Raw genomic sequence first — 57,671 nt, forward strand, 5'->3', positions numbered from 1 at the left:
ACTCAATTCTACAACGTATGCGTGAGCTTGCTACACAAGCAGCGAACGATACTAACGTTGATGTAGACCGTGGGGAAATTCAGAAGGAAATCGATGCATTAACTTCTGAAATCAACCGTATTTCGAACACTACTGAATTCAACACTCAAAAGCTATTAAGTGGTGGTTCTAATGGCGGTGGATCATTTACTGCTAACTTCCAAATCGGTGCAAACCATGGTCAAAGCATGGAAATTGAAATCTTCAACATGAGTGCTGCGGCTCTTGGTTTAGAAGGTGACAATGGAGATGCTGCTGGGGTTGGTGCTTCTGTAGATGAGTTAACTGAAAATGGTACAGTAAACAATGCTCAATTTAGTGGGAATGGTGTTAATAACGGAACAAACAATACACCAACTGGTTCGGCTCTTGATGTAACAAGTCATGAAGCGGCAGCAGCTGCGATCGAGCAAATCAACCACGCAATCGAAACAGTTTCAGCACAACGTTCTTCACTTGGTGCGTTCCAAAACCGTTTAGAGCACACAATCTCTAACTTGGACAACTCTTCTGAGAACTTACAAGCTGCTGAATCACGTATTCGTGACGTTGATATGGCGAAAGAAATTATGGAGTACACTCGTGCGAACATTCTTTCTCAAGCTTCTCAATCAATGCTTGCACAAGCAAACCAACAACCACAATCAGTTCTTCAACTTCTTGGATAATCGATTATTGGTTGAAAAAGACTCTGTATTTTTTACAGGGTCTTTTTTTGTGTGTGAATAGCAGCCCATTAATTTACAGAAAGTCCTTTTCTTTAAGGCTAAACTTCTAAGTCTAAATGACGATATAATAGGTAGAAGAGTGTAGAAAGTTGAGGGTTATTCTATGAAATTGAAGATTTATGACGAAACATACCAATATCATAATGAAATATCGGTATTAGAGGATGTTTTCAAGAAAATTAATGACATGATTGAGCAATCAGATGAATTTTTTAGTCATTTAGAAGTAGATCAAGCTGAGGTTTATGAGAATCATGATGCTTATTTAGTGGAACATATTGCTTCAGTGAAAGAAATTACAGTCGTTATGAAAACAAAGAAAGAAATTTTAATCGAAACGATTCAAACGACAGAAGTCTATCTCACGGGCGCATTACCAGAGGTTGAAGCGTTATCAGAAGCATTCTATCAAAATCCAACAGAGCAAACATGGGATACATTCGGACAATTAGTTGAAGGAATGAATTGGCTCATTCAATTAGTTCAATCTATTAAACAAATTGACTTGGAAGTACCGTATATGGAGCAATATGTCGAATCATTAACGACAATGGAATCAGAGCTCCCTACTTTATTAGAGGCTGTAGAAAACAAAGATGCGATTTTGATTGCGGATATTATAAATTATGAGGTGCTCCCTGCTTGGAAACAATTGAAATCAACAGCAACGAAGACGATTGATGAGATTGGTACTCGTCCTGAAGCTAACTAGAAAGAAGTGTTCTATATGTATAAAGGAAAGAAACTATTAATTATTGGTGGAACGGGAACGATTGGTCAGCATTTATTACAAGAGCTACTAACGTATCACCCGGAAGTGATTAGAATATTTAGTCGGGATGAGTATAAGCAATTTGAAATGCAACAGCAATTCCAAGAGTATCGGAACATTCGCTATCTGATCGGTGATATTCGTGATGAGAAAAGGGTTTCAAGAGCAATGGAGGATATTGATTATGTGTTCCACCTTGCAGCGATGAAGCATGTTCCGGCGTGTGAATACAACCCTTTCGAAGCAGTGAAAACAAATGTATTAGGCACGCAAAATGTCATACAAGCAGCATTAGAAAATGGTGTAAAGCGTGTTCTATTTACAAGTACGGATAAAGCGATCGCTCCGTCCAATACATATGGTGCGACAAAGCTTACTGCTGAACGGTTGATTTCGGCCGCTCAATATCAAAAAGGACCGAAAGAAACGATTTTCTCATCTGTTCGTTTTGGAAATGTGATGGGGTCAAGAGGGTCAGTGATTCCGTTATTTAAAAAGCAAATTGTTGAAAAGGGACGAATTACGATTACAGATGGTTCGATGATTCGCTATATGATGACTCCTTCGCAAGCGATCCAGTTAATTTTAAAAGCGAATGAAATTGCTCAAGGTGGAGAAGTATTCGTATTAAAAATGCCTATTATTAAGTTACATCATCTAGCTGAAGTGATGATTGAAGAGATAACAAAGACATGCAGAATCAATAACAATGTGGAAATAAAAGAGATAGGCTTACGACCTGGTGAGAAGCGGTATGAAGAGCTGATGACAGAGGATGAATCGAGAATTGCAACGGAAATTGAAGAAATGTACATTCTCCCACCACCATACGGAGCAAAAAATAATTCATACCAAGGCGAGCGGAGTACCAATCATTACCAGCTTCCAAGCGATTCGGACGCTATCCCGAAAGAAACGGTTAGAAAGTGGCTTATAGAGGAGCAATTGATATAAAACAGCAATACTGATGAAGTGTACGGGAGGTTTAACATGTTAGTAGATAATATTCAATACTTACGAAAGCATTATCGTTACATCCGAGAATTAATACAAAAGTATGAACCTCAACTCAAAAAAGAACCAATGGAATCGATCCAATCTCGTAAAGGCTATCCTACCCTACAAATAACAACAAATGAACGTCAAACGTTCCTCCATAGTAAATATGATCCATTAAATGAAGCGAATAAGTGGATCGAGCAATATGCTGACCAAGTTGATCAATACGAGCATGTTTTATTTTATGGAATTGGGTTTGGTTATCATATAGAAGAATTTATGAAAAGATGGCCAAATAAAACCTTCTCTTTATATGAACCAAGCCCAGCTGTTTTCTACCACTTTATGAATCAGCGGAAGCTAACAGAGTTACCTATTCAACAAATGAGGCATTTATTTATTGAATGGACACAAGAAAGTGGTAGTCAATTTGTTCAGCAGTTTGCAAGAGAAATCAGTAAAAAGGTCCTTTTAATCCCTATTCCGAGTTATGAACGGATATTTCCGTCCCAATACGAGCAATTCTTAACAAATTATAGAGACTATGTACAGCTGAAAAGCTATTCACGAAATGCGGATTATTTCTTTGGGAAAAGATGGACGGTAAACAGCCTTATGAACGTACCTACTACGTTAAACACGCCTAATATCTTTGAAAAAAAGGATGTGTTTAAAGGGAAGCCGGTTCTCATTGTTTCCGCCGGACCTTCATTACAGGATGAGTATGAAAATTTACGCTATATTAAAGAAAAGAAACTAGCGTATATAATCGCGGTAGGTTCTGCCAATAAAGCATTAATCGCTCAAGACATTATGCCAGATGCTGTTTGTACGTATGATCCACAGCCACATAACTTTAATGTTTTTAAACCGATGTATGAAAAGAACATTTCATCTGTACCGATGATCTATGGTACGACAGTTGGGTTTGAAACGTTAGATTATTATCAAGGACCTAAGCTTCACTTTGTGACAACGCAAGATGCGGTAACTCCTGCCATTACTAGAGATGAATCGATCCCGAAAATAGATGATGCTTTTTCTATTGCGATCGTAACATTACAGCTAATGGCTACATTAGAGGCGGGCTCAATTATTTTAGTAGGGCAAAACTTTGCTTTTAGAGAGAACCTTTATTATTCCAATGATATTAATCGAGGGAATGAATCAGCTGAGCTTCAGGAAAAGGATATAAAAGAAAGTCTGTACGTTGAAGATGTGCATGGTGGTCAAGTGAAAACGAACTCAGCCTTTAACCAAATGAGACTTTCAATCGAGTCATATATAAAACGATATGCAAATGTGAATGTTACAAATACGACGAAAGATGGTGCAAAGATTGAAGGTGCACCTTTCATTCCTCTTGAACAAGTCATAAAAGAAGAGTTAACAGCGGCAGTAGTGAAGGAAGATTGGTATGTAGATGAGAGTAATGACCGATATCTAACAATGAAAGACTCCATTCAAAGCATGTATCAATCAATTATCCAATTTATGAAGGATTGTTCCAACGTATTTGCTGCTTTCGAGAACATAGAGCATAGCTTAAATCAAAAGAACCGTGCAAAGATTGAGCTAGGGTTTGTGGAATACGATAAAGCCTTTAAGCAATTTGTGTCTAATCAGTACGGGAAAGTGATTATCCAACCTGCTACACGAGATGTTTATAAAACTTTTGTAGACCGGCTACAGGAAATAAAGCATATCCCAGATGTCTTTAGCAAAGCTAGCTCCTTACTAAAGGAATCAAGTTTGTACATGAATGCGTGTCGACTGATGTTTAATGAATTGACTCCATTTGTTAAGAAACAGTTAAGTGAAGGTCAAAATGAAACGATAAATTATCCAAGTAATTGTGGAGTATTCCGTTATTCCAGTCGTTGGGAAAGAGATTATTTAACGATCATTGATGTCAAAAATGGCAAAAAGGCAACTCAGCTCCCAATCGAGCAAACAGCGAAAACAGGAGAAACGATAAAATTCAACTTTAAAGGAACAGCTCTTAAAGTAAAGGCTTGTACAAGAGAGGATTATACATCAAATGTACTTATAAAAATTGATGGTGAAGAGCAAAGTTTTTCTACTAGAAATCAAGATATCAAACAAAGCTATGTGTGTGAATATGATGAGGCTGTATTTACTTGTGAGGGTTTAGAGGATCAAATGCATCAAGTAGAGATTGAGCTACTTGAGGATAAGCCTTTTGTTTTTACAGGAGTGGAAGTTGGAGAGGGCAGAGTCTTCCATATCGATGAAGTAACGGATGTTGAGTCACTAGAAGTAGGAAAACGAATTAGGTGCCATTATAAAGCTACTTATAATAAGGTTGGGGAGTTTTCTAACCTAGGAAAAGCGGTAGGGGCATTTATTCCACCGGAATCGGCAGCTTATCCAGATGGTGATTTTTATTTTATTATGGTCGATGTTGAAGAGGGGAAGAAGAAGCTGATTGCGGATCGGAATGTGCAGCATAGTATTTCGTGGGATTCATTAGAATATTTTGGAGTCCCTAAAGGGAAAAAGTTGAATTTAGATCGTGAAGAAGCATTTATAAGGTTACTTTTAGGGGGAAGTGCTTTTAAAGATCATAACAGCAACAAAAGCTTTGAAAATCAGCAATTAGGAGCATGGCCGCATACGAATGAATGGGATCAATTTGTAAACACAGAAGATTTTATTATAGAAGGTGTTGCAAGTTGGTGTAAAGATATGGCCGAAATAGGAATGAAAAACACATGGTATATTGGTAATGAATTTACTACAACGATCATTACAGAAGAAAAAAGACAAAATGGAAGAATCCTTAGAGGGAACTTTGATCACAAGTATTTATTATCATTGAATCGAAAGTTAATAAGAGAAAGTGAAGGTTTCAGACCTTTGATTCTAATATAAGGGGAATAAATAAAAGGGAGTTGAGTCCAACTGAAAGGTGTAATACTTGCTGGGGGAAAGGGAACTAGACTGTATCCTTTAACGAAAGTGACAAACAAACATTTATTACCAGTCGGTCAAGAACCAATGATATACAATCCAATTAAGCAGCTTATTTCAGCAGGAATAAATGATATTTTAGTGGTTACAAGTACAGAACATATGGGACATGTAGTTAACCTGCTAGGAAGTGGTAATCAATTTAAATGTGAATTTACTTATAAAGTTCAAGAAGAAGCGGCTGGAATTGCAGATGCCCTACTATTAGCAGAAGGTTTTGCAAACGGAGAGAAGATTGTAGTGATTTTAGGAGACAACATTTGTGACACTTCAATCAAAAGAAATGTACAAGCTTTTGAAAAGCAAGATAGGGGAGCGAGGGTATTACTAAAAAAAGTAGGTGATCCTGAGCGATATGGGGTAGCTGCTATTGATGAAAGGAAAGTTATTCAAATTGAAGAAAAGCCAATGGCTCCTAAGTCTGATTATGCAGTAATTGGTTACTATATGTATGATGATAGCGTGTTTGATTATATAAAAAAAATCGAACCATCGGGTAGAAATGAATTAGAAATTACTTCTGTTAACAATATATATATCCAGGACAATCAGTTGGAATACGATATTCTAGAGGGGAACTGGACAGATGCAGGGACTATTGAATCATTGCAATATGCTAATGAGATCATGTATCGAACAAGTAATAAAATACTAGATTTTTAAGGTGAAGGATAATGGATTTAAAGGAGAAGTAGGATGCTTTATTTTATAACAGGCGGTGCTGGTTTCATTGGAGCAAATTTCATTCACTATATGTTTAATAAATATAAAGATAAAATAACTATAGTGAATATTGATAATCTAACTTATGCAGGTGATGAAGAAAATTTAAAAAATATAGACTCTGTTTCTAAAGAAGGTCAGTACTTTTTTGAAAAAGTTGACATTTGTAATAATGAAGAAATAGAGCGCTTATTTCATAAATATAGACCTGATTACGTTCTTAACTTTGCGGCTGAGTCTCATGTCGATCGAAGTATTAAAACACCGCAAAAATTTTTGAAAACAAATATTTTAGGTACACAAGTTTTATTAGATGCTTCATTAAAGTACGGTGTTAAAAGGTATCATCAAGTTTCTACCGATGAGGTCTATGGATCCTTAACGGATGTAAGTGACTTCTTTACTGAAACCACCTTATTGGATCCTAGCTCCCCCTATTCAGCTTCAAAAGCATCAGCTGATTTAATATGTCAGGCGTACTATAGAACGTATCAGCTGCCTATTACAATTAGTAGATGCTCCAATAATTATGGACCATACCAACATCAAGAAAAGCTGATACCTATGATCATTCATAAAATTATAGAAAGAAAAAGAATACCTATATATGGTGATGGTTTAAATGTTAGAGATTGGTTATATGTAGAAGATCATTGCTCTGCATTAGATATCATTTTACATCATGGGGAAGATAACCAAGTTTATAATATTGGTGCTAATAATGAAAAAACAAATATTGAGGTTACCTTGAGCCTAATCAATCAAGTAAGAGACATTCTATCTATTAATCGTAGTGATTTTATTGATGTTAATGGGGATTTAATAGAATTTGTCGAAGATCGGAAAGGTCATGATAGAAGGTATGCGATAGATAGTACTAAATTAAAAAATTCATTCAATTGGAGCGCTACTATTGACTTTAATGAAGGAATCAAGCGTACTGTTGAATGGTATTTAAAAAGGCTTCATTTAATATAGCGATAAGGAGATAACAAATGGCTGAAAGGTTGATAGAAAACAAACCTATCCCTGTAACAGAACCATCTTTTCCACCTTTAGAGGAGTACGTCGAGTACTTGAAGGAAATTTGGGAAAGCAAACAACTAACTAATAATGGTTCAATGGTGCAGAGACTCGAAGCAGAACTGAGAAAGTACTTAGGTGTAAAGCATTGTTATTTTGTGACTAATGGTACTATGGCATTGCAGTTAAGTATGAAAGCACTAAATCTAACTGGTGAGATTATTACTACACCATTTTCATTTGTTGCTACTACATCGGCTATAGTCTGGGAACAGTGTACTCCAGTATTTGTAGATATAGATCCAAAAACTTTAAATATAAATCCCGATTTAATAGAAGAAATGATCACAGAAAAAACAGAGGCTATTTTAATTACTCATGTTTTTGGAAATCCTTGTGATGTTGATCGAATTGAAGAAATTTCCAATCGTCACAAATTAAAGGTGATTTATGATGGTGCTCATGCTTTTGGAGTAGAGTATAAAGGACAATCCTTGCTATCGTTTGGTGATATTTCTACTGTGAGTTTTCATGCTACTAAGCTATTTGGTACAGTTGAGGGCGGCGCAGTCATTACAAACAACGATGAAATAGCACACAAAATCGAATACATGAGAAACTTTGGAATGAGTAATGGAGAATTATGGGGATTAGGGATTAATGCAAAGAACTCTGAATTGCATGCTGCGTTTGGGTTGTGTATGTTACCGAAAGTGAATGAACTTATTTCTAGCAGAAAAGTAGTTAGCCAAACGTATGATAAACTATTTTTCACTAGTAGTCTAGGTATTACAAAGCCTTCATTAGTGATGAAGACTAGATATAATTATGCATATTATCCAATCCTCTTATCAAATGAGAAAATATTGTTAAAAGTTATGAACAACCTTCAAACAGAGGGTTTTTTTCCTAAAAGATATTTTTATCCGTCATTAAATACATTGTCATATGTAACTTATCGATCAAAGGCCATTTCTGAAGAAATTTCAAAGAAGACACTGTGCCTTCCTTTATATAGTAACTTAACAATTGAAAATGCAGAGGAAATTGTGAATAACATTATTGAAAGTATATAATTTATGCTTCTAATTTGTGGAGGGTTAGGTGTGGATAAGAAAATAAAAATTTTAGTAACGAGTATTGGCAGTTTAGTTGGTCAAAATATTCAGGAATCTCTTGAATTTAATGCTTCAAATAGAAGAGATAAGGTAAATTTAATTGGAACAAATAGTATTGCGGAAAGCCCTAATAATTATAAATGTGATTATTGTTATTTAGTCCCTAATACAAGTACTAATGAGTATGAATTGATAATAAAAAAAATAATCCGTGAAGTTGAGCCTGACCTAATTTTAAGTGGTAGGGATGAGGATACGGAAGCTATATACAGAATAATGGAATCAAATCCAGACCTAAAAGGGAAAGTACCTTATGGTAATTTAGATACACTATTATTTGCACTTGATAAAATGAAAACATGGGAATTTTCTAAAAAGTACAAGCTTCCCTTTGCGGAATCAATTGAAGTAAAGAAAAATAGTGACAAAAAAAGCTATTTGGATTTTATTAAGAAAGTTGGTTTTCCTTTGATAGCAAAACCGGTAAGAGGTTATGCTTCAAAGGGTGTATTCTTTATTAGGAACAATGAGGATATCAACTTTGTTTTAGAATTGGATGGATACATGTTACAAGAGTATCTGGGAGATCCAGAATTACTTGAAACTTATTTTAGGTTAATGGAAGGTCCAATTCCTTTGTTCTCTCATGCACCCAATGTTATTCACTATTCATGTCATACAATACTAGCACCAAATGGTGAAATTGCTCCCGTATTCATTTCAAAAAATGAGCATGATGCAGGAAGGACTCTAGGATTTACAAAAGTTGAAAATAAAGATTTGGAAAAATTGACATTAGATTATGCTAATGCATTATTTAAAGAAGGTGGAGCAGGCCCTGTAACTGTGCAATTTAGAAAAGATAGAAATGGAAAGTGGAAGGCTCAGGAAATGAATATGAGAACTAACGGTAATACATTTCCACGATTAATGTTAGGTCAAGATGATATTGGATTAATTATTAAATATTTTGTCAGCGACTTTGATTTCCCGATTCTAAAAAATAAAGATGAAAATAATTATCTAGTCAGTAAAAGTCTGCTGAGTAACTTTATAAATAGTAATGAAATAGAAACATTAAGAACAACAAAAAAATGGACAAAAGCAAGTGAGGAGATCGAATGAATTCATCTGATAAAATAGCTCAACTTGTCTGTAATACTCAATATGATGATTTGCCAGAGGAAATTATCTTGAAAGTCAAAAGAGCAATCATTGATACTATAGGAGTTACATTAGTAGGAGCGCAAGATCCAATTGGACACAAAATGAGGACATTTGTAAAGGGTGAATCTCTAACCCCAGACTCTAGTGTTATTGGGGGAGGATTTAAGACTAGCTTATCAGCGGCAACTCTTGCAAATGGGACAATGGCACATATTTTAGATTATGATGATTCAGGGGCAAACACTCAAGGACATCCAAGTGCACCGATTTTACCAGTATTATTAAGCTTAGCTGAACGCTATCATATTGGTGGAAAAAAAATAATAGAGTCATACGTTGTTGGTGTTGAACTTTTTTCGTGTTTATCTAAAGCAATGCCGATGTTACATATGAGAGGTTGGCATCCGACAAAGGTGTTAGGTACTTTAGCTGCCACGGTTTCAGCGGCAAAAATCTTAGATTTAGATTATTCACAAGTTAAAATGGCAGTAGGTATTGCTGGATCTCAAGCATCAGGGTTAACTATGAATTTTGGAACAATGACCAAAGCATTACACGTAGGAAACGCTGCTCAAAGTGCAATTACTTCGGTGTTGCTAGCTAAAGATGGTTTTACTTCATCAGACAATATATTTAAGAATGATGGGGGGTTCTTAGAAGTATATTCGAATCGAGAAGAGGATGATTTAATAAGAAGTTTAGAGTTATGGGGTAAGCCATATTCAATCATTCAACCTGGAATTAGTGTGAAAAGATATCCATCTTGTGCATTAACGCATAGAGCAATAGATGGTGTAATTGATATGAAAAATAGTCATGAATTCACTTACCAAGATATTGAAGAATTAGAATGTCGAACCTCTCCTAGAGCATTACATGTATTGAAATATAAGAAGCCTCAAACTATTTTGGAAGCAAAGTTTAGTATGCAGTATGTATTATCTGCAGCTGTAATATTTGGTAAAGTAGGCTTGAGCGAATTCACTGAGGAGAAGCTTAACAACTCTGAAGTTATCAGATTAATGGAGAAGGTGAAAGTTAGAGTTCATAATGATTGGGAAGAAGGAGACAACCTTAGGGAAGATGAGGTTGTTATTACTTTATATTCTGGTCAAACAATTAAGAGAAAAATTAAATTTGCTAAAGGGTCGGCACTTTCACCTATGAGTCTAGAAGATCTAATTGATAAATATGTTGACTGCGCTAGTTGTTATCTAAATACAGACGAAATAAATAGTTCATTAGAGCTATTACTTGATTTTGAAAAATTAGATAGTATCAATAGGTTGATGTCGATTATTTCAAAAACAGCGTAAGAGCTCAGTTAAAGGAGTGACAATATGAAAAAATTGAATTCAACAGGCCCAACTATACATGAAACTGCTAAAGTTAGATTTAGTCAAATTGGAAAATGGACTGAAATCGATGAACGGGTTCGAGTTACGGAAAGCAATATAGGAGATTACTCATACGTGTTACATGATTCAGAAATGATATACACTACCGTTGGGAAGTTTTGTGCGATTGCCCCTTTCACGAGAATAAATGCTGGAAATCATCCAATTTCAAGGCCTGCTCTTGCCAATTTTACTTACAGGTCTTCTCAGTATGACCTTGGTGAAAATGATCAAAATTTTTTTCAGTCGAGAAGAGAGCAAAAAGTTACAATTGGTCATGATGTTTGGATAGGACAAGCAGCTTTAATTATGCCTGGTGTGTCTATTGGTACGGGTGCAGTAGTTGGAGGGGGGGCTGTAGTAACAAAAGACGTTGCGCCCTACACTATTGTTGCTGGAGTCGAGGCAAAACCGATACGAAGAAGGTTTAGCCGTGAAATTGAAAATGCATTATTAAGGATTGCCTGGTGGGATTGGGATCATAGTAAGATTAAAGACTCTATGGCTGACTTTCGAAATCTGTCAATAGAAGAGTTTTGCGGAAAATATGATCCAAAAGAATATTGAAGGAGGTTTAATGTTGTTGTGGGGAGTTCTCATTGTAACAAGCCTATCATCAGTGTTTGTTGTATGACTTATAATCATGAGAGCTTTATCTCTGATGCGATTGAAAGTTTTTTGATGCAAAAAACTGATTTTGATTTTGAGATAATAATACATGATGATGCATCAACAGATAAAACAAAAGAAATAGTTGAATATTATGAAAAAAAATACCCAAATATCATTAAGCCCATTTATCAAAATGAAAACCAATACTCTAAAGGTATTAGAAGAGTGACTGCACAATTTTTAATCCCCAAAGCAAAAGGAAAATATATAGCTTTATGTGAAGGGGATGACTATTGGACCGATCCATATAAGTTGCAGAAGCAGTTTGATTATATGGAAGCGAATCCTACATGCTCTCTATGTACTCATGCAACAAAGGTTATAACGTTTAATAAAATGATGAATGAAGAAGAAGACATTCGAAAACCATCAGATAATAATATAGTTAGGTCTAATGATGAAATAATTATGCAGGGGGCTGAAATAAACCATACATCATCATTTTTTTTCCAAAAAAGAATATTTAATGACCTCCCAAATTGGTACTTTTATTCTACAGGTGATGATGCTTTAAGGCTATTATGTATATCTCATGGATATGTTAGTTATTTAGATGGAATCATGTCCGTTTATCGGAAAGGCATAGTAGGTTCTTGGTCTAACCGTGTAAGGAATCATAAATGGAATCGTATTAAGCTATATGAAAATAAATTAAAATTGCTTGAGGAATTTAACAAAAGCACATTGAAACTACACGATGGAATTATAACTAAAAAAAAGCAAAAAGTATTATATACGCTGGAGTTCTATAAAAAGATAGCAAATGATGGGGAAATATGGGCAAGGGCGATTATTAATTACATGCATAAACAAAAAGATAAAGCAATTAAAGTTGCTATTTTTGGAGTGGCGGATACTGCTAAAGAAATAAAGAAACATCTTAATGATCATAATGTTGGCGTATCGCTGTTTTTAGATAATTATCATTATGGACAGACTGTGGAAAACGTACATATCGTTCATCCAGAAAGCTTAGTCGAAAATAAAAACGGTATTAATTTAGTAATTATTACTGTTTGGGGAAAACAATATGTAGAAATAAAAAAACAATTACTAGATTATAATCCAGCTTTAAATGTACTAACTATGAATGATATTAGCGAATATTAGATTAAGGTAACTTAGTTTATCAATACTTCAAAAAAGGTGAGTAGATGAATAATAGTAAAGCCATTGACTTTTTTGCTTGGAAACATCATTACTTCGAACATTTATTTCCTATATGGGAGTCACTTCCTCCAAAATATAAAGGAAATTTTTATGTGAGTACTCACATACATGAATTGAACCGATTTTCTATACCTACAATTGATGATCATTTTAAGATATCTAGTAATCTACAGCACATAATTCATGAGTTATCTAAACAGAAAAATCGACTTCTTGTTATTCCTAGTATGTATGGTGATTTTATTGATACAATTAATAGACCTATTGCTTTAGTTAGTCATGGCGCTGGTCAAACCTATAAAGAAAAAGAGTATACGCTAGTTCCATTTCGAAAAAATGTTATTCTTGACATCCTTCCAAACGATCATATTGGACAAGTTTTTAAGGAAAGGTATCCTAATACTACAATAGAAGTTGTTGGTTGTCCTAAGTTAGATGAATGGTATAGAAATTTTGAACCTCCTCAAAATCCAAGGCCGGTAATATCTCTATCGTTTCACTATGATCGTAATTTTGTACCCGAAACGAGAACGTCGTTCCCGCATTTTAAAGAGTCTTTAAAATGCTTAGCAGAAGAAGCTGAAAAGAAAAATTGGTGTGTATTAGGCCATGGGCACCCTCTAATGATTGAAACATTAATTCCGTACTATGAAGAATACGGATTTGAAGTTGTTAAAGATTTTAATGAAGTCATGAATAGAGCTGATTTATATATATGTGATCATATGTCTACATTATATGAATTTGCAAGTACGGGAAGGCCTGTAGTGGTGTTAAATGCTCCATGGTATAGACGAAGAGTAGAGCACGGCTTACGATTCTGGGAGTTTGCTAATGTTGGTATAAACTGTGATGAACCTAATCAATTCATTTCCTCTATTGAAAAGGCTTTGGAAGATCCATTAGAGCAGAAAGAATTACGAAAAAAGGCTGTTCAAGGAGTATATAAGTATACTGATGGCAGGGCATCAGTAAGGGCAAGCAAGGCATTGGTGAAATTTGTCGAAGCAAATAAAGTTCACTTACCATCAAGAAGACAGACTCAGGTAAAAGGTTATTCCGGAATTAATACCCTTTTGAAAAAGCAAATAGATACAAGCAATAGCAAAATTATCATATATGGTGCTGGGGATCATACAACAAGGTTATTAAATAAATTGGAAAGCATTAATGTTATTGCCGTTGTTGACAAGGATCCTAGCAAGGTCGGAACGTACATTGATGAAATTCCTGTGCATTCTAAAAATATGATCAATCAATTAGGAGCAGATGTTATTTTAATTTCATCCCAAGCTTACGAAGAAGTGATCTATGAGGATTTAATCAAAGAATTTAAAGATTTGAAAATTTACCCTTTATATAAAAGTAATCAATCCTTTGAAAAAGAGATTTTCCTAGAAATATACTCATGATAGAAAAGGGGATAAGAGATGAATATATCTGCAATTGTTCCTGCTTACAATACAGAAAAATATTTAAGGTTTGCATTAAATAGCTTAATAAATCAAAGCTATCCACTCGCAGAAATTATTATTATAGATGATTGTAGTCAAGACGATACTCTTAAGATAGCTAAAGAGTTTCAATCAAGGTTCAATGGATTGAAGATTATTCATCAAATAGAGAATAAAGGGGTTTCTTCAGCGCGAAACATTGGCATAAAAAGGGCTACAGGAGATTGGATATTATTTTTAGACGCAGATGATATAGTCGACAAAAACTTGTTAAAGAAGCAAGTAGACATTCTTTTAAGTCAATCCAAAAGTAATGTGGATAAATGGGTAGCGGTTTATCCTTCTTATGAGCAAATTGATAAAGAGGGTCAATCATTAGGGGACCTTATAAAAGGGAAACAAGTCCCTGCGAAGGAGTCATTTGGGTACTTTCTATTAAGAAACCAGATAATAACTCCTTCTGGACTATTAGTAAAAAAAGATGTGGTACTCGATTTAGGAGGGTTTGATGAATCTTTAGCTTTAAATGAAGATTGGGATTTATGGTTACGAATGTCCAAGCATTATGGCTTTTTATATGTAGAGGATGCAATAGCTAAAGTAAGAAGACATGAAAATAATACAACAAATGAAATAAGAAATGCTGTACACGGAGAAAATTCAATTTTAAACAGATTTAAGTTAGAAGAGATTAGGAATGCAATATTTAAACGGAACCTACCTTATAATCTTAATAAACTTGAATATACTTCTATGCTTTATCGTTTAGGCCATTGGGTTGACGGATATAACGAGATACAAAATATAAACGATAACGATTATGTTGCTGACCTGCTCTTCTTGAAAGCACTTTACAAAATAAAGAAAAAAGAATATGTTCGTGCTAAACACGATTTAGAATTAGTAGTAGCTAAGAACAGCAGTAATGGTGCGGCATTAAATAATTTAGGAGTTTTACAAGCTATTTTAGGTGATGTAAAAAGTGCAAAAAGGAATTTTGAAAAGGCGCTTGAATTATTTCCTGGATACTTAGATGCATCATATAATTTTGAGTTGATTAATAAAAATCAAAATAAGCATAATCTTGAATTTAAGATTACCTGGAGAACGTTAAGGAATTCATTATTAAGGTATAGCAAATAATACTATTAGGTTATTCCCCAATGCTTTCATTTGGGGAATTTTGTATGTTTGTTAATTATATCATATGCTAAAATAAATCAATAATAAAGCCGATATTACTAATAGTGATTAAAAGAGGGGTTATATAACATGAACACACAAAAACTACGCACTATCTTCGCAGAAAGTCTAAATATAGATGAATCACTTGTTACAGATGATTTAACTTATAATAGCATACCTGAATGGGATTCGATTGCTCATATGGCACTTGTGGCAGAAATCGATGATCAATTTGACATCATGCTTGATACGGATGATGTCATTGATATGAGTTCATTTGCTGAGGCGAAAAGAATATTAACGAAGTATGAGGTTGAATTTTAATGTTGTTGAAAGAGAAAGTAGCATTTATTACTGGTGCATCTAAAGGCATAGGTCGAGCCATTGCTTTAATATTTGCTGAACATGGTGCTAACGTCATTATAAATGGACGTGATGAAGAAGCATTACGTTATTTAGATCGGGAAATTCAAGATAAGTATGGATGCTCCTGCTTAGTCCTTCCCTATGATGTAACTGATCCTGATGAGGTGAAGTCTGCTTTTCGAATGATTAAAAAGGAATATGGTCGTCTTGATGTGCTTGTTAACAATGCAGGGATTCTTTCTGATGGATTAATCGGAATGGTTCAACCGAGTCAAATGAACCAGGTGATGGATGTGAATGTGCATGCTGCTCTTTATCATATGCAATATGCATCTCGTCTGATGATGAGACAAAAGAGCGGATCGATTGTTAATATTAGCTCCATTATGGGAGTAGTAGGGGAAGCTGGACAGGTCGTTTACGCTGCAAGTAAAGCCGCCGTTGTGGGAGCAACTAAGTCTGCTGCTAAGGAGCTAGCCTCAGCTAACATAAGAGTTAATGCTGTTGCGCCAGGTTTTATTGATACGGATATGACTCGTTCATTGGATGAGGAGAATTATAAGAAACGTTTATCAGCTATTAAAATGAAGCGAGCCGGTCATCCAGAAGAAGTGGCGACTGGAGTATTGTATTTAGCTTCAGATATGTCTAGTTATGTGACTGGTCAAGTATTGGGCATTGATGGGGGAATGATTGTTTAATGAAAGGGATGAACGTATGAAATTCTGGGAATTACAGCCAACCGAACATATTGCCATCATTGAACAGAATGGAAACACTCATACGTACGGTGATTTACAAAATAAAATTGGCCATTTTATAAATGAGATCGCATCGAATGATAAGAGACTTGGATTGATCCTGTGCCAAAATAGGTTACAGGATATCGTTGCTTATCTTGGTGCATTGCAAAGTGGAGATGCGGTCATGTTGCTAGATGAGAAGGCTCATAAGCCCTTAATAGACACAATCGTTACAACGTATAAACCAGACTGGATACATGCCGATCTTCAAAGTATTCATGCTGACTATGAACAAATAAAACACAATTTGTTCATTCGAAAAGAAAGTGAGAGCCTATCGATTTATCCAGAGCTTGCGGTTTTACTAAGTACGTCAGGTACTACAGGAAGTGTGAAATTTGTTCGTTTATCCTATTCTAATTTAGAAGCGAATGCAGCATCTATTGCCACATATTTGCAATTGGATCAAACAGAGCGCCCGCTATTAAGCTTACCTATGCAATATTCTTATGGGCTTTCAGTTATTAATAGTCATTTGAAGGCTGGAGCTACGTTACTTATCAATAATGAAAGTGTGATCTCTAAAGAGTTTTGGCAGAGATTCAATGAATGTGGAGCTACTTCATTTGCAGGTGTTCCATATACATATCAAATGTTACATCGACTTCGTTTTAATCAAATAGAGCTCCCTACATTACGCTCCTTTACTCAAGCTGGTGGGCGACTCTCGGCTAAACTAATTAATTATTTTCAGGAAAGCGCAAAACAAAAAGATGCTCGTTTCTATGTGATGTATGGACAAACCGAAGCGACTGCGAGAATGAGCTATATGCCACCAGAGTACCTTCAGAACCATATAGGTTCTATAGGAATAGCAATACCAGATGGTGAATTTTCAATTGATAAGGGCTCGAAGGAACTCATTTATAAAGGGCCGAATGTGATGTTAGGTTATGCCTTTTCTCGAATGGATTTAGAAAAGGGAGATGAATGTAATGGAGTGCTTTTTACAGGTGATTTAGCTGAAGTTAACAATGAAGGGCTCTATTCGATTATTGGAAGGAAGAACCGGTTTGTAAAGCTTTTTGGTTTGCGAATTAGTTTAGATGATGTAGAAAAGATGATAGAAAAGCAATTTCAACTTGTAGTTGCCTGCACAGGGACAGATGAACGGATGATCATAGCCATTGAAGAAGACCAATACCTGGATAAGGTGAAACGATTTGTTGGGGACGTCTACAGTATTCATCATTCTTCTTATAGCATCATCGTCGTTGAAGCAATTCCTCGCCTCACAAATGGAAAGATTGACTATACACAATTAATGGGGTGATCATATGGGTACTCATAAAGAGCCTTTTATGTTGAGGGCTAATGTAAAGCAAGGAGTATTATTAAAAGAATTAAATAAACGAACTCAGGATCATTTGCAACAATGTCTGCCCTATCGCAATATGATTCACCATATGTCAGTGTTTCCATGTGATCATCTGAATGAGCTCCCTTTTTTACCTGTTCAAGTATTTAAAATGCTTGACTTATATTCTGTTCCGAAAGAAAGCATTGTGAAGACTTTAACTTCAAGTGGGACAACAGGCCAACAGGTATCAAAGATTTTTTTAGATAAAGATACATCTGTTAAGCAGACAAGAGCGTTAGCTTCGATTATGACATCATTATTAGGAAAGAAACGCGTACCGATGATTATTATAGATAGTAAGAGTGTAATTAAGAACCGTCAAGCCTTTAGTGCGAGAGGAGCAGGAATTGTAGGTTTCTCAAACTTTGGAAGAAAGCACTTCTATTTATTAGATGAAGAAATGAATATTGATTGGGACGGTTTAGAAGCATTTTTAAGAGAGCATAAAGGTGAGCAAATCTTTCTATTTGGATTTACTTTTATCGTTTGGCAATATTTTTTACAAGCTTGTCAGAAGTATAATCGGTCTATTGATTTATCAAAAGGTGTTCTTGTTCATGGTGGTGGCTGGAAAAAGCTTAAGGAAGAGGCTGTTTCTAATGAACAGTTTAAAGAAGCATTGTTTAACCAATTTGGGTTAAAGCGAGTTCATAATTACTATGGAATGGTTGAACAAGTGGGTTCCATTTTTATTGAATGTGAGTATGGTCATTTTCACACTCCAGATTTTGCTGATATTATTGTTCGTGATTCACTTACGTATGAAGCTCTACCAGTTGGTAAACAAGGGCTTTTACAAGTAGTGAGTACATTGCCAAAAAGCTATCCAGGACATAGTCTTTTAACAGAGGATGTTGGAGTTCTGCTCGGAGAAGATACATGCTCGTGTGGTAGGTTAGGAAAATTTTTTCAAATAGAAGGGCGTTTACCGAAAGCGGAGGTTAGAGGTTGTAGTGATACGGTTGCATACGACCAGAAGGGAGCGAGAGGATGAACGTTTTATTTCCAAAAGAATTAAAAATAGATTGGAAAGAACATATCCAAGAAATGTCCTCTATCCCTGTATTAAAGCCTTTTTCTCCAGTTGTGTTAGATTTCTTACAGGATTTATCTCGCGTTTTAATGAAAGATGCTGTGATGAGACAATATCCTGAAATGGTTGCTTTAGGGTATTGGTTGAGGAAAGCACGAATTTATGAGATGAAGAAAGATTTCCACAAACAAAATGAAAACAAAGTGATAAAAGCACGAGGTACTGTCTTGCATTTTGCTCCGTCTAATGTGGACACTATTTTTATTTACTCTTGGGTGATATCTTTATTAGCGGGGAACACAAATATAATAAGAGTTTCAAGAAGAGAAAATGTACAGCTTGAACGATTGGTCGACCTATTAGTTCATTTGCTAGATCAAGAAGAGTATGAAGCCATTAAGAATCGAACATGTATATGTCGATATGAGCATGATATGGATGTAACTGCATTCTTATCTCAGTATTGCCATTGTCGAGTCATTTGGGGAGGGGATGATACAGTTCGTACGATTCGCTCGATTCCTCTAGCCCCTCTTGCAACAGAGCTTGTCTTTGCAAATAGGTTTTCAAGTGCGGTTCTTTCGGCAGAATCTGTTTTACACCATTCAGAAGAGCAGCTAGGGAAGTTGGCACATAAATTTTATAACGATGCATTTTGGTTTGATCAGTTAGCTTGTTCATCACCTAGGTTAGTTGCCTGGGTAGGTAAGGAGCAAGATATTCAAGAGGCAAAAGATCGTTTTTGGAAAGCTTTGCTACATGAAATCGATATGCAAGAGTATGCTATTTCTCCAGCTGCTAAAATGCTGCGTACTTCAACAGCGTATGTCTATGCTGCAACGAATGCGATAGAGAAACTTGAAACTCCTCTATCAAGTGAAATTATGCGTCTACATACTAGTGATTTATCCGCTACGATTAGAAGTCAGCACTGTGGTATGGGGATGTTTATAGAAACAGACCTTGCTCATTTGGATGAATTGCTATCGTACATCAGAGATGAAGATCAAACGATTACTCATCACGGGTTTGAAAAGATAGAACTTATACAGATGGTTGAGAAAGCAAGTGGTAGAGGGATTGATCGTCTTGTCCCTGTTGGACAAGCCCTACAATTTAATCATGTTTGGGATGGTTATAATATGTTTATGTACTTCACAAGAGAAATTGATATTTCAATTTAGATAGGAGCGATTTTGTGGAGTTTCTAACGATAAAAGAAGAAGACTTAGAAATGATTCTACGCTGGCGAAAAAGTGAATTTGTTACACGTTTTATGTTTACTGATATCGAAGGAACTATGAAGCAACAAGAAGAGTGGTACCAAAACCTGCAAAAGGATAGAAATAGTATGTATTGGATTGTTGCTTCGAAAGGCAAGAAGCTAGGTCTTGTATCGCTTAATGATATACATTGGTCGCATAAACATGCGAGCTGGGCATTTTATATAGGTGAACCTAAGTATAGTATGATAGCAGGGATGATCGGCCCTCACTTATACAATTACGCTTTTTATGAATTAGGGCTTTTAAAGCTAACAGGTGAGGTTATGGAAGGAAATGATGCTGTTCGAAAGATGCACAAATCTCATGGTTGTAGAGAGGTCGGTTGCTTGAAGAAGCATATATATAAATATGGTACGTTTCATGATGTATATATTTATGAAATGCTAGCAGCTGATTGGGAGAAGAAGCAAGAAAAGTTAAAAAAACTATTTCCTAAAGTAGAGCAAACTACACCTAACTAATTGGAGAGGGATCCGAAATGAAAACCATCATCATCATCCAAGCTCGCATGGGCTCAAGCCGATTGCCTGGGAAAATATTAAAACCTTTAGGAGAGCATGCTGTATTAGAGTATGTTGTTAACCGCTGCAAACAGGTCAATGCCGATAAAGTCATTGTCGCAACCTCTACTCTTCCACAGGATGATCAGATTGAGCTGTGGTGTAAGCACCAGCAAATTGATTGCTTTCGTGGTTCAGAGCAAGATGTTCTTTCTCGATATATGGAATGTGGCAAATTGTATGAACCGGATTATGTGATGCGAGTCACTTCTGATTGCCCGTTCGTTGATTATGAAATGGCAAATGAAGTGATTGAACAGATGAAGCTAGAGCCAGCTGATTATGTGAAATTAAATGGTGAGTTGCCACGAGGGTTAGCAGTGGAGCTGTTTGCTTGGTCGGCTCTACAATATATTGATCAACACGGCACTGCTGAACGACATAGAGAGCATGTTACTTATTATGGGTATGAATATGCTGAACAATTTAATGTGACGACTTATGAAGCGCCTTTAGATAGATGTAAACCTAAGCTGCGTATAACATTGGACACGGAAGAAGATTATCAGCTTTGTCAGAGGGTAGCAGAGCATTTCAGTGGGGATATGCTTGTTTCAGCAAAAGAAGTCGTACGTTATTTAGATGAGCATCCCGATGTGGCTAAGTTAAATGCTCATATTGAACAGAAACCAGTTGTTTAGAAGGAAGTGGAAGGCAAATGAACGTCTGTATACGAGTGGATAGTTCTGAACAAATAGGAACAGGTCATGTATTTCGTTGCCTTACTTTAGCGAAGCAACTGTGTGAACAAGGCTCTCATGTGACATTTGCGCAAAGGATACAGAATGGAGATATGCTTTCTTTTTTACGGAAGCAGCAATATGAGGTAATTGAGCTTACTGATGTACAGGATTGGGATGAAGAGAAGGATGCCAATCATTTTTTACAACAGATTGATAAAGATTTCGATTGGGTCATAGTCGATCACTATCAGCTGTCTCACGCTTGGGAGACGAAAGTAAGAAATGGTTTACAGGCTCGAATAGCTGTCATTGATGATTTAGCCAATCGAAAGCATGACTGTGAACTTTTATTAGATCAAAATTATTTTCGTCATTATGAAAGGCGCTATATGAAGCTCGTTCCAGATCATTGTAAGCTGTTTTTAGGACCTGCTTACCTTCTATTACGTGATGAATTTAAGAGTGCGAAGCATAGCTCTTTCGACGAGAAGCGGATATTAGTCTTCTTCGGTGGAAGTGATCCAACAAATGAGACAGAAAAGGTCCTTCTTGCGTTAGAACAGAGTGAGGTAGAAGGCTGGGAAGTTGATGTTGTCGTTGGAACGGCTAACCCAAACCGTGACAAGATTCAAAGAGAAGCAGATCGTCTAGGGTATCATTATCATTGTCAAATTGACTATTTAGCTGATTTAATGAGTCGGGCGACGTTTTCGTTTGGTGCTGGTGGAGTTACGATGTGGGAGCGTTGCTATGTTGGTCTCCCATCCTATGTGACAATCGTAGCAGAAAATCAAAGGCAATCAACAATGGATGCAGATGCCTTTGGAGCTGTTAAGCTAATTGGTTGGCATGATGACGTAGGAGTCGAGGAGTATGTTCATGTACTACGTGAGGCTTTTAACCATGAAGAAGGTTTAAAGGACATACGGCAGAAAGGCTGGGACTTACTAAAAAGCTCGAGAGAAAGTGATATCCATCCTGTTGTCCTCGAAATGTTGAAGTGGAAATCGAATGAGAGGTGTTAAGAATGAAACAGTTTCATATTAATGGCCGAGAAATTGGTTCACATACAGCGCCATTTATTATAGCTGAAATGTCTGGTAACCATAATCAGTCGCTTGAAAGAGCTTTATCGATCGTGGAAGCGGCAGCCAACGCTGGTGTTGATGCAGTGAAGCTTCAAACGTATACAGCAGATACGATGACTCTTGATGTAAAGGAAGGAGCCTTTTGGATTGAAGATGATTCAAGCCTTTGGAAAGGCAATTCGTTGTATCAGTTGTACCAAGAGGCTTATACGCCATGGGAATGGCATGAAGCGATCTTCAAACGTTGTGAAGAATTGGGGATCATTGCCTTTAGTTCTCCTTTTGACGAGAGTGCGGTTGATTTTCTTGAATCGATTGGTGCCCCAGCTTATAAAATTGCCTCGTTTGAAAATGTTGATTTACCGCTTATAAGAAAAGTCGCAGCAACAGGGAAACCTGTCATCATATCAACAGGAATGGCAACTGCAGCGGAAATTGATGAAGCTGTACGTACAGCAAGGGAAGAGGGATGTGAGCATTTGGCTTTATTAACGTGTACGAGTACATACCCAGCGACTCCGGAAAATACGAACTTAAGAACGATGCCACATATGAAGGATTTATTTCAATGTGAAGTAGGACTCTCAGATCATACGATGGGCGTAGGGGTTGCAGTTGCGAGTGTTGCGTTAGGAGCAACGGTTATTGAAAAGCACTTTACATTGTCACGAGCGGATGGTGGAGTGGATTCTGCCTTTTCTATGGAGCCGGATGAAATGGCGTTGTTAGTATCTGAAACGAGGAAAGCGTGGCAAAGCTTAGGGGTCATTCATTACGGGCCAACAACAGCAGAAAAGCCTTCCTTAAAGCATAGGAGATCATTATACTTTGCTGAAGATCTGAAGGTTGGAGAAACATTAACGACCAAAAATGTTCGAGCGATCCGTCCTGGGTTAGGTTTGCCAACAAAATACCTTGACTTCGTTATGGGCAAATGTGTAAGACAAGCTGTAAAAAAAGGTCAACCCGTTTCATTTGATGTGTTGATGGAAGAAGGAGAATCAAAATCATGAATGTACTAGTAACAGGTGGAGCTGGCTTCATCGGTCGTTGGGTTGTGAAAAGACTGTTAGATGAAGGCCATCAAGTAACAGTTTTAGATGACCTTTCCAATGGTCAGGAGCGTAATATTGAGGAGTTTCGTTCACATCCGTGCTTTGTTGAATTTGTAAAAGGTGATTTAAAGGATGAAACGTTATTAACAAAGCTGTTTGCAGGCGGTGAGTTTGAGCTTTGTTATCATTTAGGGGCATCTATTAATGTACAGGATTCGATCGACGACCCACGTACTACGTTTAATAACGACACGGTTGGGACTTTTTATATGATGGAGCAGTGTCGAACGTATAACGTGAAAGTGGTCTTTATGAGTACATGTATGGTATATGATCGCTGTTTGGATGAAGAAGGAATTACAGAGGAACATCCAACGAAGCCAGCCTCCCCTTATGCAGGCGCAAAAATCGCTGCGGAGAACATGGTGCTATCTTATTATTATGCGTATGATCTCCCCGTGGTTGTTGTCCGTCCCTTTAACACATATGGCCCCTATCAGAAAACAGGTGGTGAAGGTGGCGTGATTGCGATCTTTATTAAGAAAAAACTAGATGGTGAAAACGTGCATATTTATGGAGATGGTACGCAAACACGTGATTTGCTTTACGTGGAAGATTGCGCAAGATTTGTAGTAAATGCAGGTTTTCACGATGAGGTGAACGGGGAAATTGTAAATGCTGGTTTAGGTAAAGACATTACAATAAATGATTTAGCCTATCAAATTGTTGGTGATAAGCAGCGAATTAAACATGTAGAGCACATCCACCCTCAAAGTGAAATTCAGAAGCTGTTGTGCAATTATAAGAAAGCTTCCAGCCTAATGAATTGGCAGCCAGAGATTTCATTAGAGGAGGGCATTAAGCGCACAGAGTCATGGATTAAAGAGGGACACCTTGATGGTTAAATTGGCGATTGATGGTGGTGCACCGGTTCGTGATTCATTTCTTCCTTATGGGAAGCAATCAATTGATGAGAAGGATATTGAGTCCGTTCTATCGGTCATTCGAAGTGCAATGATTACGCAAGGACCGATGATTGAAAGGTTTGAGCGGAAAGTGGCTAAATCTGTAGGGGCAAAATACGCTGTTGCGTTTTCCAATGGAACAGCTGCTCTTCATGCGGCTTATTATGCAGCTGGATTAACAAAAGGAGACGAGGTGATCACGACCCCGATCACGTTTGTCGCAACCTCAAACGCAGCCTTATATGTTGGAGCAAAGCCGGTGTTTGCTGATATAGATGAACAGACGTATAATTTATCCGTTGACCAAGTAGAGAAGAAAATCAGTATCAATACGAGAGCGATTGTTTCAGTAGATTTTGCAGGGCAACCGGTTGAATATGACCGTTTTCGTGCATTAGCAAAAAAGCACAATCTAGTTTATATCAGTGACGGAGCTCATTCGCTAGGAGCCGATTACAAAGGGAAGCCAGTAGGAACTCAAGCAGATATGACCATGTTTAGCTTTCACCCTGTTAAGCCTGTGACGACAGGAGAAGGCGGAATAATTGTGACAGATAGTCCTGAATATGCAGAACGTTTAACGTTATTTCGTTCTCATGGAATAAAAAAAGAGGGACTATTTGATTATCATGGCCCATGGTACTATGAAATGCATGATCTCGGTATGAATTACAGAATGACAGATATACAAGCTGCACTAGGATTTACCCAAATGGATAAATTGGATTCATTTATGAAGAGAAGAAGAGAGATAGCTACACTCTATTCGGAGTCCTTTATTGAGGAAAAAGGAATTGAGATACCGAATACGCATCCTGATGTGTTATCTGGTTGGCATTTATATATTGTAAGGTTTAATACAAAATGCTTTTCTGTTGACCGGAGAGTGATTTTCGAGGCGCTTAGATCAGAGAATATCGGTGTTCATGTCCATTACATACCCGTTTATTTACAGCCCTACTACCAACAGCTTGGCTATGATGCGGACTGCCCAAATGCCAATGATTGGTATGAAGAAGTCATAACGTTACCGATCTTTCCGTCAATGACGAATAGAGATGTGACTGATGTCATAGAAGCCGTGAAAAAGGTGGTTCATTATTATAGATTAGATGCTTAACGAATTTCGTTAGGCTTTTTCTTTTCAATTTACTTAATAAAAGTAAGCAGCAAGCCGATATAATAGAAAAATGAGCGAGTTTAGGAGGAAAAGTGGATGAGTATCCAAACATCAAACTCGTCAATTACAACATCAAGTGTATTTTCACATAAACCATTGACGAATGAAGCCGTAGAAGTAGTACATCATGATTTAAAGCAAAAAGAATCAGTATTACCGAAAGTAAAGGAAGAACGCTATAGTAGACATTATTTAGAAGAGCAAGTTGAAGTCATGAATGATTTCTTAGATGTAAGTCAGAAATCGTATAAATTTCATATACATGATGATTTAAATCGTCTGTATGTTCAAGTAGTAGATAGACAAACAGAAGAGGTTATTCGTGAAGTGCCTCCGGAAGATTTTCTCGATATGTTTGCTTCTATGCTGAAGCAGGTAGGGTTGCTAGTTGATAAACGGATTTAATCTAGGAGGGAATTAAATTATGGTAATGAGAATGACTGGTTTTTCCAGTGGGATGGATATTGAACAAATCGTTAGTGATTTAATGAGAGCTCGTCGTATTCCAGTTGACAAGCTAATCCAAGACCGTCAAACGATTGAATGGAAGACAGAGGATTATCGTGAGATCAACCGTAAATTAAATACGTTTCATACAAGTATATTTGATACGATCTTACGACCATCAAATATGCTCGCTAAAACCGTTTCAAGTACCAATTCCGGACTAGTGTCAGCTACTGCTAATTCAGAGGCTGGTAATATGTCACTACGAATTAGTCAGGTGACACAGCTTGCTACAGCAGCATCTAACAATAGTACAGGACGGATAACACAAGAAGGCGAACAGCTTTCTACAACTCAATTTCTAATGGATCAGCCATTTAATGCTGATAATGAAACTGTATGGAAAAAAGGGATTGTAAGGGATGAGACGATTAGAATGTCTTCTACTTCAAATGTTGTTTCCTTAGATCCTGGTGATGAAACGATTGTGAATCCTGAGGATGCTGTTGTGAAAGTGAACGGACGTCTATATCATATTACGGAAGATGCGAGTGACCTAGATGGGCCTGATGGAGAACAGTTAGTCTATTTTAATGCTAACGAAGGTACATTGCAGTTTAAGAATGATATTGCGAGAGAAGCGTCTGTATCTGTTACTTATATAACAGAAGCACCAGAGGATGCCACTCATGCCGCTTATCATTACACAACTGGAAATGTGACAACGTATGATCGGAATGGCGAAATAAATGATAAATTTGTTGTTAGAGGAAATCAGTCATTAACATCAGTATTTAATCAATTGAATCGTTCATCGGCAGGGGTTAATGGGTTCTATGATCAGGAAACGGGAAAAGTGTCCGTATCAAGGACTCAAACTGGTCAATTTAATCCAAATGCAGAGGGAACAGAAGGTTTTACGGGCGAGATGAGATTCGATGGTGCTTTGTTTAATGACTTATTCAAACTTGACTCAGAGCAAGAGACAGCGGCAAAAAATGCAACATTTACAATGAATGGACTGGAAACTTCTAGACAGTCTAATACGTTTACAGTTGCAGGCATGACCGTTACGCTTAAGGAAGAATTTACTCAGGAAGTAACTCTTAATGCCTCTACTGATACGGACCGAGTAATGGATACGATTAAAGGGTTTGTTGATGAATATAATGAGCTTTTGGATCATATTAGTGGCAAGCTAAGTGAAAGCCGTAATCGTGATTTCAGACCTTTAACAGATGAGCAGCGAGCAGCGATGTCTGAAGATGAAATAGAAAAATGGGAAGAACAAGCTCGAAGTGGATTGTTGAGTAGAGATCCTGCACTCAGATCCATCCTTGATAAAATGAGAATGGATATGTATAGTCCGGTTAATGGCGAACTTGAAACGGTATTTAATCAATTAGCGACTATCGGTATTACGACTACTCAAAATTACCTAGACGGTGGTAAGTTAGAAATTAATGAAGAAAAGTTGCGTCAAGCCATTGAAGCCGATGCAGAAGGTGTCTTCCAATTATTTGCGGGTGGAGAATCAGATGGTCCAGCTAATGAGCAAGGGATTGCACGACGAATCAGAAACTCTGTCGATAATGGAATTACAACGTTAGCTGAACGTGCAGGTGGCTTTAAAGGGAAGATGCAGCCACATCAGTATACGTTAGGACGTAATTTAAATGATTTAAATGATCGTATTTCCGACTTTGAACGTAGATTGACAATGGTAGAAGACCGCTATTGGAGACAATTTAATGCGATGGAAGCAGCAATGGCAAGAGCCAATCAACAGGCAGAAACGCTATTTTCTGCTTTAATGCCTATGCAATAAGGATTTTAATTTAGGAGAAGGGTGAATTCGTATATGACAACTCAGTTACAGTCAGTTTATAAACAAAATTCAATGCAAACCGCTTCACCTGGGGAATTAACACTAATGCTATACAATGGTTGTTTGAAATTTATAAAACAAGCAAATAAAGCAATTGAGGAAAATAATGTTGAAGGTAGAAGTCATTCTATTCAACGAGCCCAAGATATTATTCGTGAATTAATGGTCACATTAAAAACGGACTCAGAAGCTGCTGAAAATATGATGAGGCTTTATGATTTTATTTTAAATCGTTTAATAGAAGCTAATGTTAAGAATGATGCAAAGGCTTTGCAGGATGCAGAGGAGCTTGTCATTCAATTTCGCGATATGTGGAAAGAAGTCATTCAGTTAGATCGTAAGGAGAGACATGGTGAAGGTGGAAAAGCCTAATGTCGTTAGTTAAAAAAATTCATGAAGAATCTCAAGTATTATTGATGTTTTTGAAGACTGCTTTACCAGAGGACCCCGATAAACGTGATCAGTTTATAAGTGAATTAGAGACGAAGCTAGATGTTAGAGAAGCTCTCATTAAGCAGATTGAATGTCCGCCAATAACGGATGAAGAAAAGGAATTAGCGAAAGAAATAATCATAATGAACGACGAGATATCAGAATTACTCGTATCTAAAAATCGAGAAATTCAGCGAGATATTGAACAGACGAAAAGAAAGAAACAAACTGGACGCAAATACGAAAATCCATATGATGGCCCAACATCAGAAGGGATCTTTTTCGATAAGCGTGGGGTTTGAATGAGAGAAGCTCGATTTCAGCATAGAGATATGTTGAGGTCGAGCTTTTTTGCATAATCAGAATGAGTGATTTTAGATTTTTATTTTTCGGGTATAAAGGGTATGGATACAAACATTTTAGGACGTGTTTAAACAAGGAGAGATTCTTCACCCACTCTTAAAGAAAGAGGTGGAAACATTTCGTGGTCGTGGGAATCCGCAAAAACGGGTTTCAAAGCTACCATGCTTGTGTGATAGCACGGTCTCAATATGACGTCAGTCTCGTTTCAATTTAAAGAGCTCGAGTTCATTCTCTGCGATTTTATATGTTTGGAATGCTAATCTTCCTTCAATGTCTGTGAGTCTGGATGTAACCTCTGAATGAAACTCGGATAGTTTACCTGTTTGTTCATAGATGAGATTTTGTTTGTTCTCGATGCGTGAGGTCGTCTCATTTAATTGCTTTAAATTGCTTTCCATCTTGGTTAAACGTTCATTCGTTTGGGTTAGACGTTCATTCGATTTTTGTTGCTCCACTTTCATTTCGGTCATTTCAGCTAATATTTGCTTCAATAGTTCCTCGCTCATTGGTTATCCTCCTTTTGATATTAAAGTTTAGTCAGTTTTATTGTATAATGTTTTGCACTTTTTTCTGTCATGTCCTGATTGTTGATAGTATTTCTCCGACTATCTCTCTAACATAATAATCAAAATTGTGAGAGTTTTCTATCTTAGTGCTGTATTCTCCTGCAAGTTATTCAATTATTGCGACATTTACTGATTTGCTAGATATCATTGAGATCTTTTACAATAGGAATATCGGAGTTCTATCTATTTTCTATATCCAAACGTACTAATTTTATATCAGTAAGCAACTTATACTTTCTTACTACTATAGCACATTATGATTTGATGTAGAATTGAAAGATTATATAGATCACGTTGACGACTCAAACGTTTTATCGACCTGCAATAGGAACAGCTCGGATTGTGGAATATGATGGTTAAATTGTTGTGTTTCAGTAGGTCACGTGTTGTATGGGAATCCCCATTCCCTTATTTCTCCTTTATTTCATTTATTCATGTTTTGACGGTTCCTCATTCCTCTATTTCGGTTATTAAGGTTTTATTTGGTCCCATATAGCTCAAATAGAGGAATGACGATTACACTTTCTTCTCTGGAAGCGGGTTTTCCTTGATTTAGAGGAATGAGAATTACCTTATTGGAGTAAAAGTCGTCACGCGTTATATACGTATTTTATAAATGAAATCAATCTACAAAATATTAACCCCATTGTAATGGCATCGTGCGGTGGCATAGGAAAAGGCTGCTACGTAGATGTATAAAATGGCTAAACAGCTTTCGTCTCCGTTTTTTCTTTTCAAAGCTCAATGATTTTATTGAATTTTAACAGAAATGAAACCGATTTCGGAAGAGTGATTTTGTGCTATACTATAGCTAAAAGCTAAGAAGGCCACTGAAAAGGACATATCAACTTTTCAGTAACTTTGATTTGTTAGTAATGGCTACATTCGTTGCTCGCTCTGTACGAGAAAACCAACCGAATCAAGCTTTTCAAAAAGACAACAATTTAGCATATTACTAAAAGGGAACCGGAATTTTAATGCCCTTAAGCTAGTAAGGAGAGGTTTGTATGAAAAAGGGTGTGACGATTTACGACATTGCAAAAGAGGCTCAAGTGTCACCAGCTACCGTTTCAAGAGTTTTGACAGGCAATGCGAAAGTAAAGCCGGCGACGATGAAGAAGATTACAGCTGTGATCGAGAAATACAACTTTAAGCCGAATGGATTAGCGAGAAGTTTATTGCACAAGAAAACCAAAATGATCGGATTTATTCTGCCAGACATTAACCATCCCTTTTTCTCGACATTTGTGTTAAAAGGGGAAGCGCATGCACTTGATGCAGGTTATACATCTTTTGTTTGCAACACGATGAATGATAGTGAAATGGAATCGAAGTATTTACATGCATTGTTAGAAAAACAAGTCGATGGGATTGTGTTCTTAGGTGGGCGGATTAATGCCGTTGATGTGAATCCTGCATATGTCGATGAGATGAATACAATCATGGAGCGCGTTCCTGTTCTGTTTGTGAATGGACAAATGCCAGGGGTGGATGCACATATTGTGCGAACAGATGAAGCCTTAGGTGTTCGGCAGCTAGTTGAATTGTGTAAAAATTATGGGCATCAAAAAATAGGTTTTCTTGGTGGTGTTTTCGGGATTACATCGACAGAAATGAAGATTGAAACGTTTAAAGAAGAGCTGAGGAAGCATGGAATGGATGTTGTCGATGATTGGGTGATTGCTTCTAACTTTACGATTGAATCAGGGGAGGAAGCGGCTGCGAAGCTGATGAGTTTAGATGAAAAGCCAACAGCCGTCATCTGTGTCAATGATTTTGTTGCGATGGGTGCCATTAATCTGTTTCAGAAGCATGGTTTATCCGTCCCGGATGATATGTCTGTCGCTGGTTTCGATGATATTTATTTAGCGCAGCATTTTCCGCCTGGAATAACGACGGTTTCGCAAAATTATGATCAATTAGGGAAAATGGCAATCAATCAATTAGTTGATTTAATCGAAGAAAAAGAAGTGTCAAAGGAGACGATCGTGCCTACTTCATTAATCATTCGCAATTCTTATAAATCCATACCAAAAATGAATTGACAACATAGGATTCATCTATGTTACGATAAATGAAACGGGTTTCATAATTGTGAAAGTGAAATCGGTTTCAAATGATAGTAATATTGGTGAAAAGCCACAGCATATTTTTATAGGAGAGCTGAGGGGACGACATGAAATATGAAGAGATGATGAGCAAGCTTCATTCATATGCACCGATCGAAAATTGGTTCTCTTCGCATGAAGGGAAGGAACGGTTTTTTCAACAAATTCAAATAGAGAAAACGTATCAAACGATTCTGGAAGAAGTGAAAATGGAGACGGTTCGACTAAGGTCGTCAGAAATACCGGACCTCCCCTACTCCCTTTTTAAACTCTTTTCACAAACAGGCTCACGGAAAGAATACGAAGCTGCTTATTTTGAAAGAAGACGACGATTAAATACGTTTGCGCTGATGGTATTGATTGAGCCTAAGAATGAGGAGAATCTAGCAAACTTGCATGAGATCATTTGGTATATTTGTAATGAGTATTCGTGGTGCTTGCCAGCGCATATGTCTAATGATGATGAAAGCTCACGTCGTATCCAAGAGGATAAGCCAGAAATGAGAGAGATTGATCTATTTGCCTCTGAAACAGCTTTTGCGCTCACCGAAATCGCAGTTTTACTCGAACCATCACTCGATCCTCTTATTCGAAAACGAATAAAGGAGGAAGTGAGAAGACGCGTTCTGCAGCCTTTCTATTATTATTCCTACCACTGGGAACAGGCGGATCATAATTGGGCTGCGGTTTGTGCTGGTTCGATTGGAGCGGTAGCGATTTATAGTCATGGAGATGATCATGAATTTGCGACAATTTTAACAAAGGTTATGAAGGCGATGGAATCGTATTTGTCAGGCTTTTATGATGATGGTGCTTGTTTAGAGGGATACGGCTATTGGCAGTATGGATTTGGGTTTTATGTCTATTTTGCCGACTTATTAAAAAAGAAAACAGCCGGACAGATTGATTTGTTGCAGTCTGAGAAGGTGCATCAGATCGCCTTGTTTCAGCAAAAGGCCTTTTTGACTGGGAATCGAACTGTTCGTTTTTCTGATTCAGTTGCAACAGGAAACGTTTGGTTAGGACTGACACATTACTTGAATCAACGGTTTTCGGATGTCGATATACCGAAGAAGGAGTGGGGGGCGAAGTATACGGATGATCATTGCAGTCGCTGGGCTCCTGCTATTCGAGAAATTCTTTGGCTTCAAGCTGATGTGAAAGGAAAGCCGTGGTTGCCTCAAAGCTACTATTTAGAGAAAACGCAATGGTTTGTATCAAGGTATGAAGTGAATGAAGAATTGTATGCGTTTGCAACAAAGGGTGGTCATAATGATGAACCTCATAATCATAATGATGTTGGGCAATTCATCCTAGCATGTGATGAGGACATCTTTCTCACAGATTTAGGAAGTGGGGAATATACAAAGCGTTATTTTAGCAAAGAACGTTATTCGTATTTGTGTAATGGTTCTCACGGGCATTCGGTGCCGATAGTAAATGGTCATCACCAAAAGGCTGGTTCTCCTTATCGAACTAGCTCATTTCACGTTGTTGAGAATGAGCAGTGTGATGAGGTTGGAATGGAATATGCTGATGCTTACGGTTTGGATTATGTCCGTCAGCTTGAAAGATCATTTAAGTGGGAGAAGACGTACTCACCGGCTTTAATCATTGAGGACATGTATTCAGCAGACCGACCTGTTTCATTTGTTAGTCGGTTTATGACACAGATTCAAAAGATAAAGAAAGTAGTCGGAGCTGTTCTATTAGTAGGGAATGAACAGTGCTTACGAATCACATATGACGAACAGCTTATTCAAGTTCAGGAGAACGTCTTAACATTTTCCAATCATTTTGGTGAAGAAGAGCAAGTTGTTGCATTGGATTTTACAGTAAGAAGACCGATGGATGAGGCACACATTCATTTCGAATGTCGATTTGAGAAGAAAGGGTGAAGGGAAATGAAAGAGCAACAGTGGGTAGAGGAAGCATGGTCACAGATTACGGCGAAATTAGACAGAACCTCGAAGAAAATTGGAGCGCGGTTTCCTCATGTGAGTGTAGATGGTACATATGAGTGCGCTGATCCGCATTGGTGGACGGCGGGTTTTTGGCCTGGACAGCTTTGGCTTGTGTATCGTGAAACGAAAGACGAGTCGTTTAAGGCAATTGCGGAGAAATGTGAGCGGCAATTAGATGATGTGATTACGGGTTTTGATCGACTTGATCATGATATGGGATTTATGTGGACGTTAACAAGTGTCGCTCGCTATAAGCTGTTAGGGGAAAAAGATTCACGGCGTCGGGCGTTATTAGTCGCGAATTTGTTAATGGGGCGGTTTAATGCGAATGGGAATTATATTCGTGCGTGGAATCCGTGGTTTGAAGGGGATGAAAATACAGGCTTTGCGATTATTGATTGTATGATGAATTTACCGTTATTGTTTTGGGCTTCAAAAGAGACAGGCGATCCACGCTACAAAGCGATTGCTACTCGTCATGCGCATACGGTATTGGAGCATTTTATCGAAGAGGATGGATCTGTCCATCATATTGTCAACTTCGACCCAGTGACAGGTGAGCGTGTCGAGTTTGTTGGCGGACAAGGCTATGCCCCGCATTCAGCTTGGTCAAGAGGGACTGGGTGGGCGGTCTATGGCTTTGCCCTCGCATATGCTCATACGAATGATCACAAATACTTGCAAGCAGCGAAGAAGGTCGCTCATTTCTTTATCGCCCATTTACCTGATGATCATGTTCCATATTGGGACTTCCGCTTACCTGATGAGGTTCCTCATTACCGTGATTCCTCAGCAGGAGCGATTGCCGCTTGTGGCTTATTGTTATTAGCTGATCAAGTCGCAGCTCAGGATGCAACACCATATAAGCGTGCTGGTGAGCGGATTTTACGGTCATTATATGAGAATTATAGTGCTTGGGAAAATGAAAATGAAGATGGCCTGATTCTCCATGGAACAGGTCATTACCCTGAACAAAGTAATGTCGATAAGCCACTCATTTACGGTGACTATTATTTTGTTGAAGGGATTGCAAGGCTACGAGGGAATAAGGAGTTATTTTGGTTATCTTAAAATGTCGAAGAGAAGAGGGATCTTGATGCTAAAACGTGCAAATAAATTTCAGTATACCCCACCGGAGAATGGCTATCCTGAGTGGAACAACAATCCAGAGATTTTTCAGTTAAATCGTTTACCTGCTCATGCGACAGCGATTTCATATCTTTCGGTTGAAGAAGCTTTAAAAGGAAAGAGAGAGTCTTCACCTTTTTATGAATCATTAAATGGTACGTGGAAATTTCACCATGTTGAGAAGCCATCAGATCGTAGCCTAACATTTTATCAAGCGGATTATGACCATAAGCAATGGGATGGTATACAAGTACCTGGACATTGGCAGTTGCAGGGCTATGATTATCCGCATTATACGAATTTACGGTATCCGTGGGAGGAGCGTGAGGATATTAAGCCTCCTTTTGCCCCAACAGAATACAATCCAGTCGGGCAATATGTTCGAACGTTTATCGTTCCTGACCAATGGAAGGATCAGCCTGTTTATATTAGCTTTCAAGGAGTCGAATCGGCGTTTTATGTGTGGGTGAATGGGGAGCTTGTCGGTTATAGCGAGGATACGTTTACACCTGCTGACTTTGACCTGACGCCTTATATACAAGAAGGAGAGAATAAACTAGCGGTTGAGGTTTACAGATGGTGTGATGCAAGTTGGCTTGAGGATCAGGATTTTTGGCGGATGAGTGGTATTTTCCGTGACGTTTATTTGTATTCAACGCCTGTTTCTCATGTCGAGGATTTTTTTGTGCGTACTGATCTAGACCAGCAATATCGCAATGCTCACTTATACATTGATGCAGACGTCTCTCATTACAATGAAGAGTCATTATTAGGATTAACGTTAAAAGCAACGCTGTTTGATTGTGACGAGCGAGAGGTTGTGAGTGCTGAGTCTGCTGTTGATGGTGGGAAAGTGTCGATTCAAGCCTTTGTTGAAAATCCAGAAAAGTGGAGTGCGGAATATCCGAATTTGTATACGCTCGTATTAGCATTGGAGGATCAGTCTGGAAATCTCATTGAAGCACAAAGCTGTCGAGCAGGCTTCCGTGCTGTTGAGATCAAGGATGGATTGGTGAAGGTGAACGGTCAGCGTGTTGTCTTTAAAGGAGTTAACCGTCATGAGTTTGCTGCAGACAAAGGACGCGCTGTTACGTATGAGGATATGGTTCATGATATTCAGTTGATGAAGGCGTACAATATTAATTCTGTTCGTACATCACATTATCCGAATCATCCGCTTTGGTATGAATTGTGTGATGAGTATGGGTTGTATGTCATTGATGAGACGAATTTGGAGACGCATGGAACGTGGAAATATGGGCAGAAGGAGCTTGGAGAAACCGTTCCAGGCAGTCGACCTGAGTGGACAGATAATGTCATCGATCGTTGTAACTCAATGCTTCAGCGCGATAAAAACCATCCGTCCATTGTGATGTGGTCTTTAGGGAATGAATCGTTTGGTGGGGATAATTTCTTGAAGATGAGTCAGCATCTAAAAGAACAAGACCCAACACGCGTCATCCATTATGAAGGGACGTTCCATTATCGGAAATCTGATGCAGCCTCAGATGTAGAAAGTACGATGTATATTCGTCCTCGTGCTGTTGAGGAGTATGCGAAGCAAGCGGAACGAGGCGAAAATGAAGGGAAGCCGTATATTTTATGCGAATACAGCCATGCGATGGGCAATTCGTGTGGGAATTTGTTTAAATATACAGAGCTATTTGATCAATATCCAATCTTACAAGGTGGATTCATTTGGGACTGGAAGGATCAAGCGCTGAAGACAAGGACTTCCGAGGGGATCGAGTATTTAGCATATGGCGGTGATTTTGGTGAATCTCCCACCGATGGTAACTTTTCAGGGAATGGTTTAATTTTTGCTGATGGCCAAGTAAGTCCGAAATTAGCTGAAGTGAAAAAATGCTATCAAAATGTTCGGTTGCATGATGTCGATATCGAAAATGGGCGAATTCAAGTGAGTAATCTCTTTTTGTTCTCCAATTTAGCCGATTATGTACTAACATGGCAGCTGCTAAAGGATGGAGAAGAGGTGGCTAGCGGTGAGCAGGTAGTGGACATTGCTGCGGGTGAGTCGCAGGAAGTAAAGCTCGAGGGCTTCGAGGCGATTCAATCAGAGCAGTCTGAATATATTGTAACCGCATTATTCGTCTTAAGGGAGAATAAGAGCTGGGCGAAAGCTGGCCATGAGGTGGCGTTTGAGCAATTTGTGTTAACGACTGTTGAAGATAAGGCAAATATTAAGCAGGAAGAGACTGTTCAAGTAAGGGAGGCTGCCGAGTTTGTAACATGCGAAGCAGGGGAAGCGCTGATTCGTTTTCAACAGGAAACAGGTGAGATGATTTCGTATTCGTTTGCGGGCGAAGATCTAGTGAAGTCAGCGCCTATTCCTTACTTCTGGCGAGCTATGACAGATAATGATCGTGGAAATAAGCTTCATGAGCGTAGTCAAACGTGGCGACAGGCTAGTGAGGGACGAGAACTGACCTCTTTTACTTTTTCAGAAGAAGCTGGTAAGGTCGTCGTTGAATCGACATTCGCCCTGCTTACGACGAGTAAATCAATGTGCAAGGTCGTTTATACGATTTTCGGTGATGGTACGGTTCGGGTGAGACAGCAGCTTGTTCCAGGTAAAGACTTACCTGAAATTCCAGCTGTCGGTATGTTGTTCACAATCGATCGGGACTATCAGAATCTAACGTGGTACGGTCGAGGACCACATGAAAGCTATTGTGATAAAAAGACAGGAGCAAAGCTAGGTGTCTATGAAGGAAGTGTGGAAGAGCAGTTTGTTCCGTATTTAAAGCCACAAGAAAGTGGTAATAAAACAGATGTCAGGTGGGCAACTCTTGTGAATGATCGTGGAGTCGGATTGATGATAAAAGGGTCTCCGACGATTGAATTTAGTGCATTACCTTACACGCCAAATGAGCTTGAGAAGAACGATCATTCTTACAAGCTTCCAATAAGTGAACAGATTTGCGTCCGTGTCAATGATCAGCAAATGGGTGTAGGTGGAGATGATAGCTGGGGAGCGATTACGCATCCAGAGTTTACACTGTATGCCGATAAGACGTACACATTTACGTATGAGTTAAAAGGGTTTAGGAAATAATAATAAGCCAGGAGCTCGTGGGAGTTTCCTGGCTTATGTTACTTCAACATATACGGAGAGAAAACGACAAATTTTGCAATTGTGATCAAAAATAAAAGCCTAGCGTGTAAATGTATTCATAAGTCGATCCATTAGGGGAAGTTTCTTTTGGTCGTTATAATCGATTGAAGAATCATAAATGTGGAACGAATTCTTGCCTCTTCGTTTCGCATAATACATCGCCTGATCAGCAGCATTTACTAATGATTCGTCATTATCACTATCATTCGGATACTGGCTTATGCCTATACTAGGTGAAACGGAAACATCTTGATCCTTCAAGGTGAAAGGCTTACTGACTGCAGAGAGAATTCGTTCAGAGATATGCTTAATAACATCCACTTCTGTATCTTCAAATACAATGATAAATTCATCACCACCGAGTCGAGCGAGTAAATCCTCTTCACGTATGACGTTCGATAATCGTTTGGCGACTTCCTGTAATAGAAGATCACCTGAGTCGTGACCGAGTTTATCATTTACTTTTTTAAATCCATCTAAATCAATGAAGGCTAGTGTGACACGATATTGACGCCGCTTCGCTTTAGCTAATACTTTCTTTAAATTTCTTTGGAGGTATAGACGATTTGGCAATTCTGTCAGTTCATCAAAATAAGCAAGTTTTCTTAGTTTAGCCTCTAATTGTTTTTCTTCGGTAATGTCAAGGATTGTACCGTTTACTTTCTCGACGAGCTTATTAGAATTAAAAATGGGTGTGGCTTTAATATGAATCCATTTTAAATCGTGGTCGGTTTTTAGAATACGATATTTTTCATTTATGCTCTTGCCTAGTTTTAATTGCGTCAGTGTTTTGATAAATCTACTTTTATCATCTGGGTGAACAAATTCTGATAATTTCTCAGGTGGAATTTGTAACGTTTGTTTTGAAATGTCGAAAAGCTCTTCGACCCCTTTGGACACATATAATTGATTAGAAGTAAGATCATACGTAAAAATCATAATATCGATGCTTGTATATAGCTGTTGGAGGGAATGCTTACTTTTTTTAAAATGCTTCTCATTCCAATAGAGTTGCTGACGTTCGTGTCTTAATGAATCTACCCATTTTCCTAGTAACCAATTGATGAATATGAATACGATTGCAAATAATAGAAATAACGGAATACTGGATATGTGACTGAAGAGGATCATTAAGACAATTAATATTAAACTATAGCTGACTGCAACCATTTGCCCAATAAAGATCATCTTTCTCACTCTTTTCTATTAATATATAGGAATACGGTATAATAGTATCATAGTAATAGAAGGTTGTAACGTAGAAAAGTGGAGAATGCTTATCTCCTATTTTATAAGTCATTCAGCGGAATTGGAGAAATGCTGTAAAAAAAGAGGGTGTCGAAACATAGAAAAACCGCTTCTTAAATTATAAGGAGCGGTTTGTTTTATGTGTATAAGAAATATGTACGGGGTGAGGTTGAACCGAGGATCTTATACACATAACACTCAAGATGCAGGGGGTGAAACCTGCAGTGACAAGAGTGGGGTAAGTATATTTATTTATTCAATCCTTTTTAGTTGACTGTATGAATACTGAATATCTAAGTATATTATACTGGTTAATTTGTAATGATTCAATACATTTTATAATATTTTGTAAAAAGTTTCAAAATATTGGTTTTTGCTGAAGTTGATACAAGAAAGCGAGAAAGGAAGAGTAATAAGAAAGCGCTATCATAAAAAATACGAAACTTTGCCGAAAAAGGCAGAATATCGCGATTTTTTAGGTCTTGAAACCGTTTGACAATGAATTAAAGCGCTGTTATAGTAAAACTGTGGAAACACCACAGTATTTTAGTTACGAAGGGAATGTGAAAGCATGCAAGGAAAAGTAAAATGGTTTAATGCAGAAAAAGGTTTTGGATTTATCGAGCGCGAAGACGGAGATGATGTATTCGTACACTTCTCAGCTATCAACTCAGAAGGATTCAAATCTTTAGACGAAGGTCAAGACGTTGAATTTGAAATTGTTGAAGGTGCTCGCGGACCTCAAGCTGCGAACGTAGTTAAGCTTTAATTCACATTCCTGTTTGGAAATGAATGATAGCTAAACAAACAACAGGCCTACCCTAGACTCTAGGGTAGGCTTTTTCAGTGCCCTTGGCTTTTTCGTATGAAGCGGCATTAATTGGATAGAGGGATCTTCATTGCTGGTACTCCTGTTCTTCATTCATACGTTACGCGCCTGAATATCAGTGTCAAAATGTTAATGAGTGATATAGAAGCAAGAGGAGACTCATTCCGTTAAAAATGAATATATACTGAAATGAAACTTCATTCCACTAATGAGGCGAGATCAATGGAAACAGAGCGGAATGAGGTTCCATCGAATGAATGAAACGTACTAGACGTTTGGTTTCGGAGTTAGGCGGGTACATATACGATAAAGTTTGGATAAAGGAAGCCACTGAAAAAGTACAAAACGGCTTTCTCAGTGCCTTTAACTTGTTTAGCAATGGCTTCACCCGTCACTCGCTTGATACACTCTTATCAAGCTTTTCAAAACAAGTAACGGATGCGCTCATTGCTTAAAGGTCACCAAAAAAGTTAAAAACCAAACTTTATCAGTTCTCTTTGATTAAGGTTCTTACTAGATGAAATAAGAGGAGGTTGAGAGTCATGGCTGTTGTACCCGTATTGAAAAAAACAGTGAATAACAAAAATGATTTTCTAAGTATGATGACGAGAACGTTGGCGTTCTATTTGCGTAATCATCAACAAGGGACTGTTCAAGACACATTATCCATGTTGGAAAAGTTAAATGAAGACGTGTTAGAGGATATGTTTGATGAGTTTATGGATGTTTACCATGAACAGACAACGATTTTTATCCGTTCGTCGCTAAAGGCTTGTTATCCTCTTCAAGGAGGGAATGATTACGATAAGAAGAAATTTATTAAAGAGTTGAATGAATACATTCAACGGCATCCCGTAAAAAATAAGTTCACTGAAGTTTAAAACTAAAGGACACTACGAGAAACCCACTCGTATCAAGCTTTCCCAAACAGGCAATGGTTTCGCTCATTGTTTAAGTTAAAAAACCACCTTTTGGTGCAGACCGTAGAAACGCCTTTGAGAAATGATTCTCAAAGGCGTTTCTACGTTATTTCGTCTGTTTTTTGTTGGTGACACTGGAGGATGTGTGTTTCTCCAGTGTCAGTTGGCTAATTTTTTTAGTTTGTGACGTAGAACCAGCTTTTGATGATTTTTACTCGTGGTGCATAGGTGTAAGAAAGCGCATGTCTGGCAAATAGATGAATCAGATAGGTACTCTCGATACCCTTCTCGGTGTCCGTCCTTTGTCAGAAGAGTAAAGATCTTTTGCTAAATCGTAGATAAAGTCAACCTTCATCGATTGATTTAACTTACGAACAAGTTGGTCTTCTGGTACTAGCTTTTCAATCCAGACCAACTCCATTTGTATCCGCTATTTTTCCAACTTTTTTGGTGTCCTTTTAATAATATATATTCCTATTTTATGCTCCTGTGAAATAAATAGGATTTATGGAATGACAAAATAAGCATGATTTTCGGGGAATGTCATGAATTGTTCAACGAATCAAAATATTCTAAAAAATATTAATGTTTAAGAAGGAGTTTATTTGGGGTATATAGAATATATAGTTAGAAAAGGAGGAGTTCAAGATGAAATACAATATTCGTGGTGAAAACTTAGAAGTAACTCCAGCTCTTCGCGATTATGTGGAGAAAAAGGTAGGGAAGCTTGAACGTTATTTTGATACGACGCCTGTAGCTGATGTAAATGTGAGAATGCAAGTTCTCAATAATCAACATATGATCGAAATTACAATCCCTATGCCGCAGCTATTATTACGTGGAGAAGAGAAGCATACGGATATGTATGCAGCCATAGATATCGTTGTGGAGAAGCTTGAACGTCAAATCCGCAAGCATAAGACGAAAGTAAATCGTAAGTTTCGTCAAGAGGGTAGTTTGAAATACATGTTTAGAAATGATCTTGAGCCCATTGAAGGTAACGGCGAGGCTCTTGTTGATGATGACGAATTGGAAATCGTCCGTAAGAAACGTTTTAATTTGAAGCCGATGGATGCTGAGGAAGCGATTTTACAAATGGACATGCTAGGACATAATTTCTTTGTCTTCTCAGATGCTGTCAATGGCTCAACGAGCGTTGTATATAAACGTAAAGATGGGAAATATGGTTTAATTGAGCCAGAAGCGTAGAACACATAGATGATCAACCTCCACCGTTCATGGTGGAGGTTTTCTTGTAAAATCAGAACTTATAAATTCATGGAAGGAAGAGTGGGAGTAACCGAGAAGCTAGCGGGATAAGAAAAGCACGCTAACGCGGTTTTTCTTATTAAGTAGTGTGTGTTCGTACGAGTTAAGTCAATGTTTGATAAAGTCGTGATTCCATTAAAACGGTGTCGATTGGACAGGCATCGGCATCACGACCATATTGCCATGCCCACACATTCGCCGAACAGTTTGGACGATTAGGTTGAAAGCGCCTCGGTGCACCGCGCTTGCTTGTCGGCCCTGGCTCTGGTTCAGCGCTCCATATGACCGATTGCTCTAATACAAGTTCGCTTCTTTCCGTTGCTTGACAATAGGCTTCATTAAAAGGACCTTCATCAGGATCAGCATACATACCAGGACGATAAGGGCTCGTATAAAAGGCTTCCACCCAAGAGATAATCCAGTCAGCGTCAACTTGAAAGAAATTTTCAATGTTCGCAAAAATAAATGTGCCGTCTCCTATTCCTAATTGCCTAGCTCGAAAAATCGCATTTCGTGCTGCGACGGAACCTGCTCGTGCCCCAACGGCTTCTGAGAATTTGTTATAGATCGGCATGATCTTCATTCCGTTATTTTGAATAAGACGAATTTCCTCCGTTGTGAGGCCGTCACTAACATTTTCAATTGTGTGTAAATAGCGACCCCAAAAGTCAGGTTGACCAAATTGTGTACGTACACAATCTAATAATTCATTTGTTACTGCACTAGCGGAATCCACTCCCCAATTTAACAGCATGTTATCGATTCCTCCTTTTTGTCTATATTTATGCAAGAGTGAGTTGATTTCATACCAATTCAAATATCAACATGGCATTATCTTGTAAGAGAAAACGTTTATTGATAAAATGGTGAATAAGTATAGCTTCAAGTTTACGTAGGAGTAAACTGAAAGAGAGAGGACGAATTCAATGCTAGGACTATTAAAGAAAGTAATTGGTGACCCAAGCCAGCGTCAGCTTAAAAAAAATGAAAAGTTGGTTGAGGAAATAGAAGCTCTCGCATCAGAAATGAAGTTGAAATCTGATCATGAGCTCCAGCAAAAAACAGAAGACTTTAAAAGTCGTTATGAGCGTGGTGAAAGCTTAGATAGTATGTTAGTTGAGGCCTACGCGGTGATTCGAGAGGCTTCCACTCGAGTATTGAAAATGACCCCTTATCCTGTTCAGCTATTAGGGGCGATCGCCTTACACCAAGGAAATATAGCTGAAATGAAAACAGGGGAAGGGAAAACACTAGTTGGAACACTGCCAGTTTATTTAAATGCAATTACGGGAAAAGGTGTACACGTTGTAACAGTCAATGAATATTTAGCTCGTCGTGACTGTGAAATGATGGGTGAGTTGTTTCAATTTTTAGGGTTAACAGTCGGTCTAAATCAGTCGGGATTGTCTAAGGAAGAGAAGCAGCAGGCATATGCTGCAGATGTTACATATAGTACGAACAATGAGCTTGGCTTTGACTACTTACGTGACAATATGGTGCTTTACAAGGAGCAAATGGTACAGCGCCCGCTTCATTTTGCGTTAGTAGATGAGGTTGATTCGATCTTAGTCGATGAAGCGCGAACGCCACTTATTATTTCGGGATCGGTTGAGCGTTCGACGCAACTGTATCAACAAGCGAATCAATTCATACGTGTCATGAAAAAGGAAGAGGATTTCACGTATGATGAAAAGACAAAAAATGTCCAGCTAACAGAAGAAGGAGTTAATAAAGCGGAGCGTGCATTCGGAATTGAAAATTTATTCGATCAAAAGCATGTGCAGCTGAATCATCACTTGAATCAATCGTTGAAGGCACATGTTGTCATGCTACGTGATACGGATTACGTTGTGGAAGAAGGCGAAGTCGTCATCGTTGACCAATTTACGGGTCGTCTTATGAAGGGACGTCGTTATAGTGATGGGCTACACCAAGCGATTGAGGCGAAGGAAGGCTTGCAAATTCAAAAGGAAAGTATGACATTAGCCTCCATTACATTCCAAAACTATTTCCGTCGCTATCAGAAGCTTGCTGGGATGACAGGTACAGCGAAAACAGAGGAAGAAGAGTTTCGCAACATTTATGGAATGGATGTTATGGCTATTCCGACGAATAGGCCAATTGCACGGGACGATCGAGCAGATTTGATTTATAAGACGATGGAAGCGAAATTTAAAGCAGTTGTGAAAGAAATTGAAGAGCTCCATAAAAAGGGACAACCTGTTCTCGTCGGTACGGTCAGTGTTGATACATCAGAGCTTGTTGCGACAATGCTGAAAAAGCGTAGAATCCCACATCATGTTTTGAACGCGAAAAACCATGAGCATGAAGCAGAAATTATTGAAAGTGCTGGTCAAAAAGGAGCTGTGACGATCGCAACAAATATGGCAGGGCGTGGTACGGACATTAAACTTGGCGAAGGTGTGAAAGAGCTAGGTGGCCTGCACGTATTAGGAACTGAGCGTCATGAAAGTAGACGAATTGATAATCAGCTCCGTGGGCGTTCTGGACGTCAAGGAGATCCAGGTTCAACTCAATTCTACTTATCGATGGAAGATGAATTAATGCGTCGATTCGGTTCAGATAACATGCGTTCCATGATGGAACGACTTGGCATGGAGGAGGATCAACCGATTGAGAGTAAGCTTGTTTCACGTGCGGTCGAGACAGCTCAGAAGCGTGTGGAAGGGAACAACTTTGATGCACGTAAGCAGATTTTACAATACGATGATGTTATGCGTGAACAGCGTGAAATTATTTATAAGCAGCGTTTGGAAGTATTGGAGTCGGAGAACTTACGTAACATTGTTGAAAATATGATCAAATCCGTTATTGAACGTACGGTTGGACTTCATACACCAGAGACAGAAGTTCCAGAGGATTGGGATTTAACAGCGATTGTCAATTATATAAAAGGAAACTTGCTCGTTGAAGAGGATCTAAATGAAGCTGAACTAAAAGGAAAAGATCCGGAAGAAATGATTGAATTAATCATCGAAAAGGTAACGTCCGACTATAATAAAAAAGAAGAATCATTTACTCCTGAGCATATGCGGGAATTTGAAAAAGTCATTATGCTTAGAACGGTTGACCGCAAATGGATGAATCATATTGATCAGATGGATCAATTACGTCAAGGAATTCATTTACGTGCATATGGTCAAAATGATCCGTTACGTGAATATCGCTTTGAAGGATATGAAATGTTTGAGGCGATGATTGCATCGATTGAAGAAGAAGTATCCATGTATATTATGAAAGCTCAAGTACAGCAGAACCTTGAACGTCAGAAAGTGGCAGAAGGGAAGGCTGTGCAGCAAAGTGAGAAACAGGAGACGAAGAAAAAAACGCCAATCCGAAAAGGAACAACAGTCGGACGTAATGACCCTTGTACGTGTGGTAGTGGGAAGAAGTATAAGCATTGTTGTGGTTCATAAGTAGCAACTGATGTTGAAGAGGAAACTTTAATAGCCACTTAATTATTATAGGAAGGGTAGTCCGGTCCTTCATGATGAGGTACTGGACTACAATTGCAGGTGAATATGTAATGGATTTAGTTGAAGTGAAGCAGGAATTAACGGTAATTGCGAAACGTCTTACTGAGTTTAGGGGGTCTCTTTGACCTCGAACAGAAGCAAGAGCGAATCGCTGAATTAGAGGATAAGATGGCTGATCCGAGCTTTTGGGATGACCAGGATGCGGCTCAAGTTGTTATTACTGAGAGTAATGGCTTAAAAGAACAGGTAGATACCTTTTTAGAGCTTGAAGGGCAGTTTGAGGATTTAGAGGTTTCCTATGAGCTTGTCAAAGAAGAGGCTGATGCTGATTTGCAAAGTGAGCTGGAGCAAGGAGTTGTAGCTTTGCTGCAAGCAGTGAGTGACTTTGAATTACAGCTATTATTAAGTGAACCCTATGATAAGAACAATGCGATCTTAGAGCTTCATCCAGGGGCTGGTGGGACAGAGTCTCAAGACTGGGCATCAATGCTTTTGCGTATGTACACCCGCTGGGCAGAGAAGAAGGGCTTTAAAGTCGAAACGTTAGATTACTTACCTGGTGATGAGGCTGGAGTTAAAAGCGTTACTTTATTAATTAAAGGTCACAATGCATATGGTTATTTAAAAGCTGAAAAAGGCGTCCATCGCCTCGTACGAATTTCTCCATTTGATTCTTCAGGTCGACGTCATACGTCATTTGCTTCATGTGAGATTATGCCAGAGCTAGATGACAATATTGATATTGATATATCACCGGAAGAGTTGAAAATTGACACGTACCGGGCAAGTGGTGCAGGTGGTCAGCATATTAATACAACGGATTCAGCTGTACGTATTACACATGTGCCGACAAATACTGTTGTGACATGTCAAAGCGAACGTTCACAAATTAAAAACCGTGAGCAAGCAATGAAAATGATGAAGGCGAAGCTTTATCAGTTGAAAATTGAAGAGCAGGAACGGGAATTGGCTGAAATTCGTGGAGAACAGAAGGAAATTGGTTGGGGGAGTCAAATTCGCTCTTATGTGTTCCACCCATATAGTATGGTCAAGGATCACCGCACAAATCATGAAATCGGCAATACTAATGGTGTGATGGACGGAGAGATTGATGGCTTTATTGATGCCTATCTTCGTTTATCATTAGGTCAAAAAACGACATAAATGACAGAAGTCGCGAAAACCCGATGCATTCGGGTTTTTTTCGTTTGATTACGGAGCATAACGTCTTTGCTTTCAGGGGTCAGATCTTCATTTCGTTAATACGATTTAATTAATAGAAAACGAAGCAGAAAAAGACTAGATAGCGGAAAGAAGATCCTGCTTGGAGAGAAGCTGTTCATTCATAAAACGGTGAACCTTGGTTTCCTTTAACGTGGCACCGTACTCGCGTTTACAAAGCAAGGGAGCGGTGCTATACTACGCTAGGATTTTATAGTAAGAAGGAGAGAGTCGAATGAAGAAGGGAAGAAGAAGAGGGCCTCGTAGTAGGTTTCAGCAAGGCTTAATTGATTATTCATATATTTTAATTGGAGCAGCAGTAGTGGCCATTGCGTTTAATCTATTTTTGCTGCCTAATCGGATTGCGTCTGGAGGCGTAAGTGGGTTAAGTACGATTTTTGCTTATGCATTTGGTTTTGAGCCAGCTTTTACACAATGGGCGTTTAATATTCCTTTATTCCTATTAGGGATTTTGTTATTAGGTGGACTGAAATATGGCATTAAAACGTTTGTTGGAACTGCATTCTTACCATTAGTCGTTTTCTTTACGAGAGATTGGTCGGTTGGACTTGAGGATGCTTTGCTCGGTGCTCTATTTGGCGGGATTGGCGTAGGTATTGGATTAGGCTTAGTCTTTCGCGCAAGCGCTAGTACGGGAGGAACCGATTTAGTTGCACAAATTATTCATAAGTTTTCAGGGCTGTCGTTAGGCGTAGCTGTGTTTTTTATGGATGGAATTGTCGTGCTAATGTCAGCAGTTGTGTTTGATATTGAATTAGCTCTATATGCCTTAATTAGCTTATACGTTACAGGGAAAACAATTGATGTTGTGCAAATGGGTGTTGGCTATGCAAAGGTTGCTTACATTATTTCCGATCAACATGAGTTAGTAAGACAAAGCATCTTGTCAGATGTTGATCGCGGTGTTACGAGGCTTAATGGGTACGGCGGATATACTGCACAAGAGCGAGACGTTCTCATGTGTGTTGTTCATCAAAACGAAGTGACGAAATTAAAAAATGTCGTGCAACAGGTTGACCCGAAAGCATTTGTGATCGTTTCAAATGCGACAGAAGTATTAGGTGAAGGATTTAAACAATAAGTAGGAATGCGTGCGATATGAAATTTGACAGAAAATTGAATGAATCTATTCGAAAGATCGTGAAATAAATGTGACGATTAATAAAAAAATAGAAAATTAGGCTATACTACAAAGTGAAGAAAGGAGTGATAACATGAAAAAAATTCTAATGATGATCGGCTTTGTTGCTGTAGCGGCTATGACAGCCTGTGGAGCTGGTGGTGATGATGCGCCTGTAGAAGATGACACTCCTGTGGATGAGGCACCTGCTGATGAGGAAGCGGCAACAGGGGATTTTGATGCAACAGCGGCAGAGGACATTTACAATCGAAGCTGTATCGGCTGCCATGGGCAAAACCTTCAAGGAGGAGGATCGGGACCTGGACTTATTGATTCTGGCCTTTCCGTTGAAGAAATTGTTCATGTTCTAGAGCATGGACAAAAGACAATGCCTCCACAAGATTTAGAGCCGGATGAAGCAGAAAATTTAGCCAAATGGATACTAGCACAATAAAAGATGAAGAAAAAATAAGTGTTTTTGATGCTTTTTGTCAAAAATGCTTATTTTTTTGTCGATAATATAAGTAGTGGCGATTAATAAAAGAATCCTATGACCATAATCATTGGACTATACATCGTATTTCGCCATTGTACATGTAAGTAACTTGAAAATATTAGAAAGAAATCAATCTGAAATGAAAATGTAATATAATTTTAGACACTATTTTGAACGATTGATGGTATAATAATTTCAGCATCCGACATAAAAAGTGTCGGTCTATAATCTTTCAACACCTTTTTAATTGATTGGATAGGTGTTTTTCTATCGGGTTTAGAAGAAATTAGATTTACTAAGGCAAACCAGACTAACAACATGAGCAAGCAATTGGAGATGCAAGGAAGTGATAAAATGATCAAAATGACAGACGTCTGGAAGTCTTATCCAAACAATGTTAGAGCTATTAATGGAATTAACTTACATATTAAAAAGGGTGAGTTTGTATATGTAGTTGGTCCAAGTGGCGCTGGGAAATCAACTTTTATTAAAATGGTGTACCGTGAAGAATCACCGTCTAAAGGAGATATTCTAATAGATGGTGTTAACATAACAAAGCTTAAACATAAGCACATACCATATATAAGACGTAAAATCGGTGTCGTCTTTCAAGATTTTAAACTTCTACCATCTTTAACTGTGTATGAAAATGTTGCGTTTGCACTCGAAGTCATCGAAGAAAGTCCATCCGTTATTAAGAGGCGCGTCATGGATGTGCTTGATGTCGTTCTATTGAAAAATAAGGCTAGGTCTCTACCAAGCGAACTCTCTGGTGGGGAACAGCAACGCGTTGCGATTGCGAGAGCGATTGTCAACAATCCAGAAGTATTAATAGCGGACGAGCCTACTGGGAATTTAGACCCTGATACAGCGTGGGGAATTATGGACATCTTAGATGAGATTAATCACCGGGGGACAACGATTATTATGGCGACACACAACAAAGATATTGTCAATACAATTAAGAAGCGAGTGATCGCGATTGAAAGTGGACGAGTTGTTCGTGATGAAGTAAGGGGGAGCTACGGTTATGAAAGCTAGAACCGTCGGACGTCACTTACGAGAAGGCTCGAAAAACCTTATCCGTAATGGTTGGATGACGTTTGCATCTATTAGTGCCGTTGCGATTATGCTCTTTATTGTTGGTGTATTTCTGTTACTCATTATGAATGTGAGCAACATTGTTCAAGGTGTAGAAGATGATGTGGAAATTATGGTGTTTATTGATCTTACTGCATCTGAAGAGCAGCAGGACGAGCTATTATCTGAAATTGAAACAATAGAGAATGTAAATAGTATTACGTATGTGGATCGTGAAGAAGGCTTAGAGCAATTTATTACAAGCCTTGATGAATATGGTGAAATCTTTGAATCAATGCGTGGTGAAGAAAACCCACTGAATGATGTATTCGTCGTTCGGGCTGTTGACCCTCAATTGACGGAACAAGTAGCGAGTCAAATTGAAGATCTTAGGCATGTGGAGCAAGTTGATTTTGGTAGAGAGACAGTTGAACGCTTATTTGCGATCACAAACATGGTTCGCACAGTCGGATTAGTCCTCGTGCTTGGAATGATGTTCACAGCGATGTTTTTAATTGCAAACACGATTAAATTAACGATCGTTGCCCGTAAGCGAGAAATACAAATTATGAAACTAGTAGGCGCAACAAATGGTTTTATTCGTTGGCCGTTTTTCATTGAAGGTGTCCTGCTTGGTGGAATCGGAGCCATTATCCCAATTGCGATTATTGGTGTAGGTTACTACTATTTAACAGAGCTCTTTGATGGACAAGCTGACCTGTTATTTTCATTGTTACCGGTTTTTCCTATTACTTGGCAAATCGGATTGTTACTCCTATTAATAGGAGCGTTTATTGGAATTTGGGGAAGTATGGTGTCCGTACGAAAATTCTTAAAAGTATAACTAGGAGGAGCAATTGGATGAGGAGGAAATTATTATTTATTGCGTTAGCGATCTTGATCGCAGCAAGTTCGCTAAGCATTGATTTCATTTCGGAACAAGCCTTGGCAAATAGTGAATTACGTGAGCAAATTTCAGAAGTAGAAAAAGAACGTCAAGAGACGGCAGAGGAAGCTGAAAAAACAGAAGAAGAATTACAGCAGCTAGAAGAAGAAATGCAAGAGCTAAACAGCGAAATCGAGCGTATTGATCATGAAGCAGCTGAAACAAATCAACAAATTCGTGAAAAACGAGCGGAGATTGAGGATGTTCAAGAGGAAATCGAACGCCTGCAAGAAGAGATTGAAATTCTCGAAGAGCGTATTGCGGAAAGAGACGAATTGCTTCGTGACCGAGCTCGGACGATGTATCAATCAGGTGGATCAGTTAATTATTTGGAAGTGGTACTAGGTTCACAATCGTTTAGTGATTTCTTAAGTCGAGTCAATGCATTATCAATGATTGCTCAACAAGATCGCAATATTTTAGATGCGCATATTGCTGATCATGAACAGCTTGAAGAAGCTAAAACGGAAGTAGAAGAACAATTAATGATTTTAGAATCTCATTTAGAAGAATTAGAGAATCTAATGGCTAAATTAGAAGAGCAGCGTGAGGAAAAGGATCAAGTGATGACACAGCTCCAGCAAAAAGAAGAGGAGTTACATACGGATCTTGGTGAACTGGAAAATGCCGAAGAGATTTTAAAGGCGCAAGAAGCAGCATTGAAACAAGAACTTGAGGCTTATGAGGAACGTAAGCGCCAAGAAGAGGAAGAGCGCAAGCGCCAGGAAGAAGCAGCAGCGAGCTCGAATACATCATCATCACAGCCATCGCGTTCAAATCAAACGCATGCAGCACCAGAAGTTACTGATTCAGGGTTTATGCGCCCAGCAACTGGTCGAATTACATCAAGCTATGGTTATCGTAGCTTCAATGGTGGTAGCTTCCACCACGGTATCGATATTGGGAAAAATGGACGCACAGGTGATGTGCCCATTGTAGCTGTTGCCGATGGAACGGTCGTTGATTCTTACTATTCAAATAGTTATGGGAATGTTATCTTAATTGCCCATGTTGTTAATGGTGACCTTGTGACAACGTTATACGCTCATCTGGAGAATCGTGAAGTATCAAAAGGGCAAAGTGTCAATAAGGGACAGCAATTAGGGCTAATGGGGAATACAGGCCATTCATATGGTGCTCACTTACACTTTGAGGTACACGAAGGTGGATGGAATGGAGCGAAATCGAACTCTGTTGATCCAATGAGATATATTCCGAACTAAAGGTTACATGGAGGCCACTGGAAGGGTAAGCATACCCTTTTCAGTGGTTTTTGTTTAAAAGGTAAGAATTTATCGTGCTTAGTAGTTTAATCATGGAGGAAGTAGGTGGCGGATTCGCGGGAGGAGTTGGCTTCGCTCTTTACACGTTTATATGAAAGAGCCCTACTTTCATATAAACTCAAAACGTTGTAATGGTATCGCGTTTTTTCTTAAATGTATATAAGCTTGTTGGATGGCTTCTCTCCATATGAACCTGCTTCTCGTTTGATATGTATCGAGAAACCTTGCTTCTTTTTGACTTTGTTTCTTTGTTTGTCTACAATTAAGTAGAGATGCAAAAGACCGTATAACTTGTCTAGTAAGAGCATACGTTACAATAAGATGACGGGCAGTACACAATGGTACCTGTGTAGTGTCTTTTCCTTTCAAAAGTATGAAATTTACATAACGCGAAAAAGTTCGAATACTTATCGAGCATGTAAGAGTTTGGCAAAAAGCCTATATAAGAAGGCCCCGTAACCTATTAAGGAGTTGGTCATAAATGAAAAAAGGACAAATCATCATGATTTTGGCAGTGATTGTAGGATTAGGCGCTTATGCCGTTTTCCTTCAACCAGATCCAACGTCCGTAAGTACACCTGATATAGAAGAGCAAGTTGAAGCCATTGCTTCTGGAGATGAAGAGTTGCTGGAAAAATTCGAGGCAGTTCGTCTCATTATTGAAGAACATTATGTTGAGGACGTTGATCATAATGAGTTGTTACAAGGGGCCATTGATGGGATGTTAGAAGCGCTAGGTGACCCATACTCGGTTTATATGGATCAAGAAGAAGCGAGTCAATTTACTGAATCGCTCGGCTCTCATTTTGAAGGTATTGGTGCAGAAGTGATGATGTCTGACGGGAAGGTAACGATTGTGACGCCTATGCGCGAATCTCCAGCAGAGCGTGCGGGCTTACTACCTAATGATCAAATTATTGAAATAGACGGAGAAGCGACAGAAGGGTTATCGTTACAAGAGGCAGTTATGCAAATCCGTGGTGAAAAAGGTACAACCGTTCATTTAACGATTGAACGTGAAACGGCTAGTGAACTCGTCACAATCCCAGTTGTTCGTGATGAAATCCCAATTGAAACCGTTCGTCATGAGCTAATTGAGCGAGATGGACAGGAGATTGGGCTAATAGAAATTATATCGTTCTCAATTGATACGGCAGAACGCTTTGAAGCTGCGTTAGAAGAATTAGAATCAAAAGGAATGGACGGTTTAATTATAGATGTGCGTGGTAATCCAGGAGGTTATTTAGACCAAGTTGAAGAAATAGGAAAGCTAATTATTCCCAATCAGCAGCCAATCGTTCAGACAGAAAGTCGATCAGGAGAAAAGATGCGTTTCTTGTCTCCATTAAATGATCCTAAACCATACCCGATCGTCGGTGTAACGGATCGCGCATCCGCATCCGCATCCGAAATCTTATCTGCTGCGTTAATTGAAGCAGGTGAATATGATGTAATCGGGGAAACAACATTTGGGAAAGGCACGGTTCAAAATACGATTCCATTAGGTGATGGTAGTCAATTAAAGCTGTCCGTGTTTAAGTGGTTAACTTCAGCAGGTAATGATATTAATGGCGTAGGTGTAGAGCCGACCATTGAAGTGATGCAGCCGGATTACTTCTACACAGCTCCAGTTTCAGTGGATGTAGACCCTTATGAAGAGGACATGTTAAGTGAGCAAATTAGAAGTGCTCAAATTATGTTAAATGGTTTAGGATATGACCCTGGACGTGAGGATGGATATTTCAGTACAGTGACAACTGAAGCGGTTCGAGCCTTCCAAGAAGAAAATGATCTAGATGTGACAGGTGTCATAGATGAAGATACCGCATCGACATTGCATGAACGCGTCGTTGAGGAAGTGCGTGAACGAGAAAATGACCGTCAACTCAATCAAGCGATTGAAGTTGTTATTGAGCAAATCAACGAATGAGCGTCTAATTGAAAGAGCTTGAAAAAAAGCACCCAAAAATAGGGGGATCGATCCGTTCGTTACGTGTCTTGTGGTCAGAAAGCCATTCACCACAAGAATTTTAAAAGATGTAGCGACTACACTTAGTGCTTTGAGGTAAGTAGCCCTTTTTGATTGAAAGTAAAGTAATTGAAAAAGAAAAAGGAATATGACTCATCGTTGTCGAATGTAGGAGGTAGTGGATGGGGAGTGCCCTGTTTACTACCTCATTCTTCATTGATCAGGATGACGATTCAACGATTCTCATCCTGCACTGATTGTGACACGTGGTCATGAAGCAAGCCTACTTTCATGATTGGCTAATAAAGCCTGTTCAAAAAGCACGAAAAAGGTCATTCAAGTAGGGAAGACCTTCTTTTTTGAACAACCTCTAATAAGACGCTTATAAGAAATTGAAGGAGCATGTGCAATGGTAGTAGACATCTTACAAGCAATTGGAATCTTCATAGCTTATTTTTTTGCAAATCCTTTATTATATATTGGGATTGGAATGACGTTATTTCTTTCTTATTTACGAATTAAATCGGAAAGAAAGTCGTTTCACACACGAGTGTACGGGAAGAGGGCCGATTTCCTTATTCCGTTTCTGCCTGCTTTCGTCATGGGTGTGTATGTTTCGATTGTAACGATTTTAATAGGGCTGACAGTATCAATTCAATGGCTCTTACTCGTGAGTGCGCTCTACTTAATCTTAGCTTTTTCGTTACGAACTCGTTTTGTTACGCCAACGTACGTGCTTGGCTTATTACTACTAATCTATGTTTTTACTCCTTTTTTCCAGGCCTTTGATTGGTTTCGTCCAATTGCTGATGCGATACAGTCGACTGATATAACGTCTGTCGCTATTTTGTTAGCAGTATCACTTATGGCAGAGGGGATTTTAATTCGGACGAATGGAATTACTCATACATCACCGCGTTTAGAAAAGAGTAAACGAGGAAAGTGGATTGGTTATCATGATGCTAATCGCTTATGGATCTTACCTGTCATCGCATTTGTACCAGAAGGGATGATCCCAACTCTTCCTTTTTGGCCAATTCTCTCAATAGGAGAGCTTTCGTTACAACCGATTGTTTTTCCATTGTTAATTGGTTTTCAGCTCCGAGTTCGAGGCTTTTACCCACCATCGGCGGTTCGAAAATATGGTCAGCTGGTGTTGCTACTCGGGTTAGGGGCACTGGTCCTTTCAATAGGTACTTATTTCTTTTCATGGATTGCTCTCATTTTAGCGATTGGCTTGATCATTGCGCGTGAGGTTATTATCTTTTTATTTAAAAAGCGTGATGAGGACCAACCTCCTTACTTTTCTTCCAAGCCAACTGGATGTATCATCGTTGGGATTTTACCGGGAAGTCCAGCTGAAAAGATGAAGCTTCATGTTGGAGAAACGATTCGAACGGTTAATGGAAAGCTTATCCATAATGAGCATGACTTTTATGAGCGTCTGCAAGTGAACAGTGCTTTTTGTAAGCTTGAAGTCGTTGATTTGAATGGAGAGATACGGTTTGCGCAAACAGCTCTTTATGATGGGGAGCATCATCAAATAGGTGTATTATTTGTAAATCAAGATCACCAGTGGCAGGATTCAATATAATATGAATATTTTTGACGACTGTCGTAATGGCAGTCGTTTTTATCATTGAATTGGAATTAATAAAATAGTAAGAAGAATAAAGACGGATTAGCAAGAGTAGTGGGTATCAATCGTTACACGCATTTATGAAAAAGCCTCACTATTAGAATATCTCAATCCCGTTGTAACGGCTCAGCACAACGGAATTAAGAAAAGACTGCTCTGTACGGTGTTCAAAAAGAGCTTGTTTTCCTTTTTTTGAACAGGCCATATTAGGACATCATCATTCCTCTAATAGGCTGTATACATGAGAGAAGAGCTAGTAAGATGCTCGACGTTCCGCTATTTGCGGAAAAACGCATGAAATGTCGTAGATAATGATGAAATAGAGGAAAGAGAGGAACGTAAAGGGAGGAAATATGGCAGTAAGGAGAAAATAAAGGAACGCGGAGAACGTTTATGTATAGAGTAAGTGTCAAACAAAACTCTCGATCCAACGATTTAACTGAAGGATTTTAATAGTAAGCTCATCTATCGTTACAGGACAAAGGTGATTTTTGAATAACCTCGAGGCAATGAGCGAAATGTTGTCTATTGAGGAAAGCTTGATACGTATTGTTCTTAAAGAATACTAAATGCTTCTTTTTGGAAAGATAAAGAAAGATACGCATTTTTTCTTATCCTGAAAGGAGCAATGTATGTGAAACGTTTCATATGTACAATGGTGATAGTTGTTTTCGTTTTTACGAGTTTAGGTGGAGAGGCTCATGCATATTCACATGTTTCTTTTTTTGCTCATCGTGGGGCCTCTGAACATGCTCCGGAAAATACGATTGAAGCGTTCGAACAAGCGGTAGAAATGGGTGCGGATTACATTGAGTTAGACATACAATTGAGTCAGGATGGTCATCTTGTCGTCATTCATGATGACACAGTTGATCGAACGACAAATGCAAGTGGGAACGTGAGCCATTATACGTTAGCCCAATTAAAAAAGCTCGATGCCGGTTCATGGTTTGATGTGAGATATGCAGGAGCAGAAATTCCAACATTAGTGGATGTCTTTCAAGCTTTCGGTGACCATGTTCATTACTGTATAGAGATTAAAGCAAATCATCGTTCAGAGTATATGGTGACAAAACTGAATGAATTAATTGAATATTATCATTTAATGGATGTTGTGATCGTTCAATCGTTCGATGAGAAACTCCTCCATTTATTAAGAAAAAAGAACGTGACGTATCCACTTATTCAAATTATCAGTCGTCCGAAAAGTGGCTATCGTGGTAAAAAGCAGCTTTCACATATTGAAAAGTATGCCGATGGGGTATGTCTGAACGCTCGTTATACCTCTCCATTTTTTGTGAAGCATGCTAGAACGAAAGGTTTGCTAGTTTACATGTACACTGTCAATAAACGAAAGGATATAAAAAAGTGGCTAAATCGTGGAGTGACGGGAATTATTACTGATGACTTAAGGTTGATGGAATATTTTAAATGATATCAAAATGTAGCTAGTTTATCTTTCTGTGGCTAAGGAATCCTTTTTCTAGAGATTTGTTTAAGAAAGCTCTATAATATAGGTGGTAGATGTATTGAACAGAGAAAAAGGGGTATAACAGTTGGATATATTGTTCATATTAGTTGTTCCGTTTTTGGTGATGGTTATTGTAACCCGTGTAACCTTTAGCCTAGTCGGAGCAACGATTGTAACACTCATGATTGCGTTTGTATTAGGCGTACATGTGCAACCGTTTTGGGTAATTGGGATAGCGATCGGCTCATTTGTTGTCGGTTTGCTAGTAGCGAAGAAAGTATTGGAGCGTAAGCCAGGTATGTAAGGAGTATCCGTGTGAGGACAGGATGCTCTTTTTATCTTTTGTATGAGGAAAGAGATTTTCGTCTATGCCCACTTATTATATTTAGGGTATTCGGATTATCGGATTGAAAATATCAAATTGTATCATGTTATTTAAGGAAGACTAATAAGAGAGTGGGTAAAAGAATGGAGAGAGGATCTGCTTCAGTTGATACACGTTCTACTTACCAAAAAGCTCAAGTCCTTGTAATAGATCAGCACGATGCTTGTAGATGCTAGGACAAAAGTGTTTTAATGAATAAGAATCAGAACAAATACGTGACATTGTAAATAAAATCACCCTGAAGTATATGTATATTTCATTCAATAGGATTATGCGCAAATTTCATCCTCTACGTTCGTGCACGATTCTAATTCTTTACTAAGTACTTTCGCTATGTCTAAGTCTCAATTTATTTTTTGCATATCAGGAACATTTGTTCTATAATAGTGCTGTATGGTAACTTTTTGAAATATGCTATTTAAGAT

At 38.4% G+C, this 57,671-nt stretch carries 51 protein-coding genes; 47 read left to right on the forward strand and 4 right to left on the reverse strand.

Features of this window, described 5'->3' with window-relative positions; all coding sequences use genetic code 11:
• The 28 genes from MW695_RS16430 to fliT all read left to right on the forward strand — a co-directional run.
• Nucleotides 1-707: flagellin (locus MW695_RS16430; RefSeq protein ID WP_247106485.1), on the forward strand; the 707-nt coding region annotated here is incomplete at its 5' end.
• A 163-nt stretch (nt 708-870) separates the two neighbouring features.
• Nucleotides 871-1,479, forward strand: a complete 609-nt coding sequence (locus tag MW695_RS16435; RefSeq protein ID WP_247106486.1) for a DUF8042 domain-containing protein — start codon at nt 871-873, stop codon at nt 1,477-1,479.
• A 15-nt stretch (nt 1,480-1,494) separates the two neighbouring features.
• Nucleotides 1,495-2,493, forward strand: coding sequence for a polysaccharide biosynthesis protein (locus tag MW695_RS16440; RefSeq protein WP_247106488.1), 999 nt, complete (start codon nt 1,495-1,497; stop codon nt 2,491-2,493).
• Between the two features lie 36 nt (nt 2,494-2,529).
• Nucleotides 2,530-5,433, forward strand: a complete 2,904-nt coding sequence (locus MW695_RS16445) for a motility associated factor glycosyltransferase family protein (RefSeq protein WP_247106489.1) — start codon at nt 2,530-2,532, stop codon at nt 5,431-5,433.
• A 30-nt stretch (nt 5,434-5,463) separates the two neighbouring features.
• Complete coding sequence (locus tag MW695_RS16450) at nt 5,464-6,195, forward strand: sugar phosphate nucleotidyltransferase (protein ID WP_247106653.1); 732 nt, start codon at nt 5,464-5,466, stop codon at nt 6,193-6,195.
• A gap of 33 nt (nt 6,196-6,228) precedes the next feature.
• A complete protein-coding gene (gene rfbB, locus MW695_RS16455) occupies nt 6,229-7,233 on the forward strand; it encodes a dTDP-glucose 4,6-dehydratase (RefSeq protein ID WP_247106491.1) in 1,005 nt (334 codons plus the stop codon).
• A gap of 17 nt (nt 7,234-7,250) precedes the next feature.
• Nucleotides 7,251-8,354, forward strand: coding sequence for a DegT/DnrJ/EryC1/StrS family aminotransferase (locus MW695_RS16460; protein WP_247106492.1), 1,104 nt, complete (start codon nt 7,251-7,253; stop codon nt 8,352-8,354).
• 30 nt (nt 8,355-8,384) lie between these two features.
• Nucleotides 8,385-9,521: an ATP-grasp domain-containing protein gene (locus tag MW695_RS16465; RefSeq protein ID WP_247106494.1), complete on the forward strand. Its 1,137-nt coding sequence runs from the start codon at nt 8,385-8,387 to the stop codon at nt 9,519-9,521.
• Nucleotides 9,518-10,879 carry an MmgE/PrpD family protein gene (locus MW695_RS16470; RefSeq protein WP_247106496.1) on the forward strand — a complete coding sequence of 454 codons (1,362 nt, stop codon included), beginning with the start codon at nt 9,518-9,520 and terminating at the stop codon, nt 10,877-10,879. The genes MW695_RS16465 and MW695_RS16470 overlap by 4 nt, the downstream gene beginning before the upstream one ends.
• A gap of 24 nt (nt 10,880-10,903) precedes the next feature.
• Nucleotides 10,904-11,527, forward strand: a complete 624-nt coding sequence (locus tag MW695_RS16475; RefSeq protein WP_247106497.1) for a DapH/DapD/GlmU-related protein — start codon at nt 10,904-10,906, stop codon at nt 11,525-11,527.
• A gap of 18 nt (nt 11,528-11,545) precedes the next feature.
• Entirely contained in the window at nt 11,546-12,742 is a 1,197-nt protein-coding gene (locus MW695_RS16480; protein ID WP_247106499.1) for a glycosyltransferase family 2 protein, read from the forward strand.
• Between the two features lie 44 nt (nt 12,743-12,786).
• A complete protein-coding gene (locus tag MW695_RS16485; protein ID WP_247106501.1) occupies nt 12,787-14,214 on the forward strand; it encodes a CDP-glycerol glycerophosphotransferase family protein in 1,428 nt (475 codons plus the stop codon).
• Nucleotides 14,215-14,232: 18 nt separating this feature from the next.
• Entirely contained in the window at nt 14,233-15,399 is a 1,167-nt protein-coding gene (locus tag MW695_RS16490; RefSeq protein WP_247106503.1) for a glycosyltransferase, read from the forward strand.
• 129 nt (nt 15,400-15,528) lie between these two features.
• Nucleotides 15,529-15,765, forward strand: a complete 237-nt coding sequence (locus MW695_RS16495) for an acyl carrier protein (RefSeq protein WP_247106505.1) — start codon at nt 15,529-15,531, stop codon at nt 15,763-15,765.
• The gene (locus tag MW695_RS16500) at nt 15,765-16,508 is read left to right on the forward strand and encodes an SDR family NAD(P)-dependent oxidoreductase (RefSeq protein WP_247106507.1); all 744 of its coding nucleotides are present in this window, start codon (nt 15,765-15,767) and stop codon (nt 16,506-16,508) included. The genes MW695_RS16495 and MW695_RS16500 overlap by 1 nt, the downstream gene beginning before the upstream one ends.
• Complete coding sequence (locus MW695_RS16505) at nt 16,501-17,883, forward strand: AMP-binding protein (RefSeq protein ID WP_247106509.1); 1,383 nt, start codon at nt 16,501-16,503, stop codon at nt 17,881-17,883. The genes MW695_RS16500 and MW695_RS16505 overlap by 8 nt, the downstream gene beginning before the upstream one ends.
• Before the next feature lie 4 nt (nt 17,884-17,887).
• On the forward strand, nt 17,888-18,964 hold the full coding sequence (locus tag MW695_RS16510) for a LuxE/PaaK family acyltransferase (protein WP_247106511.1): 1,077 nt from the start codon (nt 17,888-17,890) through the stop codon (nt 18,962-18,964).
• Nucleotides 18,961-20,187: an acyl-CoA reductase gene (locus MW695_RS16515; RefSeq protein WP_247106513.1), complete on the forward strand. Its 1,227-nt coding sequence runs from the start codon at nt 18,961-18,963 to the stop codon at nt 20,185-20,187. Before MW695_RS16510 ends, MW695_RS16515 begins: the two co-directional genes overlap by 4 nt.
• A 14-nt stretch (nt 20,188-20,201) precedes the next feature.
• A complete protein-coding gene (gene pseH / locus MW695_RS16520; protein WP_247106515.1) occupies nt 20,202-20,750 on the forward strand; it encodes a UDP-4-amino-4,6-dideoxy-N-acetyl-beta-L-altrosamine N-acetyltransferase in 549 nt (182 codons plus the stop codon).
• Nucleotides 20,751-20,767: 17 nt separating this feature from the next.
• The gene (locus MW695_RS16525; protein WP_247106517.1) at nt 20,768-21,490 is read left to right on the forward strand and encodes a cytidylyltransferase domain-containing protein; all 723 of its coding nucleotides are present in this window, start codon (nt 20,768-20,770) and stop codon (nt 21,488-21,490) included.
• A gap of 17 nt (nt 21,491-21,507) precedes the next feature.
• A complete protein-coding gene (pseG, locus tag MW695_RS16530; RefSeq protein ID WP_247106519.1) occupies nt 21,508-22,557 on the forward strand; it encodes a UDP-2,4-diacetamido-2,4,6-trideoxy-beta-L-altropyranose hydrolase in 1,050 nt (349 codons plus the stop codon).
• A 2-nt stretch (nt 22,558-22,559) separates the two neighbouring features.
• On the forward strand, nt 22,560-23,633 hold the full coding sequence (gene pseI, locus MW695_RS16535; RefSeq protein ID WP_247106521.1) for a pseudaminic acid synthase: 1,074 nt from the start codon (nt 22,560-22,562) through the stop codon (nt 23,631-23,633).
• Nucleotides 23,630-24,580: a dTDP-glucose 4,6-dehydratase gene (locus MW695_RS16540; RefSeq protein ID WP_247106524.1), complete on the forward strand. Its 951-nt coding sequence runs from the start codon at nt 23,630-23,632 to the stop codon at nt 24,578-24,580. Before pseI ends, MW695_RS16540 begins: the two co-directional genes overlap by 4 nt.
• A complete protein-coding gene (gene pseC / locus MW695_RS16545; RefSeq protein ID WP_247106526.1) occupies nt 24,573-25,760 on the forward strand; it encodes a UDP-4-amino-4,6-dideoxy-N-acetyl-beta-L-altrosamine transaminase in 1,188 nt (395 codons plus the stop codon). The genes MW695_RS16540 and pseC overlap by 8 nt, the downstream gene beginning before the upstream one ends.
• 96 nt (nt 25,761-25,856) lie before the next feature.
• Entirely contained in the window at nt 25,857-26,225 is a 369-nt protein-coding gene (locus MW695_RS16550) for a flagellar protein FlaG (protein WP_247106528.1), read from the forward strand.
• A gap of 19 nt (nt 26,226-26,244) precedes the next feature.
• Complete coding sequence (gene fliD / locus MW695_RS16555; RefSeq protein WP_247106529.1) at nt 26,245-28,095, forward strand: flagellar filament capping protein FliD; 1,851 nt, start codon at nt 26,245-26,247, stop codon at nt 28,093-28,095.
• A 33-nt stretch (nt 28,096-28,128) separates the two neighbouring features.
• Nucleotides 28,129-28,527 (forward strand): flagellar export chaperone FliS, encoded by a 399-nt coding sequence (gene fliS / locus MW695_RS16560; RefSeq protein ID WP_247106531.1) that lies wholly within the window; start codon nt 28,129-28,131, stop codon nt 28,525-28,527.
• Nucleotides 28,527-28,889, forward strand: a complete 363-nt coding sequence (gene fliT, locus MW695_RS16565; RefSeq protein WP_247106532.1) for a flagellar protein FliT — start codon at nt 28,527-28,529, stop codon at nt 28,887-28,889. Before fliS ends, fliT begins: the two co-directional genes overlap by 1 nt.
• Before the next feature lie 255 nt (nt 28,890-29,144).
• Here the strand turns inward: fliT and MW695_RS16570 are convergent, their stop codons facing one another.
• Nucleotides 29,145-29,456, reverse strand: coding sequence for a hypothetical protein (locus MW695_RS16570; RefSeq protein ID WP_247106534.1), 312 nt, complete (start codon nt 29,454-29,456; stop codon nt 29,145-29,147).
• A 1,067-nt stretch (nt 29,457-30,523) separates the two neighbouring features.
• Here MW695_RS16570 and MW695_RS16575 point away from each other — a divergent pair.
• From MW695_RS16575 to lacZ, 4 genes are all read left to right on the forward strand, one after another.
• Nucleotides 30,524-31,561, forward strand: a complete 1,038-nt coding sequence (locus tag MW695_RS16575) for a LacI family DNA-binding transcriptional regulator (RefSeq protein WP_247106535.1) — start codon at nt 30,524-30,526, stop codon at nt 31,559-31,561.
• A gap of 131 nt (nt 31,562-31,692) precedes the next feature.
• A complete protein-coding gene (locus MW695_RS16580; protein ID WP_247106536.1) occupies nt 31,693-33,522 on the forward strand; it encodes a heparinase II/III family protein in 1,830 nt (609 codons plus the stop codon).
• Nucleotides 33,523-33,528: 6 nt separating this feature from the next.
• A complete protein-coding gene (locus tag MW695_RS16585) occupies nt 33,529-34,659 on the forward strand; it encodes a glycoside hydrolase family 88 protein (protein ID WP_247106538.1) in 1,131 nt (376 codons plus the stop codon).
• A 25-nt stretch (nt 34,660-34,684) separates the two neighbouring features.
• Complete coding sequence (lacZ, locus tag MW695_RS16590) at nt 34,685-37,792, forward strand: beta-galactosidase, LacZ type (protein WP_247106540.1); 3,108 nt, start codon at nt 34,685-34,687, stop codon at nt 37,790-37,792.
• Nucleotides 37,793-37,891: 99 nt separating this feature from the next.
• Here the strand turns inward: lacZ and MW695_RS16595 are convergent, their stop codons facing one another.
• Nucleotides 37,892-39,040: a sensor domain-containing protein gene (locus MW695_RS16595; RefSeq protein ID WP_247106542.1), complete on the reverse strand. Its 1,149-nt coding sequence runs from the start codon at nt 39,038-39,040 to the stop codon at nt 37,892-37,894.
• 631 nt (nt 39,041-39,671) lie between these two features.
• Between MW695_RS16595 and MW695_RS16600 the strand changes: the two genes are divergently transcribed.
• The 3 genes from MW695_RS16600 (at nt 39,672) to MW695_RS16610 (ending at nt 40,810) form a co-directional block, all read left to right on the forward strand.
• Entirely contained in the window at nt 39,672-39,869 is a 198-nt protein-coding gene (locus tag MW695_RS16600; RefSeq protein ID WP_012960443.1) for a cold shock domain-containing protein, read from the forward strand.
• A gap of 317 nt (nt 39,870-40,186) precedes the next feature.
• Nucleotides 40,187-40,384 (forward strand): hypothetical protein, encoded by a 198-nt coding sequence (locus MW695_RS16605; RefSeq protein ID WP_247106544.1) that lies wholly within the window; start codon nt 40,187-40,189, stop codon nt 40,382-40,384.
• 87 nt (nt 40,385-40,471) lie between these two features.
• A complete protein-coding gene (locus MW695_RS16610) occupies nt 40,472-40,810 on the forward strand; it encodes a hypothetical protein (RefSeq protein ID WP_247106546.1) in 339 nt (112 codons plus the stop codon).
• 301 nt (nt 40,811-41,111) lie between these two features.
• Here MW695_RS16610 and MW695_RS16615 read toward each other — a convergent pair whose 3' ends face one another.
• Nucleotides 41,112-41,270: a hypothetical protein gene (locus tag MW695_RS16615; RefSeq protein ID WP_247106657.1), complete on the reverse strand. Its 159-nt coding sequence runs from the start codon at nt 41,268-41,270 to the stop codon at nt 41,112-41,114.
• Nucleotides 41,271-41,497: 227 nt separating this feature from the next.
• Between MW695_RS16615 and hpf the strand changes: the two genes are divergently transcribed.
• Complete coding sequence (gene hpf / locus MW695_RS16620) at nt 41,498-42,058, forward strand: ribosome hibernation-promoting factor, HPF/YfiA family (RefSeq protein WP_247106548.1); 561 nt, start codon at nt 41,498-41,500, stop codon at nt 42,056-42,058.
• 163 nt (nt 42,059-42,221) lie between these two features.
• On the opposite strand, the gene MW695_RS16625 is transcribed toward hpf, so the two are convergent.
• The gene (locus MW695_RS16625) at nt 42,222-42,872 is read right to left on the reverse strand and encodes a glycoside hydrolase domain-containing protein (RefSeq protein WP_247106550.1); all 651 of its coding nucleotides are present in this window, start codon (nt 42,870-42,872) and stop codon (nt 42,222-42,224) included.
• Between the two features lie 172 nt (nt 42,873-43,044).
• Between MW695_RS16625 and secA the strand changes: the two genes are divergently transcribed.
• From secA to MW695_RS16680, 11 genes are all read left to right on the forward strand, one after another.
• Nucleotides 43,045-45,555, forward strand: a complete 2,511-nt coding sequence (gene secA, locus MW695_RS16630; RefSeq protein WP_247106552.1) for a preprotein translocase subunit SecA — start codon at nt 43,045-43,047, stop codon at nt 45,553-45,555.
• A 110-nt stretch (nt 45,556-45,665) separates the two neighbouring features.
• Nucleotides 45,666-46,779 (forward strand): peptide chain release factor 2 gene (gene prfB, locus MW695_RS16635; protein ID WP_247106654.1). Its coding sequence is split into 2 segments (ribosomal slippage): nt 45,666-45,737 and nt 45,739-46,779, totalling 1,113 coding nucleotides; the frame shifts between segments, so codons are not numbered across the junction.
• 292 nt (nt 46,780-47,071) lie between these two features.
• Nucleotides 47,072-47,938 carry a YitT family protein gene (locus MW695_RS16640; protein WP_247106554.1) on the forward strand — a complete coding sequence of 289 codons (867 nt, stop codon included), beginning with the start codon at nt 47,072-47,074 and terminating at the stop codon, nt 47,936-47,938.
• Nucleotides 47,939-48,071: 133 nt separating this feature from the next.
• Nucleotides 48,072-48,431 carry a c-type cytochrome gene (locus MW695_RS16645; protein ID WP_247106556.1) on the forward strand — a complete coding sequence of 120 codons (360 nt, stop codon included), beginning with the start codon at nt 48,072-48,074 and terminating at the stop codon, nt 48,429-48,431.
• 396 nt (nt 48,432-48,827) lie between these two features.
• Nucleotides 48,828-49,514, forward strand: a complete 687-nt coding sequence (ftsE, locus tag MW695_RS16650) for a cell division ATP-binding protein FtsE (protein WP_247106655.1) — start codon at nt 48,828-48,830, stop codon at nt 49,512-49,514.
• Nucleotides 49,504-50,397 carry a permease-like cell division protein FtsX gene (ftsX, locus tag MW695_RS16655; RefSeq protein WP_247106558.1) on the forward strand — a complete coding sequence of 298 codons (894 nt, stop codon included), beginning with the start codon at nt 49,504-49,506 and terminating at the stop codon, nt 50,395-50,397. The genes ftsE and ftsX overlap by 11 nt, the downstream gene beginning before the upstream one ends.
• Nucleotides 50,398-50,414: 17 nt before the next feature.
• A complete protein-coding gene (locus MW695_RS16660) occupies nt 50,415-51,722 on the forward strand; it encodes a murein hydrolase activator EnvC family protein (RefSeq protein ID WP_247106560.1) in 1,308 nt (435 codons plus the stop codon).
• Nucleotides 51,723-52,263: 541 nt separating this feature from the next.
• On the forward strand, nt 52,264-53,712 hold the full coding sequence (locus MW695_RS16665; protein WP_247106561.1) for a S41 family peptidase: 1,449 nt from the start codon (nt 52,264-52,266) through the stop codon (nt 53,710-53,712).
• 448 nt (nt 53,713-54,160) lie between these two features.
• Nucleotides 54,161-55,345, forward strand: coding sequence for a PDZ domain-containing protein (locus tag MW695_RS16670; protein WP_247106563.1), 1,185 nt, complete (start codon nt 54,161-54,163; stop codon nt 55,343-55,345).
• A gap of 679 nt (nt 55,346-56,024) precedes the next feature.
• A complete protein-coding gene (locus MW695_RS16675; RefSeq protein ID WP_247106564.1) occupies nt 56,025-56,825 on the forward strand; it encodes a glycerophosphodiester phosphodiesterase in 801 nt (266 codons plus the stop codon).
• A gap of 121 nt (nt 56,826-56,946) precedes the next feature.
• A complete protein-coding gene (locus MW695_RS16680; protein ID WP_247106565.1) occupies nt 56,947-57,165 on the forward strand; it encodes a DUF2198 family protein in 219 nt (72 codons plus the stop codon).
• Nucleotides 57,166-57,671 lie beyond the last annotated feature (506 nt).

The sequence above is a fragment of the Halalkalibacter sp. APA_J-10(15) genome, assembly GCF_023017105.1.
In the GTDB taxonomy this organism is placed as follows: Bacteria; Bacillota; Bacilli; order Bacillales; family Bacillaceae_D; genus Halalkalibacter.

Excerpts from the sequence above, each read along its gene's own strand:
- lacZ (WP_247106540.1), top strand. The coding sequence starts at position 34,685 with ATGCTAAAACGTGCAAATAAATTTCAGTATACCCCACCGGAGAATGGC.
- fliT (WP_247106532.1), top strand. The coding sequence starts at position 28,527 with ATGTCGTTAGTTAAAAAAATTCATGAAGAATCTCAAGTATTATTGATG.
- MW695_RS16625 (WP_247106550.1), bottom strand. The coding sequence starts at position 42,872 with ATGCTGTTAAATTGGGGAGTGGATTCCGCTAGTGCAGTAACAAATGAA.
- MW695_RS16665 (WP_247106561.1), top strand. The coding sequence starts at position 52,264 with ATGAAAAAAGGACAAATCATCATGATTTTGGCAGTGATTGTAGGATTA.
- hpf (WP_247106548.1), top strand. The coding sequence starts at position 41,498 with ATGAAATACAATATTCGTGGTGAAAACTTAGAAGTAACTCCAGCTCTT.
- MW695_RS16575 (WP_247106535.1), top strand. The coding sequence starts at position 30,524 with ATGAAAAAGGGTGTGACGATTTACGACATTGCAAAAGAGGCTCAAGTG.
- MW695_RS16525 (WP_247106517.1), top strand. The coding sequence starts at position 20,768 with ATGAAAACCATCATCATCATCCAAGCTCGCATGGGCTCAAGCCGATTG.
- MW695_RS16610 (WP_247106546.1), top strand. The coding sequence starts at position 40,472 with ATGGCTGTTGTACCCGTATTGAAAAAAACAGTGAATAACAAAAATGAT.
- MW695_RS16670 (WP_247106563.1), top strand. The coding sequence starts at position 54,161 with ATGGTAGTAGACATCTTACAAGCAATTGGAATCTTCATAGCTTATTTT.
- MW695_RS16500 (WP_247106507.1), top strand. The coding sequence starts at position 15,765 with ATGTTGTTGAAAGAGAAAGTAGCATTTATTACTGGTGCATCTAAAGGC.
- MW695_RS16605 (WP_247106544.1), top strand. The coding sequence starts at position 40,187 with ATGAAACGTACTAGACGTTTGGTTTCGGAGTTAGGCGGGTACATATAC.
- MW695_RS16515 (WP_247106513.1), top strand. The coding sequence starts at position 18,961 with ATGAACGTTTTATTTCCAAAAGAATTAAAAATAGATTGGAAAGAACAT.
- MW695_RS16615 (WP_247106657.1), bottom strand. The coding sequence starts at position 41,270 with ATGGAGTTGGTCTGGATTGAAAAGCTAGTACCAGAAGACCAACTTGTT.
- MW695_RS16645 (WP_247106556.1), top strand. The coding sequence starts at position 48,072 with ATGAAAAAAATTCTAATGATGATCGGCTTTGTTGCTGTAGCGGCTATG.
- MW695_RS16490 (WP_247106503.1), top strand. The coding sequence starts at position 14,233 with ATGAATATATCTGCAATTGTTCCTGCTTACAATACAGAAAAATATTTA.
- MW695_RS16485 (WP_247106501.1), top strand. The coding sequence starts at position 12,787 with ATGAATAATAGTAAAGCCATTGACTTTTTTGCTTGGAAACATCATTAC.
- MW695_RS16595 (WP_247106542.1), bottom strand. The coding sequence starts at position 39,040 with ATGATCTTTATTGGGCAAATGGTTGCAGTCAGCTATAGTTTAATATTA.
- MW695_RS16540 (WP_247106524.1), top strand. The coding sequence starts at position 23,630 with ATGAATGTACTAGTAACAGGTGGAGCTGGCTTCATCGGTCGTTGGGTT.
- MW695_RS16440 (WP_247106488.1), top strand. The coding sequence starts at position 1,495 with ATGTATAAAGGAAAGAAACTATTAATTATTGGTGGAACGGGAACGATT.
- MW695_RS16585 (WP_247106538.1), top strand. The coding sequence starts at position 33,529 with ATGAAAGAGCAACAGTGGGTAGAGGAAGCATGGTCACAGATTACGGCG.
- ftsE (WP_247106655.1), top strand. The coding sequence starts at position 48,828 with ATGATCAAAATGACAGACGTCTGGAAGTCTTATCCAAACAATGTTAGA.
- MW695_RS16495 (WP_247106505.1), top strand. The coding sequence starts at position 15,529 with ATGAACACACAAAAACTACGCACTATCTTCGCAGAAAGTCTAAATATA.
- MW695_RS16510 (WP_247106511.1), top strand. The coding sequence starts at position 17,888 with ATGGGTACTCATAAAGAGCCTTTTATGTTGAGGGCTAATGTAAAGCAA.
- MW695_RS16600 (WP_012960443.1), top strand. The coding sequence starts at position 39,672 with ATGCAAGGAAAAGTAAAATGGTTTAATGCAGAAAAAGGTTTTGGATTT.
- MW695_RS16435 (WP_247106486.1), top strand. The coding sequence starts at position 871 with ATGAAATTGAAGATTTATGACGAAACATACCAATATCATAATGAAATA.
- MW695_RS16660 (WP_247106560.1), top strand. The coding sequence starts at position 50,415 with ATGAGGAGGAAATTATTATTTATTGCGTTAGCGATCTTGATCGCAGCA.
- MW695_RS16460 (WP_247106492.1), top strand. The coding sequence starts at position 7,251 with ATGGCTGAAAGGTTGATAGAAAACAAACCTATCCCTGTAACAGAACCA.
- ftsX (WP_247106558.1), top strand. The coding sequence starts at position 49,504 with ATGAAAGCTAGAACCGTCGGACGTCACTTACGAGAAGGCTCGAAAAAC.
- pseC (WP_247106526.1), top strand. The coding sequence starts at position 24,573 with ATGGTTAAATTGGCGATTGATGGTGGTGCACCGGTTCGTGATTCATTT.
- fliD (WP_247106529.1), top strand. The coding sequence starts at position 26,245 with ATGGTAATGAGAATGACTGGTTTTTCCAGTGGGATGGATATTGAACAA.
- pseG (WP_247106519.1), top strand. The coding sequence starts at position 21,508 with ATGAACGTCTGTATACGAGTGGATAGTTCTGAACAAATAGGAACAGGT.
- rfbB (WP_247106491.1), top strand. The coding sequence starts at position 6,229 with ATGCTTTATTTTATAACAGGCGGTGCTGGTTTCATTGGAGCAAATTTC.
- MW695_RS16580 (WP_247106536.1), top strand. The coding sequence starts at position 31,693 with ATGAAATATGAAGAGATGATGAGCAAGCTTCATTCATATGCACCGATC.
- MW695_RS16445 (WP_247106489.1), top strand. The coding sequence starts at position 2,530 with ATGTTAGTAGATAATATTCAATACTTACGAAAGCATTATCGTTACATC.
- MW695_RS16470 (WP_247106496.1), top strand. The coding sequence starts at position 9,518 with ATGAATTCATCTGATAAAATAGCTCAACTTGTCTGTAATACTCAATAT.
- secA (WP_247106552.1), top strand. The coding sequence starts at position 43,045 with ATGCTAGGACTATTAAAGAAAGTAATTGGTGACCCAAGCCAGCGTCAG.
- fliS (WP_247106531.1), top strand. The coding sequence starts at position 28,129 with ATGACAACTCAGTTACAGTCAGTTTATAAACAAAATTCAATGCAAACC.
- MW695_RS16475 (WP_247106497.1), top strand. The coding sequence starts at position 10,904 with ATGAAAAAATTGAATTCAACAGGCCCAACTATACATGAAACTGCTAAA.
- MW695_RS16550 (WP_247106528.1), top strand. The coding sequence starts at position 25,857 with ATGAGTATCCAAACATCAAACTCGTCAATTACAACATCAAGTGTATTT.
- MW695_RS16640 (WP_247106554.1), top strand. The coding sequence starts at position 47,072 with ATGAAGAAGGGAAGAAGAAGAGGGCCTCGTAGTAGGTTTCAGCAAGGC.
- MW695_RS16570 (WP_247106534.1), bottom strand. The coding sequence starts at position 29,456 with ATGAGCGAGGAACTATTGAAGCAAATATTAGCTGAAATGACCGAAATG.
- pseI (WP_247106521.1), top strand. The coding sequence starts at position 22,560 with ATGAAACAGTTTCATATTAATGGCCGAGAAATTGGTTCACATACAGCG.